A 55,604-nucleotide genomic window follows, 5' to 3' on the forward strand; every position below is an offset into this window, starting at 1 on the left:
TTCCTCGGCTGGGCCTACGTGGCGCTCGTCGGCGGGCTCCTCACCCCGAGCCTGCACCCCTGACTGAATGACTCCCGGCGGTCAACGGTCATAGGCCATCAGTGAGCGGCGGACGCGTCGGCTCAGGCCGTCGCCAACCCCGCTGCGGGTGCGACCCGGGCCGCCCGGCGCGCCGGCAGCACCGAGGCCAGCAGACCGGCGCCGAGCGCGACGGCGAGTATGACGACGAGCCGGGTGAGCGGGAAGGCCAGGACCGTGTCGGTCCCGTCCGGCATCAGGGTCTGCACGCCGAACCAGGCATAGGTCACGCCCAGGCCGATGCCCAGCAGGGCACTGACGACTGCGAGCAGCACTCCCTCGACCGTCAACATCCCGCGCAGCTGGGCACGGGTCAGCCCCATGGCCCGCAGCAGGGAGTTCTCGCGGGTGCGCTCCAGCACGGACAGCGCCAGGGTGTTGGCGATCCCGACCACGGCGATGACCACAGCGACGCCGAGCAGTGCCGTGGTGATCAGCACCAGCACATCGAGCATCGTGGTCAGCTGGGCCCGCGCCGGTGCGCCGCCGGTAACCCAAGCGCCCTCGGGCTCGACGATGTCGCGGATGTCGGCGACCACCGTCGCGACGTCTGCGTCGTCGGAGAGGCGCAGCAACAGACCACCACCGGCGGCCGAGGACGCGTCCAGCGCAGCCAGGTCGGCGGCGGGCAACACGAACTCGTCCATCGGGAAGGCCACGACCGTCGCCTCGCTGCTGCCGTCCGGCCCACTGAGCTGCACCGCGTCGCCCAGTTCCAGACCGTTGATCTCCATGATCCACTCGGACATGCCGACCGTGCCCGGCTGGAGCCGCTCGACGGCGCCCGCGTCTCGCAGGACCGGGGCCACCGCCGTGGGGTCGATGCCATAGACAGGGGACTCGGCCGACCAGGTGCCGTCGGCTGACTCCACCTGGAGCCAGCCGCCCCCGAACTCGACCGCCTCGGCGACCCCAGCGACTCCGGCCACCTGGGTGAACACGGCCCCGTTGAGTGCTTCCACCACCATCTGCTCGCCGGCCTCGTCCGAGGGACTGCCGGTGAGCTCGAACTGTGGGAAGGCCATGACGTCGGCGGGGTACTGCTGGTCGATCTCGCCCATGGCGGTCCGTTCGGCCGAGGCCGCGCCGACCGAGGTCATGGTGATCAGCGTGACGCCGATGAGCAGGGCCGCGCTGGTGGCCGCTGCCCGCCCGGGGTTGGCCACCGTGTTGCCGACGGCCAGCCGCGACGGCACACCCCGCAGTGCCGCTCCGAGCGCGCGGATGCCGGCCGGCACAAAGAACACGGCGGCCACCAGCACACCGATGAAGCTGACCAGGCCGGCTGCCACTCCGATCACGACGTCTCCAGTCGAGGCCGCCAGGACGAGACCTGCGGCACCCGCGCCGAGCAGCAGGACGGAGGCGAGGATGCGCACCAGGCCCGGGCGGGAGACCACGTCAGGGGCAGTCACCGGCTGCAACGCGGCCATCGGCGCCACGCGAGTCGCCCGCCGAGTCGGCCACCAGGCCGCGGCGACGGTGACCGCCACGCCAACCACCCAGGGCACCGCCAGCGACACCGGCTCCAGCCCGGGACGCAGGGTCATCGGCGTCCCGAGGTCGATCTCGCCCAGGAGGGAGGCCGCGGTCCAGGTGACTGCCACTGCCAGCAGCACACCCGCGGTGGACGCGGCTGCGCCCAGCAGCCCGGCCTCGGTCAGCACCGTGCGCCGCACCTGGGAGCGGGTCGCCCCGACGCACCGCAGGAGCGCGAGCTCGCGGGTGCGCTGGGTCAGCACGATGGCAAACGTGTTGGCGATGACGAGCGCGCTGGTGGCCACGGCGATCGCCCCGAAGCCGAGCAGCACCGGGCCGAGCAGGTCCAGGCCGCCGGTGGCCTGCGCGACGGCCAGGTTGGCCGCCTCCTGACCGGTCAGCACCTCGGCACCTGGCAGCAGCTCCCCGATGGTGGCCCGCGCAGCGCTCTCGTCGGCCCCCGACAGATCCACCGTCACGTGGTCAAAAATCAGCTCCGGGTCCCACCCGCGCAGCGTCGCCTCGTCCACGACGAGGACCTCGCTCCAGGACAGCTCGGGTGCGTTCCCGACATCCATGACCCCGACGACCTCGAGGTCGACGGCCGCCCCCTGTGTGCCGTCATACTCATAGGCCTGGAAGGTGACCGTGTCGCCGACCGTCGCGGCGGAGACCGAGGAGACCACGACCTGGTCCGGCCCGGTCGGCAGAGCCCCCTCCTGCAGCGCGACGCCCGGGCCGCGCGGCGCCGTCGTGGCGATCGCGCCGTCGTTGCCGATGGTGCCGGGCACGCGTGCCGAGGCATCCACCACGGTGATGCCGTCCGCAGCCCGCAGCGCGTCCACGCCCGCCGTGTTGGCGGTGCCGTCGGTCTGCCGGACCACGAGGTCACGGTTGACGAAGTCGCCGGCCACCGACTCGCCGACCCCCCGCTCGAGCGCGTCGAGCATCAGCATCGTCGTGGCGACGAACGCCACGCTGAGGACGATCGCGAGAGCCGTGGCCGCGAGACGCCGGGCATGGCCGCGCAGCCCGGAGACCGCCAGTGATGCGGTGCTCATCGGGTGCCCAGCCGGGCGATCTGGGCCAGCACCTTCTCGGCGGTCGGCTCGAGGACCTCGTCCGCGACCTGGCCGTCGGAGAGCATCAGGACGCGGTCGGCATAGCCTGCCGCCACCGGGTCATGGGTGACCATCACGACGGACTGCCCCCACTCGTCCACGCTGCGCCGCAGCAGGGAGAGCACCTCGGCGCCGGTCGTGGAGTCCAGCGCCCCGGTCGGCTCGTCGGCGAAGACCACCTCGGGGCGGGTCACCAGGGCGCGGGCCAGCGCTACGCGCTGCTGCTGGCCACCGGACAGCTCACCCGGGCGGTGGCTCAGCCGGTCCTCCAGCCCCAGGCCGGTCACCACCTGCCGCAGCCACGCCGGGTCCCCCTGCGACCCGGCGAGCTGCAGCGGCAGGCGGATGTTCTGCTCGGCGGTCAGCGTCGGCAGCAGGTTGAAGGCCTGGAAGACGAAGCCGACCCGCGAGCGCCGCAGCCTGGTCAGGGCCGTGTCGCTCAGCCGGGTCAGCTCCGCATCCCCCAGGAAGACGCGGCCGGTGGTCGGGGTGTCGAGCCCGGCCAGCAGGTGCATCAGGGTGGACTTGCCGGAGCCGCTGGGGCCCATGATCGCGGTGAACCGGCCGGCCTCGATGCCGACCGAGACCCCGTCGAGGGCGCGCACGGTGGTCTCTCCGGAGCCATAGGTCTTGGTCAGGTCGATGGCGCTCGCGGCCAGCGTCGTGCCCCGTGTGACGGGTGCGGTCGTCGTGGTCTGTGTCATGCCGACAACGCTAGGGAGGAGGGGCCCTCTCGGCATCGGACCAGGGGCTGGACTGCAGGTCAGGTGCGGTGCGCCAGTGGGTGACCCTCGTCATACCGGGGTATGACGTGTGGCCGGCGGTGGCGGTCAGGAGGGCCGATCTCCGGTCGGTGTTGCGGGAATCTCGAACGGCGCAGGGATGGGGAACGCGTCGGCCAGCCAGGCGGGGAGCCACCCGGGATCCGCGTCGTCCTCCCCGCTGGGTGGCGGGACGTCGTTGAGGCAGATGACGCTGACGTTGCCGGGATGGCCCTTGCGGAGCAAGCGTTCCCGGACGCTCGGGTCTCCGATGTTGAAGTAGGCGTAGCGGATCGCCGAGCGCACGCCGCGTCCGGTGAAGAGTGCGGTGTAGAGGTGCAGCCAGGAGTTGGACTCGACGTCCGTCTCTGACCGGAAGGGACTGCCCACGGTGACCGCGATCTCGCTGGCATAGCGCTCCGCCACCTCGGTCGCGACGTCCTTGCGCTGTGGGATCGGGACGTGGGCGAACACCTCGGAGGCGCGGCGGCCGAAGTCGCGGTGGATGAGCTCCGCCGAGTTCGAGCGGGCGCGCTCCAGCGGGTTCTGGTGGTCACGTGAGATGTCGGGGCGGCGGGACCGGGAGAAGAAGACCCTGAGCTGCCCGTCTCCGGTGAAGAAGTCATACGGCGTCACGGGAGCGGTGAACATGACGTCGTCGTTCAGGATGAGGTATCTGTCCGACAGGCCCGGGATGCGGTGGACCTGGGAGCCGATCGCATGGGAGCTGAAACTGGGTAGCGCCTCGCTGTCGGAGAAGATCTCCCGGTGGTCCACCACGGTCACACGGCCGTGCTGGGTGTCCAGCCAGTCAGGAGTCTGGTCGTCCGTGACCAGGTAGATGTGGCGGATCCAGGGCGCGTAGGCCTCGAGGGAACGCATCGAGGCCCGCAGCTCACCACGGTCGCGGAAGTAGTGGGCGTCGCTCCCCTCCGGCAGGTCTGCCAGCCCGAGCCGACGGCGGGTGGCGGCCCGTTTCGCCCGCCACTGCGGGTCGGAGTCGTCCACCCAGAGGTAGACAGCATCAACGGGGAACTCGATGGCCGAGGCGTCCGCTGCGGATCCGTCGACGCTGGGTTCCAGCCAGCCGTCCCACCGGGCCCGGGTCGTCAGGGAAGGTGGATCGCTGCGGTCGATCTCCTGCACGATGCTCTGGCGGTCGGGTGCTATCAGCGTCGCCCGACTCTCATGGTCGTCCCAGACCGCGATGCGGCAGCCGTCCGGAGCACCGTAGAGCTTCCCTGTCGTCGTGCAGCGGACGTATTGGAAGACGGAGATGTCCCGGAGGGAATCGAGCTCATCGGCGGTAGGGGCCTCAGTCACCGGACGCGGCAGGCCGATCTCGCGGGCGTGGTAGTAGAACCCCTCCCCACCGAGGCGCCGTCCGATGGCGTCGAACACGGTGGCCAGGTCGTCGCGCCGCACGCCCCACCTCGCGCTGCGCGTGTAGGGCAGGTGCATGGCGAAGAACGGCACCCCGGCGCTGGCGAGCGAGTCGGCGACCGTCGTGGCGGTCCGCGCGGCGAGCCGCCACCTGGTGACGTCCGCCTGGCGGCGCGCGATGACGAAGTGCGCCCGGTGCGTGGTGATCTCAAGGTCGTCGCTGGAGTCGGTCAGCGCCAGCTGATCGGCCGGGAGCAGGCGGCGAAGAGCGGGCCGCTCCGGGGCGGCCGAGGCGATCGAGCTCGTCACCCGCCGTCGCACCCGATAGGCGAATTTCCCCACTGCTGCTCGCGGAGCAGCAACCAGCCTCCGTGCCCTGCGCCTCACCTTGATGCCCCTCCTCGTGTCGCCCTGATTGTGCGCAGCCGCCGCTCGATGGTGGCGACGACGCGCCGGGAGTTCCCCTGGTCGTGGTGGGTGAAGACTGTGGCGGCCCGCCGGGCGAACAGTGGATCAGGGGTGCATCCCCGGGCCAGGAGCGCGTCGAGCTCGTCGAGAGTGCCGTCCACCGTCGTGACCACGGGGCCGAAGCCGTCGCGCTCGAAGTCGAACCACGAGGGTGCCGCGTGCCGACTCTCGAACTCCTCGCGGTCGAACCGTGCGTAGATCACCGGTGTGCCGACGTAGGCGGCGTCGAAGTGGACGGAGGAGTGATCGGTGATGAAGACGTCGCAGCGCCGCACCATGTCCTGCAACGCCATGCCGGTGGCCGCGACGACGGTGATCCGGTCACCGGCCGTCGCAGCGTCCGTGAGGTGCTCGGCGACGTTGTGGTGAGGGACGAGCACCAGCCGGTAGTCAAAGGCTTCCAGCATGGTCTGCAGGCGGGCGCTGGTCAGCAGGTCCGTCATGAACCGTTCGTAGGTGGAACCGGCGAACTGGTCCTGGTCCGGGCGGCTCTGTCCGCGGGCGTGGGACCAGAGGTAGCGCCGCCAGGTCGGCATCATCAGGATGGTGCGGCTGGGCGGCGTGGGTGTGAGGCTGTCGAACCGAGGCATGCCCACCTCCTCGATCTGCGCGTCGTAGCCGGAGGCTGCGCGCAGCGCCCGGGTCTCGCCGCGGGCGCTGGTGAGAATGACGTCGTATCCCGTGGTGCCACGCTTGACTGCCTCCGGACTGAGATGCACGCCGTGCTGGAGGAAGACCTGCAGGGCCCCGATGCGCCAGGCAAGCCGGCGCAGGAACGCCTTGCGCTTCCAGTGCCGGGGAATCATGTGGTGCGTGGAGTGCGCATTGGCGACGACCGTCGCGTGCAGCATGAGCAGCTGGTGACGTCTCGACGAGTGCGGCACCACGTTGCCCAGCCGTCGCAGCTCGGAGTAGTGAGGACTGGTGCGGGACAGCACGTAGTAGACGTGCCGCCGGGGGCTGCGGTGCGCGCGCAGGTAGCGGAACAGGTGCATGCCGTTGTCCTGGGCCTCGTCCGCGCGCTCGCCCAGCAGCCAGACCTCGCGGCCGAGGAAGATGGGTGCGGTGACGAGCTTGAGGAGGCGCAGGGCGCGCATCCGTCGTCCACCCGCACCACCCAGGATGTAGCCGAGGTCGGCAGCCGTGATCCGCACCCCCCACACCAGTTCCGCGACGGGTCCGCTGCCGTGGCCGATCCACAACCGGGTCTCGCGCCCGTGGTCCGGCGCGTGCAGGTAGTAGCGCACGGCGCGGGCGCCCGCGGAGGGAGCCGCCAGTCGCACGGTGCGGGCGTTGGCGAGCGATCCGTTGCTAGGCCGGGCGATCCGGGTCACCCGGTGCGACTCGTCCCGGGAGCTGAGGGAGAGCTCCACCCGGTAGTCGCCGGTGGGGACACCGCTCAGTGGCACCCTGGCGACGAGCCACTCCCAGCGCCTGGTCCCCGAGGCGTCGATGCGCTCCACGAGCCCGACCGGGTCCGAACCGGTGACCTCCCCCGCGTGCGGCGGCTCGGTCACCGCCACCCGGAACTGCCAGGGCGGCCGGCTGGCGAAGCGGTGTCCGGCGAGGTTGATCCGCAACGCGATGTCGACGGCACCTGGCTGCGGGTCAAGCCACTCGACCGTGACCATGGCCGCCTGCAGTGCCAGCGAGCCGAGGTAGTCCGACACTGCGGCGGGCGGATCCGCGAGCTCAGCCAGGACGTGGTCGATGTAGGCGGTCACCAGCTGGACCGGGGTGGTGCGATGCCACAGCAGCACCGGAACCGGCAGCTGGGAGGTGACGGCCGCGGCGGGGCGCCGTGCGGTGACCAGTGCCGACGCACGCTCGTCGAGAAGGTCGGGCGGGTCATGTTCCAGGGCTGTGACGGTGAAGTATGCGGTGGGGACGGCGGCGACGATCGCGGCCAGCGTGGCCCCGGGGTCGCCAGCATCGGCAAGCCGGAGTCGGTGCACGTCCGGGAACTCCTCGCAGGCCGCCGTCACCTGCTGCGCCAGGTCGGCCGGGTAGGCGACGATCAGTCGTGGGCGATCGCTCCGCGCGCGAAGACGGTGCAGCCACCGGGGAAGGATGGAAGTGTCGGGGCCCACGAGCAGCACAAGGCACGCATCGTCGGGCACCTGTCGCTTCCTCCTTCACGATGTGCTGGAGTAAACGGGAATTATCCCACAGCGAGCCACCGATCCGGGGAGGTCCGTGTGGGTCCTAGCCCGTCAGCCCGGTCTCGTAGGCGGTGATCACCATGTGCACCCGGTCGCGCAGGCCGAGCTTGTGCAGGATCCGCCCGATGTGGGTCTTGACTGTCGCCTCCGCGAGGAACAGCTCGGCAGCGATCTCGGTGTTGCTCAGCCCACGCGCTACCGCCATCATGACCTCACGCTCCCGGTCGGTCAGCGGTCCGAGCCGCTCCTTCGCCGCGTCGGCGCCACCGGCACCGCTGGGCAGGTGCGGGATGACGTGGTCCAGCATGCGCCGGGTCGTGCTCGGCGCCACGACCGCGTCCCCGCCGTGGACGGCCCGGATCGCGGTCAGCAGCTCGGCCGGCCCGGCGTCCTTGAGCAGGAAGCCGGAGGCCCCGGCCTTGAGCGCGGCAAACGCGTAGTCATCCAGGTCAAAAGTGGTCAGCACCAGCACCTTGGGCAGCTCGCCGGCCGCCGACAGCCGCCGGGTCGCCTCGACCCCATCCATCCGCGGCATCCGGATGTCCATGAGCACCACGTCAGGCCGGGCCTGCGGGATGGCCGCCAGCGCGGCGGTCCCGTCACCGGCCTCACCGACGACCGTCATGTCGTCCTGGGCGTCGAGCACCATCCGGAAGCCGGCTCGCACCAGCTCCTGGTCGTCGACGAGGAACACCCTGATGGGCACGTCTTCGGGACTGCTCTGGCTCACTCGTGGCTCCTTCGACTGCCGGTCGGCACCTCGGCGTCCGGGATCGGGGCGGTCGACTCCTGCTGGCCGGGGGTCTGACTTCCCGGCAGCCGCTCCACCGGCACCGACGCCACCACCTCGAACCCGCCGGCCGGACGCTCCCCCGCGTGCAGCGTGCCACCGAGCACCTCGACGCGCTCCCGCATGCCGATGATCCCGTTGCCGGAGGGGCCGGTCGTGCCGCGGGCGACGAAGCCGTCGTCGTCCAGACCGGTCCCGGGGACCACCAGACCCTGGCCGTCATCGGTCACCCGGATCAGCAGCACCGCCGGGGTGCGCAGCACGTCGACGACCACGCTGGCTCGCGGCCCGGCGTGCTTGAGCACGTTGGTCAGCGACTCCTGCACGACGCGGTAGGCCGCCAGGTCCAGGTCACGGGGCAGGTGGTCCACCTCGCCGCGCACGGCCAGGGTGACCGGCACGCCGGAGTCACGGATCCGCTGCACCAGGTCCTCGACATCGGCCACCCCGTGGGCCGGCGCGAACTCGGCCGCGTCGCTGTCCCGCAGCACCCCGACCAGCCGCCGGGTGTCGGTCAGCGCCTCGCGGGCCGTGGCGGCCAGGGTCTCCAGGGTCTGCGCGGCGCGCTCGAGGACCTGGGGGTCTGCCCCGGTGCCGCGGGCAAGTGCCACGCGCGCGGCATACGCCCCTCCGTCGGCCTGCACGACCACGACGGACAGGGAGTGCGCGACGATGTCGTGCATCTCGCGCGCGATCGCCGCGCGCTCTCCCTGCGCGACGAGAGCCGAGCGTTGCGCCTGGTCACGGGCGAGCGCCTCGTTCTGCTCGCGCAGCCGGGCCAGGACCGCCCGCCGCCGCCGGACCGCGTCGCCGAGCACCCACGCGACGCCCACCGACATCCACATGAACAGCACGATCGGCACGATCTGGAAGAGCACGCTCCCCGCGGGGGCATAGAGGCCGTCGGCGAGGACCCAGTCCAACCCACCGAGCAACCCACCCACCAGAGCGGCGATGAGCACGGCACGGGACTGCCACCGCTCCTCGGCATAGGCGGCCACCGCATAGACGATGGCGAGCACCGCGACGTTGGACAACATCGGGGTGCCCATCACGATCAGCTGCAGCAGACAGGCGGCCGCGATCACCAGCGCGGCGAGAAAAGGCTGGGTCCGTCGCCATGCCAGTGGCAGCACCTGCGCCGTGGTCAGCAGGAACCCCAGGGTCCCGGAGCTGCCGGCAAACACCGGGAAGATCAGCCAGGCGAGCACGGCGAGGACCAGGTCCACCTGGAACGGCGACCGCTGCATCCACGCGCGGACGCGCCTGACGAACTCCATGCCACTGAGCGTATGCCGGGTGCCCACCTCCCCGCGTCAGCCGCCGGTCGGATCGTGGGCCGGGTTGGATGAGACCGCGGTCGTAGTCACCCGTGCTGCAGTCGGCTGTCAGCGGCGAGGCACCCGGCTGTCAGTGGCGAGCGGCAGACTGGTGGCATGGCGAAGCGACGGGTCACGCAGGTCGAGCGCCGGGCACGGCTCGGGCGGCGGCACGCGCTGGCTGCACAGCACCGGGTCGGCACGCCCGAGGCGGCGACGGCGGCGATGACCGTCCTGCACGCGACCGAGGCGCCATCGGTCTATCTGTCGGTCGCGGCGCGCACCGAGGGCGTCACGGTGGCCGACGTCGACCGCGCGCTCTATGACGACCGGTCGCTGGTCAAGCAGCTGGCCATGCGGCGCACGCTCTTTGTCTTCCCCCGCGACCTGCTGCCCGGCGCCTGGGGTGCACCGTCGGCACGGGTGGCCGACGTCGAGCGCCGCAAGCTCGTCCGCAACGTCGTCGACGACGGGCGCGCCGCAGATGGACAGGCGTGGCTCGACCAGGTCGGTGAGGAGGTCGAGCGGCTCCTGGCGGCCGAGGGCGCCCTCTCGGCACGGCAGGTCCGCGAGGCGCTGCCGGCGCTCGACGGAAAGGTCACGGTGTCTGCCACCTCCCCGTGGGGTGGGCCGGTGCCGCTGGCTCCGCGCGTGCTGACCCTGCTCGGCGCCTCCGGTCGCATCACGCGCGGGCGCAATGCGGGGCACTGGCGGGTCAACCGGCCGGCCTGGACCCTGATGAGCTCCTGGCTGGGTGCGGTGCCTGATCCGTTGTCCGCGCGAGAGGGATACGCCGAGCTGGTCGGTCGGTGGCTGCGCACCTTCGGGCCCGGCACCGAGGCGGACCTGGTGTGGTGGCTGGGGTCGACGAAGACGGCCGTGCGGCTGGCCCTGGCCGATGTGGACGCAGTGGAGGTGGGTCTTGAGGGGGGCAGCACCGGGTGGCTGCTCCCGGACGACCTGGAGCCCGAGCCCGAGCTCGCGCCCTGGGCGGCGCTGCTGCCCACCCTCGACCCGACCACGATGGGGTGGCGGGACCGGGACTTCTATCTCGACCCGAGCCACACGGCATACCTCTTCGACAGCAACGGCAACGGCGGCACGACCATCTGGTGGGACGGGCGGATCGTGGGGTGCTGGGTGCAGGATCCGGGCGGCGTCGTGGTGCCGGTCCTGCGCGAGGACATCGGCGCCGAGGGCGCGGCTGCGGTGGCGGTCGAGGCCGAGCGGCTGACCGCGTGGCTGGGCGGGGAGGTGATCGGCAGCGTCTATGCCTCGGCCCAGATGAAGCAGGCGCGCCTGCCCTGACTGCCGTCGACGCGGCGGCAGGGGCCGCTGGCGCGACGGCGCGCTCAGACCTGGAGCGTCTTCACGATCGGCACGCCGACGCGATAGGGGATGTGCAGATAGCTGGGCGCGCTGACGACGGCCAGGTCTGCCCGGGCACCGACCTGCACCACGCCGATGTCGGTGCGCTGCAGTGACCGGGCGGCCACCACGGTCGCGGCCCGCACCGCCTCGGCCGGCGTCATCCCCATCTCCCGCACCGCGAGCGCGATCATCAGCGGCATCGAGGAGGAGTTGCAGGTGCCCGGGTTGCAGTCCGTGGCGATCGCGACCGACACGCCCGCGTCGATGAGCCGGCGCGCATCGGGATAGGGCGAGCGAGTCGAGAACTCGACGCCGGGCAGCAGCGTGGCCACCGTCGGCGATCCTGCGAGGGCGTCGATGTCCGTGTCGGACAGGAAGGTGCAGTGGTCGACGCTGGCGGCGCCGAGCTCGACGGCGAGCTGCACGCCCGGCCCGGGGCCGAGCTGGTTGCCGTGCACGCGCAGCCCCAGCCCGGCGTCCGCCCCCGCGGTGAGGATGAGCCGTGCCTCCTCGCCGTCGAAGGCGTGCGGGCTGTGGGGCTCGCAGAAGACGTCCACCCACCGGGCATAGGGCGCGGCGGCGTCCATCATCGGGCCGGCGACCAGGTCGACATAGCCAGCGCGGTCGTCGCGGTAGTCCGGCGGCACGACGTGGGCGCCGAGGAAGGTGGTCTCCTCGGTGACCTCGCGGGCCAGACGCAGATGGCGGACCTCTTCCTCAAGGTCCAGCCCGTAGCCGCTCTTGATCTCGACGGTCGTGGTGCCCTGCGAGTGCATCTCGTCGATCCGGGCGGTGAGCAGCGCCCGCAGCTCCCCGTCGGTGGCGAACCCGGTGGCCTCGACGGTGGTGAGGATCCCGCCGCCGTCATATCTCTGCCCCATCATCCGGGCGGCGAACTCGGCTGACCGGTCCCCGGCATACACCAGGTGCGAGTGGCTGTCGACAAAGCCGGGCAGCACCGCCTGCCCGCCGAGGTCGAAGGACCAGTCAGCCTCGGGGGCGTCGCTGGCCGCACCGATCCACAGGACGGAGGTGGGCGCGTCTTCATGGGTGGACCCCACGACGACGGCGGCATCACGCACGATGCCCAGGCCGTCGTTCTGGTCGGCGCCGTCCAGGGTGTGGTCGCAGGTGATGAGCTCGCTGATGCCCGTGATGAGGATGGCCATGACTCAGTCTCCCCTACGAACACCTGCGGGGGGAAGCCTGTCCCACAACGGATTTAGGGCCGCAGCCAGCTGCGCTCCCAGGCGCGAGCTGGTCTCCAGCCGGTGCCGGCCCTCACAGACGATCTCGTGCCCGTCGACGACGACCGTGTCGACGTCGGCGGCAGTGGCGGACAACAGGATCTGGGCCGGGTGGCTGCCGGCAGTGCGGGGGGTGTCCAGGCGCACCGCGACCAGGTCGGCGCGGGCGCCGAGCTCGAGGCGTCCGGCGTCCGGCCACCCGATGGTCTCGTGTGCGGTTGCGGCCGCCAGGAGCTGCTCGGGACTGAACCGTCCGCGCTGCAGGGTGTCGAGCCGCTCGTGCATCTCCAGCGCTCGGGCCTCCTCGATCAGGTCGATCACGGCGTGCTGGTCCGAGCCGAGGGAGAGCCGCACGCCGGCGTCGGCCAGCGCCCGGGCGGGGCCGATGCCGTCGGCGAGGTCGCGCTCGGTCGTCGGGCAGAAGCAGGCGGTGGCATGGGCGCCGCCGAGCAGACCGATGTCGGTCTCGGTGAGGTGGGTGGCGTGGACGGCGGTCAGGTTCGGGCCCAGCACGCCCTCCTGCGCCAGCAGCTGGGTCGGCGTCAGGCCGTAGGCCGCCAGGGCGGCCTCGTTCTCCGCCGGCTGTTCCGAGAGGTGGATGTGGAGCGGATCCACCCCGTCGGCGACTCCGCAGCCGGGCACCAGCGCGAGCTGGTCACGAGGCACCGCCCGGACCGAGTGGATGGCACCGCCGAGCCGCAGGTGCTCCGGGCCACCGGCCGTGTGGTCGGCCAGCCCGGAGACCCGCTGCGCCCAGGCGGCCACGTCGGCGTCGCCGAAGCGCAGCTGGGGGCCCTCGAGCGGCAGGTGACCGTCGGCGGTGAGGCCACCGGACAGATAGCAGGTGTCCAGCAGCGTCAGCCTGATCCCGGCGTCGCGCGCGGCCTCGACGAGCGCCAGCCCCATCGCGTTGGGGTCGTCATAGGGGGTGCCGCCGGGGCCGTGGTGCAGGTAGTGGAACTCCCCGACCGCGGTGATCCCGGCCAGGGCCATCTCGGCATAGGTCACCCGGGCGAGCTGCAGATAGCTGTCGGGGTCGAGCCGGTTCGCCACGGCATACATCCCCTCCCGCCAGGTCCAGAAGGTGCCGCCGCCGTGGTGGGTGCGCCCGCGCAGCGCGCGATGGAAGGCGTGACTGTGGCAGTTGGCCAGGCCGGGCAGCACCACCCCGGGCAGTCGCTCTGCGCCGTCGGAGGCGGCCTGCGCGGCCGGGACGCCGGCGCTCACCGCGGAGAACCGTCCGTCGGTGACGACGAAGAGCACGTCGCGAGCCAGGCCGTCCGGCAGCTGCGCCCACTCGGCGTGCCACCGCCGCTCGCCCGTCATCTCCCCACCCATTTTCGTAGCGGTTTCGCTGCTCCGGCCCGCATTTTCGTAGTGGTTCTGCTGCTCTCCAGCACCTGCTCGAGGGTCCGGTCGACAGACCCTGTCGTCACGATCTCGTGGTCGGCGACGCTCCGCAGCAGCGGCTCCACCTCGGCCAGGTCGGCCAGCACCTGCGCCTCCTGCTCCGGCGTCTTGCCGAAGTCGTTGGTGTCCCGGTCCCGCAGCCGCTGCCGGATCACCTCGGCCGGGGCGCTGAGCAGCACCGTGAGGTCGAAGTCGTCGCGGAAGGCCACCTGGTTGCGGGCGCACCCGGCGACGAAAAGGAGCTCCTCGGGACCGTCCAGCAGCGCCCGCACCCGGTCCTCCAGCCACAGCACCTCGCCGGGCTGACCGATGCTCTCGGTGGTGTAACCGTCGTCGGTGTCGACCGCTGCATATCCACGCTGCCGCAGCAGGCCGACCAGGGTCGACTTGCCGACCGCGGACATCCCGGTGAGAAGGATGCGGAGTCGCCGGGTCACGAGGTCACCAGGTCGGTGACACAGGTGGTGAGGGCGTCGACCCCCGCGTGGCAGTCGTCACGCTCGGCGAACTCCTCGGGGCTGTGCGAGACCCCCGTCGGGTTGCGCACGAAGAGCATCGCCGACGGCACCCCGGCCGTGGCGAGGATGCCCGCGTCATGGCCGGCACCGGTGCCCAGGACGGGCACGCTGAGCTCCTCGTCGGTGCCCAGCGCGGTCCGCAGCCGGTTGCTGAGCCCCTCGTCGAAGCGGGTCGTCGCGGTCCAGGACTCCTCGGTGACCGTCGCCCCGAAGTCACCTGCGCGAGAACGCAGCTCCTCAACGGTCGCGCGCACCTGACCCTCGTCCGCGCCGCGGCTGTCGAGCCAACCGGTCACCTGGCTGGGGATCGCGTTGACACCGCCCGGCGTGACGGCGACCTTGCCGACGGTGGCCACGCAGCCACGGGTCTGGGCGACCCGGCGCGCACCGAGCACGAGGTCGGCATAGCCCAGCATCGCGTCCTGTCGGTCCTCCAGCCGGGTCGTCCCCGCGTGGTTGGCCTCGCCGGGGAAGTCGAACCGCCAGCGGCCGTGCGGCCAGATGTCGCTGGCTACCGCGACCGGCGCACCGAGGTCGACGAGGGCCCGCCCCTGCTCGACGTGCAGCTCCACAAAGGCCCCGACCCGGCGCAGCGCCTCCTCGTCCCGGCCCACCGCGCCCGGGTCACGCCCGGCGGCGACCAGCGCGTCGGCCATGCTGACGCCGTCGTGGTCGGTCAGCCCCAGCGCCCGCTCGGCCGTCATCGCGCCGGTGATCACTCGCGACCCGGCGCAGGCCACCCCGAACCGGGCTCCCTCCTCGTCGACGAAGTTGACCACCGCGAGGGGCCGGTCGGGCCGGATCCCGCTCTCCCGCAACGCATCGACGACGGTGAGGGAGGAGACGACGCCGAGCGGTCCGTCATACGCACCACCGTCCGGGACGGAGTCCAGGTGCGAGCCGATGGCCACCCCTGGGTTGCCCTGGCGCACAGCATCATCGACGGTGCCCGGCCCGTCCCACCACCAGGCCCACTGGTTGCCCATCCGGTCCTCGACCAGATCCAGCCGCCGCGCGGCGCACTCCCCCGCGAACCACTCGCGCAGCGTGTGGTCCTCGCGGGTCCAGGCGAAGCGGCGGTAGCCGCCCGATCCCACCCGGCCGACCGGCCCGAGGTCGGCCCACATGCGGTCGAACGAGGCGGTCACCGGTGCGGTCATCATGCCTTCAGCCTAGGTCTGCGGCGCAGGGGCCGCACTGCCCCCAGCGAGGCCGCGTCCCACTGGTGGGACACTTCGAGCGCCTCAGCCCAGCTCGACCCGCCCGGCCTCGGCCATCAGCACCGCCGACAGGCGGACCGGCTCGCCGGAGCGGAGCTGGATCGGGCCGCGGGCCATGCCGAAGGCCTTGAGGGCTGCGGTGACGTCCTGCACCTGGGGATGCTTGATGCGGAACGTCTGGAACAGCACCGACGGCAGGCCATCGCTGGGGTGCGGGGTCTGTCCCCAGTCGATGAGGAAGGGGATGCCGGAGTCCCTGGTCTCTGTGGGCGTCATCTGCCAGGCGAGCTCGGTGCCGTCAGGTGCCTTGCGCGACATGGTGAACGGCTCACCCGGGTCATAGCCCGCCTCCCGGGCACGGGCCACCACGGCGGGCAGGTCGTCGACCTGGACCGCCCAGCCGACCAGGGTGGGTCCGGTCAGCTCGTCGACCCGGAACGGGCGCGGCCGCGTCGGGTCCGGCTGGTCGGGGTCGGGAGCGACCAGCTCGAGATACTGCCGACCGCCCAGGCCTAGGAGCGAGTTGCGGGTGCCCCACCCTTGGTGCGACCCACCGCGGCGAGGGGCGACGCCGAGCTGCCCCTCGACATACGCCTCCAGGTCGTCCAGATCGGGGCCACCGATGATGATGTGGTCCAGCTTCGCCGCCACTGCCTACTCCTTCGTCGTCACGTCGGCGACCTGCGCCGCCAGGGCCTTGAGCGCCTCGCCCGCCTGCACCGTCAGGCCGACCCCGTGGTCGCCACCGCCCATCGAGATCGGGCGGTCCGGCTCGGCGACCAGGGTGTCGGCGATGACCGGCCACGCCGTGGTCGAGCCGAACGGAGTGATCGTGCCGCGCTCATAGCCGGTGGCCTCGCGCGCCGTCTCCGCGTCCGGCATCGACAGGCGGCTGACGCCGAGCAGGGCCCGCAGCTTGGGCCAGGAGATCTCGCGGTCACCGGGGACCAGGACGAAGAGGTAGTCGTCCTCGGCCCGCCGGACTACGAGGGTCTTGATCAGGTCGTGCGGCTCCACGCCACGAGCGGCGGCGGCCTCCTCCAGGCTCTTGACCCGGCCGTGCCGCGTCACCTGATGGGTCAGTCCGGCGGCCTCAACAGCCGCGATCGCGCTCTTCTCAGCCATGGAGCCAACATAGTGGCGCCCGCCCCACCGTGTGGGACGGGCGCCAGGACCATGCGGTCAGGACTGCTGCGGGGTCAGCGTGAAGCCGACGCCCTCGTCCGTCTGGGTCGCGTCCAGCATCTGGCCCTCGAGCAGCGGGGCGGCGTTGTCGGCGAGATAGACGTTGCCGTCACCCGCATCCGCGGCCACGTCGGTGGCCTCGGGCTCGCGCACGACGCTCACCTCGAGCTGGCTCTGGTCGGGGCCGACGGCCAGGCGCACGCCCGCGGTCTGGGGGAGCTCCTCGCTGTCGGTCAGGCCCTTGACGACGGCCTTGGCAGTGTCAGAAACAGTCAGCATGTGTGTGGATCCTTGTCTTCGGTGCGGTCGCCGACAGTTAAGTGTCGGCGTCGACGCTGGCGACCACCTCACGGGGCAATGCGCACGCGCCTCGGACACCTCCACACTGGTCGAAGACCGGGGGGTGATGTCAAGTCGGCCCCGTGGGAAGGGCTTCTGGCGTATGCCGCGGCGCAGGTCAGTCGTGGCCAGGGCACCAGACGATGGTCGGCTCGGGACCGCCCTGCCGATGAAACGACATCCCACTATGGGATGCATTAAGGTATGGTGTCGTCATGACCACACAGATTGCGATCCGGCTGCCGGATGAGCTCGTGGCCTTCCTCGACCGCGCTGTCGCCGAGGGCCGGGCGTCCAGCCGCGCGTCGGTGGTGACCTCTGCGCTCGAGCGCGAGATCCGCCGTCAACTGGCCGAGCAGGACGCCGAAATCCTCCGCGTCGTCGGGCCCGAGGACGACCTGGACGACCTCGTCTTCTGGACCGTGCCCAACGCCGCGACCGAGGACTAGCCGATGCGTGAAATCTGCCTGGCCCGGCTCGACAAGACGCGCCCGGTGCTGGTGCTGACCCGGGAGGCGACCAGGGGCACGATGACCAAGGTCACCGTCGCCCCGATCACTTCCACGGTCAAGGGCCTCGCGAGCGAGCTCCCTGTCGGACCCGGCAACGGACTTGAGCACCCCTGCGCCGTCTCGCTCGACAACGTCCTCACCATCCGCTCGGAACTCCTTGGTCGCACCATCGGCTTCCTCCATGACCGCGAGGAGCCCGCACTGGCACGCGCCATCGTCATGGCCTACGACCTGGACGTGCCGGTCCCGCGCTGACTGCCGTCGCCGGATCCCGGTCACGCACCACGCTCGCCGAGGTCAGCCCTTGCTGACGTCGGGGAGGGTGCGGCTGACCACGACCCCTGCCAGGCCGAGTATGCCGAGGAAGACCAGCGCGACCTCCTCACCCAGGAGCGCCAGACCTCCCGACACGGCCCCGGCCACGAGGAGGATCACGCCCATCGCGGTGTTGGAGACGGCGACATACTCGGTGCGCTGGTCTCCCTCAGCCATGTCGACGACATAGGTCTTGCGGGCGACGCGGACACCGGTGTGGATCAGGGCGAGCAGCAGATAGGTCACCGGATAGATCCACCAGGACCCCCGCACCGACGGCACCAGCATCAGGAGGAGGAAGACGGCGATCAGTGCGGATGCCGCAGCCGCTCCCCAGGTCATCAGGTTCTTGGAGGAGCGGTCCGCCAGACGGCCGAAGATCCGGCCACCGATCAGGCTGGCCAGGCCCTGGGCGATGACGAACGGCCCGAGCCCGGAGAGGCCACCGCCGCCGGCCTGCGCCGCGATGGCCACCACGAACGGCGGCGCCAGCGCGGAGACCAGCAGCAGGCCGCGGGCGAGCACGAACCGGCGGAAGACCGGGTCGTCGCGAAAGAGGCGGGCCGACTGACCCGCCCAACCCTCCGTCTCCTCGGCGGTGGCCGGCTCGAGATCGGGCTCACGGATGCCGGCGAAGACGAGGAGCGCCAGGACCCACAGGCCCGCGGCGACGACGAGCAGGATGGCGAGCACGATCGGGTTCGAGCTGTCCCCGCCCAGCAGCCGGATGCCGAGGCCGAGCGTGACCGCCACCGCTCCGGAGAGGACGGTCGACAGGCCGTTGATCTGGCCGCGCTCGCCCTTGGGCACGGTGCGGCCCAGGACGTCCTTGCCGGCCAGTGAGCACAGCGCCCTCGACAGCGAGAAGGCGGTCAGGGCGAGCAGCACGACGACGCCGGCGGCCAGCCCCTCCAGCGCGGCGGCCGCAACGGCCATCGCGCCCGCGCCGAGGGCCTGGCCGGCGGCACCAAGCACCCAGAGATAGCGCCTTCGACGGGTGCGCTCCACCCACGGCGCCAGGGCCGCCTGCGGCAGCATCGACCCGGACTCGCGGATCGGCACGAGGAGGGCGATCAGGCCGGAGGGGACCCCCAGTGCGGTGAACAACCACGGCAGCACCGTCTTGGCGTTGACCACCTGGTCGCCCGTGGCCTGCAGCGCGTTCGCGACGAGCTGGCGGGTGCCGTTGTAGGCCGTCGCCCGCTGGTCCTCACCTGACTGGTCGGCGCGGTCGGCGCGGACCAAGCGTTGATAGACACCGGTGAGCCTCACGCCCCACATCCTGCCCCGCCGAACGCTCAGAGGCGCGCGCTGGTCCTCACCGGAGCAGGGCAGGTCTCAGCGCGCCAGGTCAGCGGGCCGGAAGCTCACTGGAAAGGGCTCCTCGGTCTCGAACACGTCGTCGCCGGCCACGATCTGCCCCGACTCATAGGTCCCGTCGGCCAGTCGGAACGTCCGGACGGCGGGGTGCAGCGGATCCACGACCCAGTAGTGCTCGACCCCGAACCGGCCCAGCACCTCCGGCTTGCGGACCAGGTCGGTGCGCCGGCTCGACGGGGAGAGGATCTCCACTGCCAGCACCGGGGGCTGCGCGACCTCGGAGCCATCGACCAACGACCGTGGCACCACCATCAGGTCGGGTTGCACGACGGTGCGCTCCCCGGCTCGCAGATCGAGCGGAGCTGCCAGCACCCGGAGGTGTGGCGGGACAACCGATCGCAGCACCGCAAAGAGCTCCCCGCTCACCACCTGGTGGGCCACGCCCGGGCTCGGCGACACGATCAGCTCACCCTCGATGAGCTGGACGGTCATGTCGTCGCGCTCCTCGCGGTAGGCGTGGAGGTCCTCGACCGTGTAGATCCCCACCTCGCTGATGCTCATGGTCTCCATGGTGCCCCTCCCGATTCATGCCGTCCAGCGTGGCACGACCAGGAGAGCCACCTCAGAAGTTGTCCACAGGTGCTCCCCCGGTTCACTCCTCGCGCATCGGCACCCGCACGCCACGCTCGGCGGCGACCTCCTCGGCGATGTCATAGCCGGCGTCCACGTGCCGGATCACTCCCATGCCCGGGTCGTTGGTCAGCACGCGCTGCAGCTTCTGCGCCGCCAGCTCGGTCCCGTCGGCCAGCGACACCTGCCCAGCGTGCATCGAGCGACCGATGCCCACGCCGCCACCGTGGTGCAGCGACACCCACGAGGCGCCCGAGGACGTGTTGACCAGGGCGTTCAGCAGAGGCCAGTCGGCGATGGCGTCCGAGCCGTCCGTCATACCCTCCGTCTCGCGATAGGGACTGGCGACCGACCCCGCATCCAGGTGGTCGCGGCCGATCACGATCGGCGCCTCGACCTCACCGCGGGCGACCATGTCATTGAACTTCAGGCCGGCCTTGTCGCGCTCGCCATAACCCAGCCAGCAGATCCGCGCCGGCAGTCCCTCGAAGGCGACCTTCTCGCGCGCGCCACGCAGCCACTTCTGCAGGTGGTCGTTGTCGGGGAACAGGTCCATCACGGCCTTGTCTGTCGCATAGATGTCCTTCTCCTCCCCCGACAGTGCGACCCAGCGGAACGGGCCCTTGCCCTCACAGAACAGCGGGCGGATGTATGCCGGGACGAACCCTGGGAAGTCGAAGGCCCGGTCGTAGCCGCCCTTGCGGGCCTCGTCGCGGATGCTGTTGCCATAGTCGAAGACCTCGGCGCCGGCGTCCAGGAAGCCGACCATCGCCTCGACGTGCTTGGCCATCGACCCCTGCGCACGGTCGGTGAACTCCTCAGGCTTCTTCTCGGCATACTGGGCCCAGTCCTCGAGCCCGACGCCCTCGGGCAGGTAGGACAGCGGGTCGTGCGCGGAGGTCTGGTCGGTCACGATGTCGATCGCGACGCCGCGACGCAGCAGCTCGGGGAAGACCTCGGCCGCGTTGCCGACGACACCGATCGAGACCGCCTCGCGGGCCTCCTTGGCGGCCAGAGCCCGCTCGACACCGGCATCCAGGGAGTCGGCGACCTCGTCCAGATAGCGGCTCCTGACCCGCCGGCGCAGTCGCGCCTCGTCGACGTCCACGATCAGGCACGTGCCACCGTTGAGGGTCACCGCCAACGGCTGAGCCCCACCCATCCCGCCACACCCGCCGGTCAGGGTCAGCGTGCCCGCCAGCGTGTCGTTGAACTTCTTGGCCGCGATCGCGGCGAAGGTCTCATAGGTCCCCTGCAGGATCCCCTGGGTGCCGATGTAGATCCAGGACCCGGCCGTCATCTGGCCATACATGGTCAGGCCGAGGTGCTCCAGGCGCCGGAACTCCGGCCAGTTCGCCCAGTCCGGCACCAGGTTGGAGTTGGCGATCAGCACCCGAGGAGCCCACTCGTGCGTCTGGAAGACCCCGACGGGGCGACCGGACTGGACCAGCATGGTCTCGTCCTCGCGCAGCGTGGTCAGCGTGCGGACCATCGCGTCGAAGCTCTTCCAGTCGCGCGCGGCGCGGCCGGTGCCGCCATAGACGACCAGGTCGTCGGGGCGCTCGGCGACCTCGGGGTCGAGGTTGTTCATCAGCATCCGCAGGGGGGCCTCGGTGGCCCAGCTGCGGGCGGTCAGGGTCGTGCCGCGTGCTGCGCGGACGGGTCGGGCGCCTTCCATGGTGCTCTCCTTTGAGTATGCCGAGGGGCGGGCTGTCAGGGTCTGGTTCCGGTGGTCGGTGGTTCCGGTGGTCGGTGGTTCGGGTGGGTGGTTCGGTGGTGGGTCGTGCGGTGATCGGTGGTGTGCTGCTGGACGAAACCACTACGAAAATGCGGGCGAGGCCTACGAGACCGCTACCAAAATGCGTGGGAGGTCAACGAAACCCCTATCTTTTTTAGTGGAGCGGGCCGGTGACCGACTCGGCCGCCCGGCGGACGGCGCCGTCAGCGACCAGGTCGACCACGGTCTCGATCTCGGGGGCCAGGAAGCGGTCGGGGCCGGGGCCGGGGACCGGGTCATAGCCGGCGCCCTCGATCTCGTGGGCCTCGCCGGGCACCTGGCCGGTGCGCAGCAGCCGCACGACAGCGGCCGTCGCCGGGGCCGGGGTCAGTGGCGCGCGCAGGTCGAGCGCGCGGGCCGCAGTGAGCACCTCGACGGCGATCACCCGCGTCAGCCCGTCGACGGCCCGGCGCAGCTTGCGGGCGCCGGACCAGCCCATCGACACGTGGTCCTCCTGCATCGCCGAGGACGGGATCGAGTCGACGCTGGCGGGGTTGGCCAGGCGCTTGAGCTCGGAGACGATCGCGGCCTGGGTGTACTGCGCGATCATGTGGCCGGAGTCGACACCCGGGTCGTCGGCCAGGAACGGGTTGAGCCCGCGGTTGCGGGCCACGTCCAGGAACCGGTCGGTGCGCCGCTCGGAGATGCTGGCCACGTCGGCGGCGACGATGGCCAGGAAGTCGAGCACATAGGCGACCGGCGCCCCATGGAAGTTGCCGTTGGACTCCACCCGCCCGTCGAGGGTGACCACCGGGTTGTCGACGGCGGCAGCGAGCTCGCGGTCGGCGACGGTCGCGCAGTGCACCATCGTGTCGCGGGCGGCGCCGTGCACCTGGGGGCTGCACCGAAGGGAGTAGGCGTCCTGCACGCGGGTGCAGGCGTCGGGGTCGCGGTGGCTGTCGCGGATCGCGCTGTCCGTCATCATTCTGCGCAGGTTCTCGGCCGACAGCGCCTGACCCGGGTGCGGACGCAGCGCCTGCAGGTCGGCGGCGAAGACGTCGTCGGTGCCGAGCTGCCCCTCCACGCTCATCGCGGCCGCGATGTCGGCGGTGGTCAGCAGCGTGTCCAGGTCGGCGAGCGCGAGCACGAGCTGGCCGAGCATCCCGTCGGTGCCGTTGATCAGGGCCAGCCCCTCCTTCTCGGCGAGCTGGACCGGCTCGATCCCGGCGGCCGCCAGAGCCTCACCGGCATCACGCACGTCACCGTCGGAGTCCCGGACCAGCCCCTCCCCCATGACCGCGAGCGCACAGTGCGCCAGCGGTGCCAGGTCGCCGGAGCAGCCAAGCGAGCCGAACTCGTGCACGACCGGCGTGATTCCGGCGTTCAGCAGCGCGGCATAGGCCTGCGCCGTCTTGACCCGGACACCGGTGCGTCCCGTGGCCAGCGTCGACAGCCGCAGCAGCATCGTCGCGCGCACCACCTCGCGCTCGACCTCAGGCCCCGAACCGGCGGCGTGGCTGCGGACCAGGCTGCGCTGCAGCTGGGCGCGCATCTGCGTGGGGATGTGTTTGGTCGCCAGCGCGCCGAACCCGGTCGAGATGCCGTAGTGCGGGACCGGGTCCTCCGCCAGTGCCTCTATCACGGCCCGACTGGCAGCGATGCCGTCCACCACCTCCGGCGAGAGCTCCACGCGGGCACCGTGCCGCGCGACGGCGACGACCTCTTGCGGCGAGAGGGCTCCGGGCTGGACGATAACGGTCGACAGTGCGTCAGGGGGTGCGGTGCGGCTCATGGGTGCCATTCCACCGCTTCCCTTGCCCTGCCGCACCTCGCCACACGCCGATGGTGTCTCACCTGTGGGACAGAGCGAGGTGGGTTGTCGGCCGCGCAGCAGTGCGTATGCCGGGTGCAGGGCTCCCGCCCACCCCACCGGGAAAGCACCATCGAGGCCACCTACGACGACGTGGCGGCACGGCTCGGCTAGCCGGCCGACCACGGGCCGAGACAGGTGAAGGGCCCTTCGGCAGTATGAGTGCCAAAGGGCCCTTCGGGGTGATGGGTCAGGGTGACGTCCCCATCGATCCAACCGTTCTCCGTGGTCCCACCGGCACCGTCACCAGTGCTGGTGCGACGAGCGAACCCGTCGTGCGGACTACTTCATCCGGTCGATCCCGCCTCCCTTGCGGGTGGCGTAGGACATTTCTATGTCATTCCTGGGCGGTGCGCAAGAGCTTTGGGGCAGAATTTGTGAAGTATTTTTTGTGCACAGGTTTATGCACACAAAATCGGTCTTTGTCCACTGGAAATCGTGAGTTGTCCACGATGTGTCCACAGGCGCCTGTGGACGACGTGATCGCCGGCCTGGTGTGCGGCCGGGCGAGGGGACTCAACTGTCCGGCCAACACGGCATACACACAGGTGAAGGGCCCTTTGGCAGTATGAGTGCCAAAGGGCCCTTCGGGCGACAGGACGAGGGTGACGCTCCTGTCGATGCACCGGTCTCTGTCTTCCCACCAGCAGTGTCACCTCGCTGGCGTGAGGGGCAGGGCCCCTCACAAAGGATCCAGTGTTCCGGTCCATCCGCCGCCCCTTGCGGGATGGCGTGAGTCATTTCTAGTTCTTTTCCCGACCGGGCGCAAGGGGTGCGGCACACTTTTTTGTCGCCAATGTGGTGATCAGCACAGTTCTGCACAGCTCGCGGCATGTTATCCCCCGGTTTACCGAAGGTGTCCACAGCTCGTCCACAGGCCGATGTGGGTCTTGCGGGGCGGTCCGGACAGTGGTTACGTGGACGGAGTCAGGCCCAGACAGAGGGGCCTGGGCACAGAAGGAGCAGACGATGATCACCAAGGAAGAGCTCCACGACCTCATCGCGCAACAGGCCGAGGTGCACGACAACCACGACCGGCCGGTCGGGCAGTTGCGTCGGATGTTCTTCGACGAGAGCACCGGTGACCTGGAGTGGGTCACTGTGCAGACGGGGAAGTATGCCGGCCATGAGACCTACGTCCCGCTGCGGGGGGCGTCGGTGGACCTGGCCAGCGACCCTCCCCGGCTGAGGCTCGGCTTCGGCAAGGGCCTCATCGACGACGCACCGCTGATGGCCGAGGAGAAGATCTCCCGCACCGAGCACCACCTCTCGGCGGGGCAGGAGAAGCAGCTCTATGCCTACTACCGCTTCAACACCCACGGTTCCGACGACTGAGGGCACGGCCGGTGTCGCGCTGCCGCACGACATACTGACGCGGTGACCGAGCCCACAACCCCTCGCTGACCGTGCCGTCCGCGCCCGCCGTCGGACAGGCCCTGACCGTGCTCAAGGTGCTGGCCCGCCGGGCCGGCCCGGTGCCCGCCGCGTCGATCGCCCGGGAGCTCGGGCTCGCCCGCTCGACGACCTATCGGCTGCTCGACGCGCTGTCCGCACAGGGGTTCGTCGTCCACCTGCCGGAGGAGCGGCGCTACGGGCTCGGTGTGGCGGCCTTCGAACTGGGTTCTGCCTATTCGCGCCAGGAGCCGATGCAACGCCTGGCCCGCCCCCTGCTCACCCGGCTGGCGGACCGCGTGGGACACAACGCGCACCTGGTGGTGCTGCATGGACGCGATGTCCTCTATGTCATCGAGGAGCGGGTCGCGGGTCGGCCCTCGCTGGTGACCGACGTCGGGGTGCGGCTGCCGGCAACGCTCACCGCCAGTGGTCTGGCCATCCTGGCCGCGCTGCCCACGGCACAGGTCCGCGCGCTCTATCCCTCGACCGCGGCGTTCGTGCAGCGCCACGACCAGGGCCCGACGACGTTGAGCCAGCTGCGCCGGCTGCTGGTCGACGTCCGGGCGAGCGGTTTCGCTGCCGAGACGGGCTCGGTCACGCCCGGCCTGGCCTCGGTCGCCTGCGCCGCCTTCGACCACAACGGTCATCCGGTGGCGGGGATCGCGGTCACCTATCCCGTGGACGAGGCGGACGACCGTGACCGCACTGAGCTGGTCACGGCCGTCCGTGGGTGCGCCGATGAGCTCACCCGGCGACTCGGTGGCGCGGCGCGCTCCTAGCTGGGCTAAGAGGACGCATTGTCGGCGCGGTCGGCGTTGGCGTGGATCGCGTCCCGCACGAACTGCGCGAGCCCGGGCCTGATGTCCTCATAGGTCTTGGTGAAGCGCGGGTCCTGGAGATACATGTCGCCCAGATTGCGGTGGAAGTCCGGGGTGATGTCATAGAACCACCGCTCGATGGTCCGGCGGGACGCCTCAGCGGCGTCCATCGCCGCCACGGAGTCGGCCGGCTGGCCAGCCTCCATCGCCGCGACGAACGCGGCGTTGCTGGCGTCCTGCTCGGCCTTGATGTCCTCCCAGTCGGACCTGGTGTAGCGCGCGGTCCGGCGCTGCGACTGCTGCCACGCGTCGGTGTCGCCCCAGCGCTGCTGGGCCTCCTCTGCGTAGTCATCGTCGAAGGCGTCGCCAAATAGCTCGCGCATCTCGTCGTCGGTCAGCTTGTTGCCTGTCATCTCCTGCTCCAGTGCTCGATCGATGGCTGTCACGAGATCGCGCATCTCCTCCAGCCGGGACATGACCGCAGCGCGCTGTCGGTGCAGGTGCTCCACGACCGCTGCGCCGGTCCCGCCGTCGAGCAGCTCACTGATCTGCTCGAGCGGGAAGCCGAGTCGGCGATAGACCACCACGTGCTGCAGGCGGGTGAGGTCCTCGTCTGTGTAGAGCCGGTAGCCGGCGGCCGAACGCTCACTCGGGGACAGCAGGCCGATCTCGTCGTAGTGGTGCAACGTGCGCACCGTCACGCCGAAGGACTCGGCCACCTGTCCCACCGTGAGCACCGTCAGCTCCTGCACCTGCTGTCCGGTCATGTCCACAACCATGTGGCCTCACGTCGCGTGAGGGTCAAGCCCATTATCGGGAAGCGGGGGTGGGCCGGAGCCTATGCTCGCGGATGAGTCGCTATCTGGTCGTCCGCGCCCTGCGCGCCGAGGCGGCTTGCATCCCTGGACGCGTTGGTCTGAGTCAATCGGCCTAGAGTCGGGGCATGCGCGCGATCACCATTCCGACACCGGGCGAGACCGACGCACTGGTCCTGGCCCACGTTGACGCACCGACTCTGAGACCCGGGGAGGTCCGCATCGAGGTGGTGGCCGCCGGGGTCAACCGCGCGGACGTCATGCAGCGCAAGGGCTTCTATCCGCCCCCACCCGGCGAGTCCGAGCTCCCCGGCCTGGAGGTGAGCGGCACCATCGCCGAGCTGGGTGAGGGAGTCGACGGCTGGTCGGTCGGCGACGAGGTGTGTGCCCTGCTGAGCGGCGGGGGGTATGCCGAGCAGGTGACCGTCCCGGCCGGCCAGGTGCTGCCGGTGCCCCAGGGGGTCGACGTGCGTGACGCGGCCGCGCTGCCCGAGGTGGCCTGCACCGTCTGGAGCAACGTCTTCCTCACCGCCAACCTGCAGCCCGGTGAGGTGCTGCTCGTGCACGGCGGCTCCAGCGGCATCGGCACCATGGCGATCCAGCTGGCCCGCCAGGTGGGAGCGCACGTGATCGTCACCGCCGGCTCGGACGAGAAGCTGCAGGCGTGCTCGGACCTCGGCGCTGAGCATCTGATCAACTATCGGGACCAGGACTTCGTCGAGGTCGTGCGGGAGGTCACGGACGACGCCGGGGCCAACGTGATCCTGGACGTGGTCGGCGCAAAATATCTCGGCCGCAACCTCGATGCCCTGGCCACCGGCGGCCGGCTGGTCGTCATCGGCCTGCAGGGAGGGCGCAAGGGCGAGCTCGACCTGGGCAAGCTGCTCAGCAAGCGCGGCGCCGTCATCGCCACGTCGTTGCGCTCGCGCCCGACGGCGGAGAAGGCGACCATCGTGGCCGCGGTCCGCGAGCACGTGTGGCCCCTGGTGGCGGACGGACGCGTGCGCCCGGTCATCCACCAGAGGTTCCCGCTGGCCCAGGCTGGCCAGGCCCACCAGCTGATGGAGGACAGCAGCCACATCGGCAAGATTCTGCTCGACGTCGAAAGGACGAACTCATGACTGAGCACACCCCCCAGGACCAGCCGTCGGACAAGGCGACAGACCAGGCGTCGGACAAGACGACAGACCAGGCGAAGGAGTCCGACGGCCAGGCCGAGCAGCGGCGGATCGTCGTGGTGACCCAGGACGGCATGGGCGTGGCCAGCCCCGAGGGCGCGGACGCCGCCAGCGACTCGGCCGAGACCAAGCAACGCAAGCCGACCGAGCTCGTCGAGCAACCCGCCAAGGTCATGCGCCTGGGCACGATGATCAAGCAGCTGCTCGAGGAGGTCAAGGACGCCCCGCTCGACGAGGCCGGTCGCGCCCGTCTGGCCGAGATCCACCGGCGCTCCCTGACCGAGCTCGAGCAGGGGCTCGCCCCAGAGCTGGTCGAGGAGCTGGAGCGGATCACGCTGCCCCTGGCAGACGGCACGCCCAGCGAGGCCGAGCTGCGGATCGCCCAGGCCCAGCTGGTCGGCTGGCTCGAAGGGCTCTTCCACGGCATCCAGACCGCCATCGTCGCCCAGCAGATGGCTGCCCAGCAGCAGCTGCAGCAGATCAGGCTGGGCCTGCCCGGCGGCGCGGTAGGTCCACCCGGCGCAGGCATGATCCCGGGTCAGCCCCCCGGCCAGCCTGGTTCTTCGAGCGGCCCGGACGACGAGCAGCCGACGGGTCAGTACCTGTAGTCACGTCGTCATTGGCACCGCGGCGTTCTTAGCCGCCACTCTGGTCACACCTGAGCGTGCAGTTGGACGGATCCTTCGCGCCCGACCGGCCTATGGCGTGAAGGAGCCATGCAGTTTTGGACGGATCCTTCACGCTCCGACCGCGTGTGGCGTGAAGGATCCATGCAGTTGGACGGATCCTTCACGCTCCGGCCGCGTGTGGCGTGAAGGATGCATGCAGTTGGACGGATCCTTCACGCTCCGACCGCGTGTGGCGTGAAGGATGCATGCAGTTGGACCTGGGTGGATGGGTGCCTGGACCTGGCGGCGATGGGCGCCTGACGGAGGGGTGGCGATGGACACCAGCCGTCACTCAAACAGGATGTATTCCGGCTGCGGGTCCAGGCCCAGCACCTCGGCGCCGGTCATGATGGGACCGAGGACGAGGTCCTCCTCATAGAACAGCTTGAAACCCGGGACGACGAAGTCCGGCTTGGTCTCGTTGACCAGGTTGTAGGTCTTGATCTTGTCGGAGGGGGCCCCGATGCCGTCGACCGACTTGATCACGACCACGCCAGGGAACTCCTCCATCTCGAGCTCGTCACGGACCACGCCCGGGTGCACCTGGTGATAGACCATCACCTTCTCGGGCAACCCGTTGTCCTCGACCAGGCCCGAGAGGTACTCGGCGACCTCGCCCAGCTCGGCGCCGGTGGTGCTGCCATAGACGCGGCCCGGGATCTGGCCCTCGGACACGGCCCACTCCGGATCGAGCGCGACCCCTACGTCCGGCTCGACCAGCCACTTCTCGTAGTGCCGCACCTCGTCGATGAAGTCGGCTCGGCCCGGCTGGATGTTGAGCAGGAGGATGCCATCGTGGCGGCGGGCGGCGTCGAGGTGGTCCTGGATGATCGACTCGGGGATATAGGTGCGGAACATCCCGTCCGCACCCGGCACCGGGTGCACCACCGTGGCGATGAGCTCCAGGACGGGCAGGATCGGTCGGTCGCCGGCATACTCCTCGCCACGCTCCTCCATCTCCTCGACCTTCTCGTCCAGGTCGCCGATCCCGAGCCGGCCCATCCCCGGCGAGCCGGGCAGGCCGGAGTAGCCGAACAGCCGGAACTCCGGGAAGATCTCGGTGCCGCCGCGAGGCAGCTCGATCACCTCCGGCTCGGCGGTCGTCACGTCGCTATCGTCGGGGGGCAGGGGGCCAGCCGTGGCGTCGACCGGGTCCGGACCGCCCGACCCCGAGGTCGCCCCACCATCGACGGCAGCGGCCGGGTCCGACGGTGCGCCGGACTCCGGCGCATCGCCCGAGCACCCGGCGAGCAGCAGGGCGACCGCACTCCCAATGACGACGACCCCGCGCGTGCGGTGCCTCAACCGATGACCCACTGCGCCTCCTGACGACTCGACCTGACGCCTCATGACGCCTCCTCTACGACGCGCCCCGGCGAGGGCTCGGCGTCGATCTGCTGCACGATCTGCAGGATCCGCCGGGTCTCCCGGTCGGTCTCGTCCAGGTCCTCCAGCCGCCACCACTGTGCCTTGCGGGCCTCGGTCGCCAGCTCGAGGCGCGGTCGCTCGCGCGCACGCACCCGGAAGATCACGTCGATCTGCTGCGTGGAGGCGTGCACCCCGACCGCGAAGACATCGCCGGGCTCGATCTGCAGCCCCACCTCCTCGAGGACCTCGCGCCGCACCGCCTCGGCCGGCTCCTCACCGCGCCCCAGCAGGCCACCGGGCAGACTCCACCCACGCCGGTGCGGCTGCCACAGCAGGAGCACCTCGCCCTCGTGCTCGATCAGACAGACGGCGCCGACGGTGTAGCTCGGCGTCCCGGCCCGCACGAGCGTGCGCTTCAGCGGCCCTGGGATCATCCGGAACCCCACCAGTGCAGCGGTGCCCATCTTGCGCCGCAACGCCTCCAGGTCCATCAGGCACCTCGCAGGGACTCGACGACGAGCGCAGTCTCCGGCAGGCCGAAGTAGTCACGCACGAGCACCCCCAGCTCGAGGTCGTGCCACACCTGCGGGGTGATCACGACGTCCTCGGTCAGGCTGCACGAGGCGCGCCACGTCTCATAGGTGACCCGGCGCCCGTCCACCTCGGTCGAGACACTGGTCAGCGGCAGCCCCTCCGCCTCGGTGACCAGCAGGTCGACCTCGGAGTCGTCCGGCGTCGGGTCGGCCGTGGCGCCTGCCTGGTCCGGGGTGATCGTCACGCTCGCGGCGTCGGCGGGCTCGCCGTCCTCGCCGAAGGGGCAGGCCAGCGGTGCAGCACCAGAGCGCCACCCGTCCACCTGCCGGGGTGTGTATGCCGATCCGGCAGGTCCCGGCAGCCAGTCCGGTCCCATGACGAGCAGGACACCGCTGCACCCGTCGAGAACCGGCGGCGCCTCGGGCGGGACGAGGCACCACTGCAGCGGGGCCACCGCGTCGGCGATCGGCGGCGGGTCGGTGCGCTCCGGCTCCTCCATCGGCACGACGGTCCACGTCTCGGGCATCTGGAAGGAGACCGTGCCGCCGTCGGGGTGCTCCAGCGTGGTGGAGATCAGGGCAGCCGTCGTCGGGGCGGCGTCAGGCCCGCTCGGGGTCGGCGGCGCCTCGGTGACCTCCTGGGTCACCACGGTGGGCTGCCCCTCGCTGTCGGTGGTCATGATCTCGACGGTCTCGACGTCGTCCCCCGTGCACCCGGCGCACAGCAGCACCAGGGTCGCTGCTCCCGCCCACGCGCCACGCATGCGCTCAGCCAATCACACGCACCTGCCGGGGCGCGCCCGAACACCTCACCCCAGGTCGGCGTGGACCGCCCGGCCGGCAGCGCGACCGCTGAAGAGGCACCCGCCCAGGAAGGTGCCCTCCAGGGAGCGATAGCCATGCACCCCACCGCCGCCGAACCCGGCCACCTCACCCGCGGCATACAGCCCCGGGACCGGTGCCCCGTCGGCCCCCAGCGCGCGCGAGCCCAGGTCGGTCTGCACCCCACCGAGGGTCTTGCGGGTCAGCACGCGCAGGCGCACCGCGTGCAGCGGACCGTGCTCGACGTCGAGGAAGCGGTGCGGTGCGGCGGTGCGGATCAGCCGGTCGCCGCGCGAGCGCCGCGCCGCGCGGATCAGCGCGAGCTGGGTGTCCTTGCCGAAGTCGTTGACCAGCTCGGCGTCGCGGGCCTCGATCATCTCGCGGATCCTGCTCGCCTCGAGCAACCGGTCGCCGCTGAGCTCGTTCATCCGCCCGACGAGCTCCTCGATCGTCTCGGCGGAGACGAAGTCGACCCCGTCGTCGATGAACCGTTGGACGGGACCGGGCGCGCCGGGCCGGACGCGGCCCAGCACCTGGGGGATGCTCTTGCCGGTCAGGTCGGGGTTCTGCTCCGAGCCGGAGAGCGCGAACTCCTTCTCGATGACCGACTGCGTCAGGATGAACCAGGAGTAGTCGTGCCCGGTCTGCCGCAGGTGCGCCAGGGTGCCGAGGGTGTCGAAGCCGGGATAGAGCGGCGCCGGCAGCCGGTTGCCCTCCGCGTCGAGCCACAGGGACGACGGCCCGGGCAGGATGCGGATGCCGTGCCGCTCCCACACCGGGGAGTGGTTCTCGATCCCCTCGACGTAGTGCCACATCCGGTCCCGGTTGACCATGCGCGCGCCGCTGCCCTCGACGAGGGGCAGCATCGACCCGTCGACGTATGCCGGCACACCGGCCACCATGTTCTCCGCCGCTGGCGGTGTGCCCAGCCGCTCGGGCCAGAGCTCGCGGACCATGTCCAGGTTGTGGCCGATGCCGCCGGAGGTCACGACGACGGCCTGGGCGGAGTAGTCGAAGGTGTCGACGACGCTGCGGGTGCTGCGCGCTCCCCGCTGGGCCCCGTCGGTGGCCAGCACCTCGCCACGCACGCCGGTGACCGTGCCGTCGGTGGTGACCAGCTCGGTCACCCGGTGCCGGCCGGCCAGGGTGAGGCGGCCGTCGGAGGCGGCCGCGCGGCAGGTGGCCTCGAAGGGGGCGACGATGCCGGGCCCGGTCCCCCAGGTGATGTGGAAGCGAGGCACCCCGTTGCCATGACCGTCCGCGGTGCCGTCGCCGCGCTCGGCCCAGCCCACCACGGGGAAGAAGCGGATCCCCTTGCCGTGCAACCAGGCCCGCTTCTCACCGGCCGCCCACGCGACATAGGCCTGCGCCCAGCGCACCGCCCAGCTGTCCTCGTCGGCGAGCCGGTCGAACCCGGCCGTGCCCTTCCAGTCCCGCCAGGCCAGGTCGAAGCTGTCGTGGATGCCCATCCGGCGCTGCTCGGGGCTGTCGACGAGGAAGAGGCCACCGAAGGACCACCACGCCTGACCGCCGAGGTGCTCGGCCGACTCCTGGTCGACCAGGATGACCGATCGCCCGGCCTCGACCAGCTCGGCGGTGGCGACCAGTCCGGCGAGCCCGGCCCCCACCACGATCACGTCGGCTGACTGCTGCTGGTCCACGGCCTGCTCCTCTCACCTGCCGGATGGGCTGACTCCCGTCCGTGACGCCTAAGATTCCAGATGCCATGACCGAAGTCGAAGAGCCTCTGCCGCGCGGCGTCGATCCGCGTGCTGCCGACGAGCCCTCGAGGTGGGGCCGGCGGTTGCGGGTCGTGCTGACCGTGGCCGTCCTGGCGGTCGTCGGGTATGTCGGCGGAGTGGCCACGACCAGCCTCTGGCCGATCACCACCGAGACCGACAACTTCCGGGCGGCCGTGCGGGTGACCCCGTCGCCGTTCGAGGCGTCGACCGTGCACGCACCGACCGTGTTCGGCGACATCGATCTCCACTTCGCGGGTCTGCTGCCGGCGCCCGGCATCGAGGCCCGGGTCCAGGTCAAGGAGGAGATCACCGACCTGTTCACGCGCGGCCGCGTCGACGTCGCCGACCTGACCCCCAGGGACGGCGAGCTGCGCGCGGCGATGGAGTCGGGCCTGCGCGAGCTCGCGGTGAAGTTCGTCGGCGGGGTGCTGCTGACCAACGTGCTGGTCGTCGGGTTGTGGCTGCTCGGACGCACGCCCCAGCCGAGGCGCCGTTCGCTGAAGGTCATCGGCACGGCGACGGCGCTGGCCGTGGCTGTGCCGTCGCTGTCGGCGGTGACCACCTATCGGTCGACGAACTTCGCGGCCTACGAGGCGACGAGCCTGCTCGGCACGGTGCGCTCCAACAGCGGCATGCTCACCGACATCCAGGGGCAGGCCCAGCGAGCCACGCCATACGTCCAGAACCTGTTGGCCCTCTCGGACGCCCTGCAGCGGGAGTTCGTGCCGGCCGAGACGGCCGCCGAGCCGGGGGCCCGGTTCCTGCTCGTCTCCGACATCCACGGGATGAACTACTACCCGCTGGTCCAGCGGATCGTCGAGGACGAGGCGATCACGGCGGTGATCGACAGCGGCGACATGCTCAACTTCGGGCGGGTCCAGGAGGGGGAGCTGGCGGGGATGTTCTCCGCGATCGAGGAGCTGGGCGTGCCCTATGTCTTCGTGCGCGGCAACCACGATGCGCTCAACGCCCAGGACGAGTCGTTGTTGCGCCGGCTGGAGCAGATCCCCAACGTCATCCTCCTGGAACCGACTGCCGGGGAGTATGCCGAGGCGAACGTCGACGGGGTGCGCATCACCGGCTTCAACGACTGGCGTTACTTCGCCGAGGTCAACGAGGACTTCGGGGCGCAGCAGGCCGCCGCCGCCGAGCGGTTCGCCACGGCGACGGAAGGTTGGCCACTGCCCGACATCCTGGTCAGCCACCAGCCCTATGCGCTCAGGCCGTTGGACACCGGTGGCCTGAAGGTCAACGGTCACATGCACAGCCCGCTGCTGGACGGCAACCGGATCCAGGTCGGCACGTTCACCGGCGGCGGCCTGGTCAACCACTTCCAGGTGCCCGAGGCCACCGGTGAGGACGAGGAGACCGCCGGTGAGCTCGTCGGGCAGCCCTATGCCTTCGACATCCTGTCGTTCGGCACCGACTGCTCGGTCCAGACCCTGACGCGCTACACCTATCGCAACCTGGTGTCGGGGCGCCCGCAGTATGACAACGTCACCGTCATCAACGGCAACCGCGTCGCCCCTCCGGCGGAGGAGGGACGCACCTGCGGCGCGGACCTCGGGGTCTCGACCCAGCCGATCGTGCCGTCCCAAGCCGAAGAGGGCTGACCGAGCGTCCTCCTGCGCGTCCGCCCCGTCGCGTCCACCCGCCGCCGCCGCATCATCCGCGGTGCGCAGCATTCACCTCCGCCCCACACGACTTAGAGCCTCAAGTGTGTCTTGCAGCCTGTTGCAACAGGCTCGAAGACACCGAACCTGCTGTAAGACGGAGGGGAATGCCGCACAGTCGCGTCACCCCAGCGAGAACGTGTGCCGGACCTCATAGCGTGGCGAGCGCCCGGGGCCCTCGCCCAGGTGCGACTGCACGAGGGCGACCTCATCGACGACGAACTCGACAGACTCATAGGCGTCCAGCGCCTGCACCCAGCGGCCGGCGCTGACCCGGCGGGCGGAGCGCGCGACCGTCACGTGGGGTGTGAAGCGCTGGCCGTCGACGTCGGCCCCGGCGTGGTTGGCCTGGTCGCGCAGCGCCCGTGACCAGGCCGCCAGCTCACGGCGTGTCTCCTCCCCGGTCACCCCGACCCACATCACCTTTGCCGCACCCGGGTCAGGGAAGGCGCCAGCCCCGCCCCACGACATACGGACCGGTTGTTGCCTGGCCGCCCACTCGTCTCCGCTGGCGATCAGCTCCTCCTCGCGCCAGTCGGGCAGGTCGGCCAGGAACGCAAGGGTCAGGTGCAGGTGCTGGGTGCGGGTCCACCGCCACACGCGCTCGGTGTCAGCCTCCCGGCGCGGCTCCAGATAGGCCGCCAGGTCCTGGAGCACCTCAGCCGGCGGCAGCACCGCAAAGAACGCGCGCATCGACCCATCGTGCCACCGCGCGCTCCGACGCTCTAGTCTCAGCCCAGGCGACTCAGGCGTTCTGTCGGGGCCGGCGGCACAGGAGGTGCGGATGCGGATCGTGGTGGCCCTCGGCGGCAACGCGCTGCTGCAGCGCGGGCAGGTGCCCGACGCCGAGGCGCAGGTGGAGAACATCCGGCTCGCCGCGCGGGAGCTGGCGCCGCTGACTGACGACCACGAGGTCGTGATCACCCACGGCAACGGACCCCAGGTCGGTGTGCTGGCGATGGAGTCGGCGGCCGACCCGCGGCTGACCAAGTCCTTCCCGTTCGACGCGCTCGGGGCGATGACGCAGGGCCTGATCGGCTACTGGATCCTGCAGGCGATGGGCAACGAGCGTCCCTACCGCCAGTTCGCGTCGATCATCAACCAGACCCTCGTCGACGCCCACGACCCCGGGTTCGCCAACCCCACGAAGTTCGTCGGAGAGCTGTATGCCGAGGAGGAGGCCCGGGAGCTGGCCGACCGGCACGGCTGGCAGGTCAAGCAGGACGGTGATCGCTGGCGCCGCGTCGTTGCCTCGCCCAGGCCGCGGGAGATCATCGAGGGCAAGCTGATCGACCACCTGCTCGACGAGTCGATCATCGTGGTCTGCGCCGGTGGTGGCGGGGTTCCCGTGGTGCGCACCGAGACCGGGGACCTGCGCGGCGTCGAGGCGGTCATCGACAAGGACCTGTCCGCGGCCCTCATCGCGCGGCGGCTGCACGCCGACCGGCTGCTCGTGCTCACCGACGTGGGGCACGTCATGGACGGGTTCGGCACGGATCATGAGACGCCCATCCGGCACACGACACCGTCCTATCTGCGCTCGCTGGACCTGCCGTCCGGGTCGATGGGGCCCAAGGTCGACGCGGTGTGCCAGTTCGTCGAGGCGGGCGGCCCCGGGGTGGCCGCCGCCATCGGCAACCTCGGAGAGGCCCAGGCCCTGGTGCACGGGGAGCTCGGGACCTACGTGACCAGCGACTGAGCGGCATACTGACGACCATGAGCCTGTATGCCGTGCGCTACCGCTACTCCGACGACACCGGTGGGCGGGATGAGCACCGCCCCGCCCACCGGGAGTTCCTCGGCGGACTGGCCGAGGAGGGCGTCGTCGTCGCGTCCGGTCCCCTGCTCGACGGAGGCCCCGAGGCGCTGATCCTCGTCGAGGGTGAGTCGGCCGAGTCCGTGCGCGACCTGCTGAGCCAGGACCCGTTTGCCCAGCAGGGCATGCTCGACTCGGTCGAGATCCGGGAGTGGGACGTCGTCATCGGCAGCGTCGGCTGAGTTTGCCTGGCCGACGCCAGCCCCGCTCGCGCCTTGGTCAGGCGGGCGCCTGGCTGGAGCTGTAGCCGTAGAGGTCCTGCTGCTTCTCGTTGATCCACAGCATCCGTCCCTCCCGGTCCGGGTCCGGGATCTGCAGGGTCCTGCTGTAGGTCTCGTCGATCAGCACCGCCTCGACCCCGGCGGCCTCGAGGGCGGGGATGAGCGACTCGACGTCACCGTCGAACTCGAACCCCAGCTCCACGTCAGGACCGTCGTCGCTGGCGTGCACGGCGACCAGACCGCCTGCGGGACAGACGAAGTCAGTCCACACGTCGCTGTCGGCAGTGACCCGCTGTATGCCGCCCAGCCCGGTGACGACCCGGCGTGCGCCCTCCACCTCGGCTGAGGGGGTGTACCAGATGGGCAGCACCGAGAGGGCCGGGTCTGCCGGTGCGGGCTGCTCGGCCTCAGCGGCCGGGTCGACCGTGAAGGTCGTGCCGTCGGGGGCGGTGACGATGGCCGCGGTCCCGTGCCCCGTCATACCGATCTCGAAGGGCACGCCCGCAGGCCGGGCCTGCTCCGCCCAGGCGTCCAGATCGGGCACCTCCCAGGCCAGGACCGTGGCGCCCGAGGGCTGCTGGTCGCTGGCGGCGTGCAGGGCGAGGCGGCCGGAGCCGAGGGCAAAGACCTCCCAGCCGGGGGCGGTGGTGACCCGGGTGGCGCCGAGGGCGTCCAGATAGCGTCGGTGGGCCGCCAGGTCGGCGGTGAAGCGAATCGGGCTTGCGCAGATCATGACTTCTCCTCCAGGTAGTCGCGGACGATCCTTTCGATCAGGGCCGACATGCTGATGCCCTCGTCGACCCCACGGTGCTTGATCTCGCGGATGAGGTCCTTGGGCAGATAGACGTTGAACTGTGCTTTGTCGTCGGGCATGTAGGGAACGCTAACACTCTTCTAGATTGCTAGCAAGTGAGCATCCGCGCGTTCCGTGGCCTGGCGCGCGCGACCAGGCGCACGCTCAGGCCTGGTCGAGCGCCTGCGCCAGGTCGCACCAGAGGTCCTCGACGTCCTCGATGCCGACGGACAGCCTGATCAGGGACTCAGGCACGGTCTCGACCTCGAGGGGCTGCGCGCGCCGCCGCTCGAGCTGGGACTCGACCCCGCCCAGGCTCGTCGAGTGCGTCCACAGCGAGGTGGCCGCGCAGACGCGGTCGGCACCGTCAGCCCCACCGTGCACCTCCACGGCGATCATCGCGCCGAGCCCGGGATAGCGCACGCGAGTGACCGCCGGGTGCGCGCTCAGCCGGTCCACTAGCTCGGCGGCGCTGGCGCAGGCACGCTCCAGCCGGACGGACAGGGTGCGGATCCCGCGCAGCACGATCCAGGCCTCCATCGGGCCGGGGATCGCACCGTGCAGGGAGCGCCGGGTCAGGAGCCGGGCGTGCAGCTCACGGCCAGGGTCGGTCGGCGCCGTCACCAGGGCCCCCAGCAGCACGTCGGAGTGACCGGAGAGATATTTGGTCGCCGAGTGCACCACGATGTCGACCCCGTCGGCCAGCGGGGTCTGCAGCAGCGGGGTGGCGAAGGTGTTGTCGACGGCGGTGACGATGCCGCGCGCCCGGGCCTCCCTGACCAGCGCCGGGAGGTCGGCCACCTCCATCATCGGGTTGGTCGGCGACTCGATGTAGAGCAGGTCGGCGCCGTCGAGCTGGGCGAGCACCGCTGCCGTGTCGGAAATATCCACGGCGCTGACCTCCAACCGTCCCTCGCCCGCCATCTCGGTCAGCAGCCCGGTGGTCCCGTTGTAGGAGTGGGCCGGCGCGACGACGCGGCCGCCCATCGGGACCAGGCTCAGCACCGCGTCGATCGCCGCCAGCCCCGAGGCGAAGGTCAGGGCGTCGCCACTCTCGAGGCCGCCGATGACGTCCTCCAGGGCGGTCCACGTCGGGTTGCCGACCCGCGCGTAGTTGACCGGGCCGCCGGCGAGATAGGTGGACGTGAACGTCACGGGCTCCACGACCGGCGCACCGGGAGCGCGCTCCGGCCGGCCGAGGGCGACGGCCAAGGTGGCAGGGGTCAACTGGTCGTGCTCTCGGTCCATCTCTGCAGGTTAAAGCATCCCAGTCTCTCCGCGATTGGTGACAGGGGTTATACATCACGTGGGGCGTTATATTTGTGATACGTCACGCTCAGGTGCGTGGCATCCGTCACGCAGCCCCGCCAAAATCGCGTGAAGCATCCACGCACGTGGACCGGAAGGATGGCGCGCGCCCTACCCTTTGCTGCGGCGCGCGGACTTGCTCCTGGCCTCGCCGGCAAACCAGACCGCGCAGTCCGCGACGAGGTCAAGCGGCAGCTCCCCGGCGTGCGGGAACTTCAGGGTCCCCTTCCCCGCCACCCAGGGCGCGCAGCGCTCGACCAGCGCAGGGTCGCCCGGGACGGGATAGACGCTCACGTGCCCGGCATACCCACCCGTGTGCATCGCGGTGCGCCCGTCCGCGGTGAAGGTCAGCACGCCATACGAGATCTTCTCGCCCAACCCGGGCGTCGCCTCGTGCACCGCGGATCTGATCTGCTCCACCCGGGCGTGGGCGGGCTCGGGCAACGACGCGAGGTATGCCGTCACCTCGGCGGCAGGGTCAGCGGCGGTTGGCATGGGTCCAGGTTAGCGGGGCGGAGGACCTCAGTTCGGGTCCTCCGGGTGAGGGGGGATGTCGTCGGCAACGACGGCACCGCGCTGTCCCGGAGGGCGTTCGGCCCCGATGGTGGTGTCGCGGGCGGTCTGCCTTTCGGTCTCGGCGTTGAGTGCGGCACCGAGGATGAGCACAAGGACCGTGAGCCAGATCCAGAACATGCTGATGGCCACACCTGCCAGGGACCCGTAGGTGCGCTCGTAGGTCCCGAGATTCCACACGAAGAAGAAGAGCCCGGCCGAGGCCGCCAGCCACAGGGCGGTCGTGGCGATGGCTCCTCTGCTGATCCAGCGCCACCGTGCCTGGCCGCGGCGGTCCGGTGCGAAGCGATACAGGATCGACAGCCCCAACGCCACCAGCGCAGCGAGTCCGATCCAGATCCCGACGAGCACAGGCACTCGCACCCAGGTCGGGGCCTCGGACAGGACCCCTGAAACCACGGTGCTGCCAGTGATCACGGCCCCGAGGACGAGTGCGCCGCCGAGCACGAACGCCAGCGCCAGTCCGCTGCGACGCAGCATGCCACGCGTCTCCTGCTCGCGGTAGGCCACGGTCAGAGCATCGATCAGGAACGTCGTGGCAGTCGTGGCCGTGACCAGGGCGACACCCAGGGCAAGCAGGCCACGGGCCGTGAGCAGCTGGGTCGAAGCTTCGGTGATGGACACAAGCTGGTCGGCGACGAGCTCGCCGAGTGCTGGCGGCAGGAGTTCCACCAGCCCGGAGAGCTGATCGAGCGCCTGAGCCGGAGTGTTGATGGCGCCATAGACAGAAAGGGCGGTGAGCAGCACCGGCGCTATCGACAGGACGGCGAAGAACGCCACCCCAGCGCTGTACAGCGAGAAGTTGTCGTCCGCCACCCGGCGCACCACGCGGCGCAGGATCAGCAGCCAGCCTCGCAGCGGCATCTGGCGCGGCTCCACCGAACCGGCACCATACGCCTCTGCCGACGAATCGTGTTTCGCCATCCGCGCCATGCCTCAGTGTCTTCCGTGGCGGCGGACGCCGCACGCCAGGGACGGCCCACGACCGCGCCCGACGCCCGTGTCCCCGTCCGCGACAAAGAAGCGGCTTGCGCATCCCGCCTGCTACCTTCCTGCCATGACGTCGCCACCGCACCAGGTGGACCTCGCCGGATCGAGGCTCTCACCGGTGAGACGAACCCTGGCGCGCGCATGGGACTGGGCTCGACTGGGTGTCGCGGCGTTGGTCATCGCCGCCATCGTTGCGACGGTGGCCGAGGCCGCGAGCCGGACATCGATCAATCCATTTAATCTGTTCGGCTACTTCACGATCCAGTCCAACATCTTGCTGGCTGCGGTGTTCACACTTCTAGGCGCTCTGGGGGTCGCCGGCCGGGCCGCACCTGCGTGGGCAGAGACGGCCCGTGCAGCGTGCGTCACCTATATCGTGCTCGTGGGGTTGGTCTACGCGGTGCTGCTCGCACCGCTGGGCGCTGCGGGAGGCGTCCCGGTTCCCTGGGCGAACATCGTTCTGCATGTGGTCACGCCGCTGTTCGCGGTCCTCGACTGGGTGCTCGCACCAGAGCGCAGGGCCCAGCCCGCCAGCACTGTCGGGGTCATTCTCATCTACCCGGTGCTGTGGCTGGTCGTCGTCCTGATCCGCGGCGCGACCGACGGATGGGTGCCGTACCCGTTTCTTGACCCTGCCCACGGGTACGGCCAGGTTGCTCTCACCGTCATCGGCATCGCGTGCGCCGTGCTCGTGACTGGCTGGGGCGTCGTCCTGTCATCCCGGCGTCTTGCACGCCGGGTCGATCGAACGAGTTCATGATTTCGCCATATCCCGTTGTCTGCGGCCCCTTGGGTTGACCGACTTGGGCTCGTGACCCGAGGCGGGCGGCCTCGGGCGGGAGCCACGGAGCTACTCCCCCGCGGCCGCCCGGCGTGCGCGATAGGCCGCCGCCGCCATCCGGTTGGTGCAGCCAGCGTCGCAGTAGCGCCGGGACCTGTTGCGGGACAGGTCGATCAGCACGTTCTCGCAGTCCCCGGCGGCACAGACCGCCAGTCGCTCGGTCTCGTCCGAACGGATCACATCGACCAGTGCCATCGCCGCCTCGACCGCCATCCGCTCGGCCAGCGGCTGCTCGTCACGGGTGGCGTGCAGGTGCCAGTCCCACTCGTCGTGCCGGACCAGTTGCGGCAGGGCGCGGCAGTCCCGGAGCAACCGGTTGACCTCCTCGACGATTGCCTCCTCGTCCGCCAGCCAGATCCGGTGCAGCCGCGTGCGCAGGCGCAGCACCTGCCGCAGCTCGGCGTCGTCGTGGGTGCGGCTGCCGGTCCACCCCCACTCCGCGACGAACTCGTCGAGCTCGGCGCGCGTGGTCAGCCCGTCCGGCTCGGCCGCCGTGTTGATCTCCTGGGCCGTGTTGATCAGGGCGACCGTGGACGCGAGGGACACCTCGGTGTCATGAGCAAAGATCATCTTGACTCCTGACGGATAGTAGGCGTAACGTCATGAGTCTAACCTCAGTTGACCCATGACGACGGCGTCACCGGTCCTGCACCCGCCCCTGTGAGGAGGACAACCCGTGCGCAACCGCATGCTCATCGGCCTCGCCCTGGCCATCGTCTCGGCCGCCACCTTCGGCACGTCCGGATCCGTGGCCAAGGGCCTGCTGGACAGTGGCTGGTCCCCTCTCGCGGCGGTGACCTGGCGGGTCGGTGTGGCCACCTTGGTCCTCCTCGTCCCGGCGCTGCTGATGCTGCGCGGACGCTGGCACCTGCTGCGCACCGGGTGGGTGAGCATGGCCCTGTTCGGGCTGCTCGCGGTCGCCGCGTGCCAGCTGACCTACTTCCTTGCCGTGGAGCGCATCTCGGTCGCGGTGGCGCTGCTGCTCGAATACCTTGGCATCATCCTGGTCGTCGGCTGGCTGTGGCTGCGCCACGGCCAGCGCCCCCGCCCGCTGACCATCATGGGGGCCGCGGTCGCCGTGGCCGGACTGGCCTTCGTGCTGGACCTCTTCGGCGCCGTCCAGATCGACCTCCTGGGCGTCTTCTGGGGGCTGTGCGCAGCCGTCGGGTTGGCGACCTACTTCATCATCTCTGCCGATGAGAGCACCGGCCTGCCCCCGCTTGTCCTGGCCACCGGGGGCCTGGCCATCGGCACGGCCGGGCTCGTCGCCGTGGGGCTGGCCGGGATCCTGCCGATGACCACCGCGACCGGCGACGTGCAGCTGGCCGGCGCCGCACTGCCGTGGTGGACGGCCATTCTCCTGCTCGGCGTCGTCGCGGCGGCGATCTCCTATGCCACTGGCATCGCGGCCACCCGCCGCCTGGGCTCGAAGCTGGGCTCGTTCGTGGGCCTGACCGAGGTGATGTTCTCGTTCGTCTGGGCGTGGGTGCTGCTCGGCCAGATGCCGGCGGCGATCCAGCTGCTCGGCGGGGCGCTCATCCTCACCGGCGTCGTCCTGGTCAAGCTTGACGAGCGACCCGACGACCTGCTCCCCAGGGGCCCGCAGGTGGTCGAGGACGCCAGTCCGCAACCGCTGGAGGTCTGAGGAGCGACTGCCTCAGTCCCGGCTGTAGAGGTCGCGCGTGTAGAGCTTGTCGCCGAACACCGCGGTGGACGCGTCGAGACGGTTGGCGACGATGACGTCGGTGATGGCGTCGAACTCCTCGAGGCTGTCCAGCACCCGGCAGCCCTGGAACGTCTCCTGCTCCAGGGCGGGCTCATAGATGACGACCTCGACGCCGCGCGCCTGCAGCCGCGACATCACACCCTGGATGCTGGAGGCCCGGAAGTTGTCCGAGCCCGTCTTCATGATGAGCCGATAGATCCCGACGCGACGCGGCCGTCGGGCCAGGATGTCCGAGGCCACGAAGTCCATCCGAGTGCTGTTCGCGTCAACGATCGCGGTGATCAGGGTCTGCGGCACGTCGCCATAGTTGGCCAGCAGCTGCCGGGTGTCCTTCGGCAGGCAGTAGCCGCCATAACCGAACGACGGGTTGTTGTAGTGGCTCCCGATCCGGGGGTCGAGGCCCACCCCCTCGATGACCTGCTGGGTGTCGAGACCTCGCGTGACGGCATACGTATCCAGCTCGTTGAAGTAGGCCACCCGCATCGCCAGATAGGTGTTGGCGAACAGCTTGATCGCCTCGGCCTCGGTCGGCCCGGTGAGCAGGACCGGCACCTCCTTGTCCAGAGCGCCCTCGAGCAGCATCTCGGCGAACTGCCGGGCCCTGGGGCCGTCGTCGCCGACGATGATCCGGGACGGGTGCAGGTTGTCGAACAGCGCCCTGCCCTCCCGGAGGAACTCCGGCGAGAAGAGGATCGTGGCCTCCGGGTGCTGCTCGCGCAGCCGCTCGGTGTAGCCGACCGGGACGGTCGACTTGATCACGATCGTGGCGGCCGGGTTGTGCCGCAGCACGTCGGTCAGCACCAGCTCCACGCTCGCGGTGTTGAAGAAGTTCGTCTCGGTGTCATAGTCCGTCGGCGTGGCGATGATCACCCACTCCGCCCCGTCATACGCCTCCTGGGGGTCCGTGGTGGCCCGCAGGTTGAGCTCCCGGGTGGACAGATAGTCCTGCAGCTCCGGGTCCACGATCGGGCTGACCCGGTCGTTGAGCTGCTCCACCTTGTCCCGGTCGATGTCCAACGCCACCACCTCATGGTGCTGAGCCAGCACCACGGCGTTCGACAGCCCGACATAACCGGTCCCGACGACAGCGATCTTCATGGGTCTCCTTCGGAAAACGAGCGGACTCGCTAGTATGGCCCGGCCTTCATGAGAGTCCCGTGAGAACGGTCGCTCTCCGCACCTCCCCCGCTACAGTGCCGCCATGACCGCGACGGCGAGTGACCGCATACCGCGTCGCGCCGTTGCCGGCTATGCCGCCGGCAGTGTGGGCACGGGAGGTTTCGGGACCCTGCCGGGACTGGTGCTGGCCTACTACCTGACGGACACCCTCGCGGTGCCGGCGCTGCTGGCCACGGTCGTGGTCCTCGCGCCGAAGGCGTGGGACGTGCTGATCGACCCGGCGGTCGGTGCGCTCAGCGACCGGGAGGCCGGACGACGCCAGACCCGGACCGTGCTGATGACGGTCGGTGCGCTCACCCTGCCGATCGGGTTCATCGGCATGTTCGCGGCACCGGCCGGTCTCTCCCCCGTGGCGGCCGGGCTGTGGGTGCTGGTCTTCTTCGTCCTGGCCACGAGCTCGTTCAGCCTCTTCCAGGTGCCCTACATCGCCCTGCCCGCGGACCTGACCAGCGACTATGCCGAGCGGACCCGCCTCATGGGCTGGCGAATCGCGGTCCTCGCCCTGGCGATTCTCCTGGTCGGGGCGGGCGGCCCGGCCGTGCGCGACGCCGCCGGTGGCGACTCTGTCGGCTATCTGGTGATGGGCGTGGTCGTCGCCGTGGTGCTCCTGGGCGGCATGCTCGCGACCGTCGTCGGCGTGCGTGGTCGGTCCCACCCCCACTCTCGGGGTGGTTCGGACCGCCCCGCGCGCATTCGTGGGGAGTATCGGACCGGCCTGGTGGCCTTTCGTGAGCTGCCGACCTATCGCTCCCTGCTCATCGTCTTTGTGCTGCAGGCGCTGGCCACCGGCGTCATGCTCGCGGCGGTGCAGTATGTCGCGACCTACACCCTCGACGACCAGGCCGCCCTGACCTTTGTGTTCGTCGCGCTCGTCGCCCCGGCCATCCTCGTGGTGCCGCTGTGGACCAGGTATGCCGGGCGCGTCGGCAAGCAGACCGCGTTCACGCTCGCGTCGGTCCTGTTCGCCGGCGCCGCACTCTCCCTGGTGCTGCTGCTGTGGGCGCCGGGCGGCTGGCTGTATCTGCCGGTGGCCGTGGCCGGCGTCGGCTATGCCGGGATGCAGCTCTTCCCGCTGGCGATGCTGCCGGACGTGATCTCGGCCGCCGGCCGACACCGCGGCGGCGCCATGAGCGGGTTGTGGACGGCCGGCGAGACAACCGGGCTGGCGCTCGGCCCGGCCGTGGTGCTGCTGCTGCTCGCCCTGGGTGGCTTCCGGTCCAGCACCGCCGACGAGGTGGTGACCCAGCCCGGGTCGGCGCTGACCCTCATCGTCCTGGCTTTCTCGCTGATCCCCGCGCTGCTCGTCGGGGCCAGCCTGCTCGTCCTACGTCGTTATCGTGACCCTGTCCCGACCGAGGTGACCGCATGACCGACCCGACCCCCAGCCCTGGACCAACCCGGCCCACGATCGACAGTCAGCCGGTGTTGGAGCGGCTGGCGGCATACCGCTCCCACGACGCTCCCACCCACGGCGGCTCGGTCTTGTCCTATGTCTATGACAGCGGTCTGGCCGAGCTTGACGCGCTGGCGGCGAGCGCGGCGGCGATGGCCCTGCCGGTCAACGGCCTGGACCCCACGACCTTTCCGTCCGTGGCGCTGATGGAGGCCGACCTGGTCACCTTCGGGCGCACGATCCTGCACGGGCCGCAAGCTGTGGGGTCGGTCACCTCCGGTGGGACCGAGAGCTGCCTGCTCGCGGTGAAGGCGGCGCGCGACCGGTGGCGGGCGGCCCAGGGCGAGCGAGCCGCCACGGACACCGGCCGACCACGGATCGTGCTGGCCGCATCAGCTCACGCGGCGTTCCACAAGGCGGCGCACTATCTCGGGCTCGACCTCGACGTCGTGCCCGTGGACCCGGTCACCGGGGTGCCGGACGCTGCTGCCCTCATCGACCGGTTGACCGAGCAGACGGCGCTGGTCGTGGTGTCGGCGCCGAGCTATCCGCACGGCGTGCTCGACCCGGTGGCCGAGGTCGCGGGCGCGGCGGCCACGCGTGGGATCCCGTGCCACGTGGATGCCTGCATCGGTGGGCTGGTGCTGCCCTTCTGGGCCGACGCGGGAGGTATGCCGCCAGCTGAGTGGGACTTCGAGGTCCCGGGGGTGAGCAGCATCTCGGCCGACCTGCACAAGTTCGGCTATGCCCCCAAGGGCGCCTCGCTGCTGCTCTTTGCCGAGCGCGAGCTGGACCTGGCGCGCTACTTCGCCCTGACCGACTGGCCGGGCTATCCCGTGGTGAACCCCACCGTGCTCGGGTCCCGCTCGGCGACCTCGCTCGCCGCCGCGTGGGCCGTCACGACGGCGCTGGGCCCGGGTGGTTTCACGGACCTGACGCGGCAGATCGTCGTGGCGACCCAGGAGGTCACCCGCTGCGTCGACTCGATCGGGGGGCTGGCTGTCCTGGGTGCACCGGCGGGTCCGCTGCTCGCGGTGGTCACCGACGAGACGGTGCCGCCGGAGCAGCGGGTGCACCCCCACCTGTGGGCAGCCGCGGCGGCCCGACGCGGGTTCGTGCTGCAGGGGCAGCCGGCTCTTCAGCAAGGCGACGGCTCTGTGATCCCCCGCTCGACCCACCTGACGATCACTCCGGCAACGCTGGGCGTCCTCCCCGAGCTGACGAGGGTCCTGCGGGAGAGCGCCGACGAGGTCCGGGGCGGGACGGTCGAGCTCCCTGCAGACCTGCCGGCGCCCGACGCCGTCGCGCTGGCGGAGCGGGCGCGCGAGAGCGGCGAGCTGGACCTGACGCAGGTGCTGGCCCTGATCGAGGCCCTGCCTCGCGAGGCGACCGCAGGCCTCCTGGTGGAGTTCCTGGCCGCGTTCGCCGCGCCAGCTCCCTGACCAAAGGTGGGGATGCGGTCGAGACGACCGCAGAGAGTGCGTGTTGCGCGGTCCGAACCCGCCCCAAAAATAGGTTCTGGGCGGCTGACTGGTGGCGGGGATCAGCCAGTGCCCCTCGTCTTGGAGCGTCCTTTGCTTCTTGCGGCCGGTTGCAACCGGCTGCAAGAGACATTTCAGGCTCCAAGACGTCTCCAGCCGAGGGCCTCGGTCTGGGGAGGCACCGGTGCCGGGGTGTCGGGGCGCCGGGGTGCCGGGGTGGTCCGAACCACCCCAAAAATAGGTTCAGCGCGGACCGAACCACCCCAAAAATTGGGATGCGGTCATACTTTCCCTGTTGCTCTATCGACCGTGAGGGACCCGCTCCATGACGAAGCTGACCAGGTTCAGCCTGCACAACCGTGCGCTGATCGCCCTGACGACGCTGTTTGCGATCTTCTTCGGCCTCAACGCGATGAGCGCGCTGCCACGCGAGCTGTTCCCTTCGCTGCAGTTCCCCGTGCTCGCGGTGGCGACCCCGGTGCCGGACGCGAGCGCGGCGGTCGTCGAGGAGCAGGTCAGCGACCGGATCGAGACCGCGGCCCAGGGGCTGGACAACGTGGTCGAGGTGCAGTCCCAGTCCAGCGAGGGCTTCTCGGTCGTGACGATCGAGCTCGACTACGGGACCGACCTGGGCTCGGCTCAGACCAACCTGCAGAGAGCCGTGCTCGGTCTGCAGGGTCTGCCGGAGGACGCCGAGCCCCAGATCATCGCGGGTAACATCGACGACTTCCCGATCATCCAGCTCTCCGCCACCGGCGGTGACAACCCTTCGGACCTGCTCCAGCGGCTCCGCGACGTCGTCATCCCGGACCTGGAAGACCTGGACGGCGTGCGCGACGTGCAGCTGACCGGCATCGCGGCTCAGATCGTGCGGGTGGACCTGGACCCCGAGGCTGCCGCGCAGGCAGGCGTCAGCGGCGCCACGGTGGCGCAGCTGCTGCAGGCCAACGGGGTCCTGGTGCCCGCCGGGACCATCACCGACGACGGTGAGGAGCTGCTCGTCACCGTCGGCAGCCGGCTCGGCAGCGTCGAGGAGCTGGCGGCACTGCCTCTCGTGGCACCGCCCGCACTACCCGGAGCACCTCCCGCACTACCCGGAGCACCGCCCGCACAACCGGGAGCACCTGCCGCACCGACTCAGCCGACCAGCCCACCCCTCACCCTGGGGGACGTCGCGGAGGTGGAGCTGACCGAGCAGGAGGCGACGGCATACACCCGCACCAACGGGGAGCCCAGCGTCGGGCTGTCGATCACCAAGACTCCCGACGGCAACGCGGTCAACATCTCGCACGCCCTGACCGAGATCACCCCGGAGCTGGAGGAGCAGCTCGGTGGTGGCGAGCTGCGCATCATCTTCGACCAGGCGCCGTTCATCGAGCAGTCCATCGAGGGGTTGACGACCGAGGGGCTGCTGGGCCTGGGCTTCGCGATCCTGATCGTCCTGCTCTTCCTGTTCTCGCTGCGACTGACCCTGGTCACCGCGGTGAGCATCCCGCTGTCGCTGCTCATCGCCATGCTGGGGCTGCAGGGCGCGGGCTACTCGCTCAACATCCTGACCCTGGGGGCGCTGACCATCTCGATCGGCCGCGTCGTCGACGACTCGATCGTGGTCATCGAGAACATCAAGCGGCACAACGCGCTCGGTGAGGACCGGCTCACCTCGATCCAGCGAGCGGTGCGCGAGGTGGCCGGGGCCATCACCTCGGCGACCGTCGCGACAGTCGCAGTGTTCTTGCCGATGGCCTTCGTCGGTGGGCAGATCGGGGAGCTGTTCCGACCCTTCGCACTGACCATCGCCATCGCGATGGGCGCCTCGCTCCTGGTCGCGCTGACGATCATCCCGGTGCTCGGCTTCTGGTTCCTGGGGCGTGGCCCCGACGCTCGCGCGGTGACCGAGCCCGACGTCGCGGAGCCCGACGTCGCGGAGCCCGCCGCTCCGTCGCTCAAGACGGACGCCCCCGACCGCCTGCAGCGCGGCTTCCTGAAGGTGCTGCGCCCGGCGCTGGCCCACCCGGTCTGGTCACTCCTGCTCGCGGTGGCGCTCCTGGCCGGCACCGGGGTCGCCGCGACCCAGCTCAAGACCGACTTCATCGGCGACTCGGGGGCCAACAGCCTCACGGTCACGCTGTCCCTGCCGTCGGGCAGCACGCTCGAGGAGACCGACGCGGCCAGCCGCGAGCTGGAGGACTGGCTCTCCGGACGGCCCGAGGTCGAGTCCTACCAGGCGACGGTGGGCTCCTCAGGTGGCATCGAGGCCGTCTTCCTCGGCGGCGGTGCCAACACCTCCACGCTGGCGGTCACCCTGGCCGAGGGCACCGACGGAGACACCTTCGGCGCGACCATCAAGAGTGAGGCACCGACCCCGGAGACCGCGAACCTCACGGCCACCTCGGCCAACGCGGCACCCGGCGCCACCGAGCTCCAGGTCATCGTCACCGGCCAGGACCAGGAGGACCTCGCCAGCGCGGCAGACGACGTCACCCAGGTCCTCAAGGACGTCGGTGCCGAGGACGTGACCAACAACCTGACGGACACCGTGCCGGGACTCGAGGTCACCGTCGACCGCGCGGCAGCCGCCCAGCTCGGGATCACCGAGACCCAGGTCGGTCAGGCGGTCGCGTCCGCGATGGGCGGCAGCACGGTGGGCCGGGTGGTCCTGGGCACACAGCCCGCCTCGGTCGTGGTGCACCAGGGCGAGCCGCCCGCAGACCTGGCGGCCCTGGAGGACCTCACCGTCGGAGCCGGGCCGGAGGGCGAGGTCGTCCTGGGCGACGTGGCCACCCTCGAGAGGGTCGACCAGCAGGTGCGGATCAGCCGGATCGACGGCATCCGCAGCGCCAACATCACCGCCACGGCCACCGGTGACGACCTGGGTGCCCTGACCGCCCAGGTGCAGGAGGGGCTGGACGGACTCGACCTGCCCGAGGGGATCCGGGCCACGATCGGCGGGGTCAGTGCGGAGCAGGCTGACGCCTTCGCCAGCCTCGGCCTGGCCCTGCTGGCCGCGATCGCCATCGTCTATCTGGTGATGGTCGCGACGTTCAACAGCCTGGTGCAGCCGTTGCTGTTGATGGTCTCGGTCCCGTTCGCCGCGACCGGCTCGATCGCGATGCTGCTGCTGACCGACACCCCGCTGGACGTGGCCGCGATGATCGGCATGCTGATGCTGGTGGGCATCGTGGTCACCAACGCCATCGTGCTCATCGACCTGGTCAACCAGTATCGACGCCGCGGCCTCGAAGTGCACGACGCCCTCATCGAGGGTGCCCGGCATCGGTTCCGTCCGATCGTGATGACCGCGCTGGCCACCATCGGCGCGCTGACGCCGATGGCACTGTCCATCACCGGCGGCGGGGCTTTCATCTCCCAGCCGCTGGCCCTGGTCGTGATCGGCGGCCTGCTCAGCTCGACCGTGCTGACCCTGCTCCTGGTGCCGGTGCTCTATCGACTCGTCGAGGGGTGGAACGAGCGCCGTCGGCAGCGTCGCGGCAAGCACGCCCCCGACGCCCCCGAGGTGGTGACCGCCAGCTGAGGGGTCATCGCGTGGGATTCGGTCCGCCTGGTGGAACAAATCCCACGCAATGCTCGGCCGCGCTAGGGACCCGCAATGCTCGGCTAGCGCAGCAGACCAGGGTTGGTCGACCCAGCTTGGTCTAGTGCCTAGTCTGGACAGATGGAACCGGTGAAGGTGCAGTACGCCAAGACCCATCTGTCTGCGCTTCTGGCCGCCGTCGAGCGGGGCGAGGAGATCATCATTGCGCGAGGAGACCGCCCTGTGGCGCGGCTCTCCCCACTTGACGAACGACACGATCGGGAGCTCGGTTTCGTCCACTACTCGGTTCCTGCGCAGTTCTTCGAGCCACTGCCCGAGGAGGAACTCGCGGACTGGGAGGGGACTGCGTGACTCTGCTTCTGGACACCCACGCACTGCTGTGGGCGCTGACTGATCCCCAGCGACTCGGTCCCGTCGCGCGACCCGCCATCGCCACGAGCTCCACGCGTCTCGTCGTCTCGGCAGCGTCCGCCTGGGAGATCGCCACCAAGCAGCGCATCGGCACACTGCCGCACGCCGATGCACTGGTGGGCGGGTACGGACGTCACCTCGATCGTCTGGGAGTGACCCGGCTGCCGATCACAGATGAGCACGCGCTCCTCGCCGGAACAACTTGACTGGCAGCATCGCGACCCCTTCGACCGCATGCTCGCCGCCCAGGCGATGCTCGAGTCGTTGACGCTGGTGACTCATAACGCGGCGTTCACCCGCCTCTCGGGGCTCGCCACGCTGTGGTGAGCGGCACGTGTCCCTGTGCGTCACGGACTAGGGTCGGGCGGGTGACCGTCACTCTCGCCAGGCTCAACCCCACCGGCTCAGACGGTGCTGAGCTGGTGGACTTCATGACCCGCAACGAGTTCCCGTTCCACGTCGGTCACCGACCGACTCAGGAGCAGGTCGAGGCCGCGATCACCGACGGGGCGTTTCGGAACGAGGACAACGACTCGTTCTGGGTCGAGCACGACGAGCTCGGCCGGGTCGGTTTCTTTCGGCTCGAGGACCTCACCGACGGGGCCCCGCTGTTCGACCTGCGGCTCGACGCGTCGTTCCGGGGGCAGGGGCTCGGGCAGGAGATCCTGCGTGTGGCGGCCGACCACGTCTTCACCACGATGCCCGAGGTGATCCGGTTCGAGGGGCAGACCCGGGAGGACAACATCGCGATGCGCAAGACCTTCCTGCGCTGCGGGTGGGTCAAGGAGGCGCACTACCGTCAGGGCTGGCCGGTGGAGGGCGGCGAGCCCGTGGCCTCAGTCGCCTACGGCCTGCTGCGGCAGGACTGGGAGCGCGGGCGGACGACGACATTCGTGTGGGAGGACCTTGAGGTCTGACACGGCTTCACGGTCAGGTCGAGGACGCGGGCCCGTTCGAACAGACCACGACGATTCTCGAGCTGCCCGAGACCATGAGAAAAAGTGGAGCGCGGACCACGCCGCGACAAGACTGCGTGGAGGACGTGCGAAACCCCTACATTTTCGGAGGCGGGATCGTGCCCCAGCCGTCGGGGCCGGCCGAGCCCGCGGGGTACTCCTGCATCGGCACCTGATCGGCCTTCCACGCCGACAGCACCGGCTCCACGATGCGCCAGCAGTCCTCGGCCACGTCGCCGCGGATCGACAGCAGTGGGTCGCCGTCCAGGATCCGGCCCAGGACCTCGCCATAGGGCAGCATGCGCGAGTCGGCGAGCTTGGCGTGCAGCTCCTTCTGCTCCAGGTCGAACGGATCACCCTCGGCGTTGATCGACAGCGACAGGATCATCTCTGCGGGCTTGAGCTCGAGGATGAACTTGTCGGGCACGTCCGGGCCGTGCAGCCCATGCGGCAGGCTCGTCGGTGGCCGGAACTCGACCTCGATGCGCTTGCACGGAACGCCCAGCGCCTTGCCGCTGCGCAGGATGAACGGCGTGCCCCGCCACCGGTCGTTGTCGATCTCCACAACCATCTCCGCCAGGGTCTCGGTGTTGAGCGCGGGGTCCACCCCCTCCTCGGCGACATAGTCCGGCACGGACCGCGCACCGATCGTGCCGGCGGTGTAGCGCGCCCGCCGGGACGCCGTCACGGGGTCACCTCCCCAGACACGGGTGGCCGTCAGGACCTCTGCCTTCAGCGACCGCACCTCGTCCTCGTCCAGCGACGCGGGCGCCTCCATGGCGAAGAACGCCAGGATCTGCAGCAGGTGGGACTGGATCATGTCGACCAGGGCGCCCGCCTTGTCGTAGTAGCCGGCGCGCTCCTCCAGGGCGAGCTTCTCGTCATAGGAGATGACGACCTTCTCGATGTGCTCAGAGGACCAGACCGGCTGCAGCACACGGTTGGCGAAGCGGACGCCGAGCAGGTTGAGCACCGTGCTGCGACCCAGGAAGTGGTCGACGCGATAGATGCTGTTCTCCTCGACCACCTTGAGCAGCTGCACGTTGAGCGCCCGCGCCGACTCGAGGTCGGTGCCAAACGGCTTCTCCAGCGCGAGCCGCGTCTGGTCGGAGACCCCACGCTGCTCCAGCAGCTGACAGACCTGGACGCTGATGGCAGGGGGCAGCGCAAAATACAGCACGACGGGGTCGCCGACCGAGGTGAGCAACGCGTCGAGCTGGTCGGGCTCGAGCAGGTCGGCCTTGACGTAGACCGTGTCGGCGCAGGCCGCGTCCACCACGTCGGCGGGCGCCTGCACGGAGGCGAAGGCCGTGCGGACGGTGTCGGCCCACTCCTCCTGGCTCATATCGGCGCGGTCGGCGCCCACCACCCGCACCCGGCGGTCGGTCTCGACGGCCAACAGCGAGCCGAGGCCGGGCAGCAGCAGCCGACTGGTCAGGTCCCCGGACGCCCCCAGGATCAGCAGGGTGGTGGTGTCGTCCGATGACCCGGCAACTGCGGCGTCGCTCGGCTGGCTCGCGGGAGTGGTCTGCTCATCGCTCATCCGGCCAGTGTTCCAGCCCGCACCGACATGGTGCGACCCGGCAGTCTCGTCCGGCACCCCACCACCACCCGCTCAAGACAGTGTCGTATGCCGTCAGCTGGCTAACCCTGTCGGCCCACCAGCGCCAGCAGCTCCTGCGCCGGCGAGCTGTCCGTCCCGGTGGGCAGCGGCGGACCGAACCGGTGCGGTCGGTCGACGTCACTGACCAGCAGTGGCGCATAGCTGAGCAGGTCCTCGGCGAGCGGGCGTGGGATCGGACGCGTGAGGCGGCACGCGCGCCCGACGTCCCAGGCGTGGACGGTGATCTCCAGCGCCCCGGCAGCGGCGAGCAGCCCGGCCTGCAGCTCGGAGCCGCCGACCCGGAAGATCACCGGGGCCTGTGGTCCCATCCAGGACTCCATCAGCGCGCAGGCACGTGTCTGCAGTTGCGCCACCTGCTCGGCGACGGCCAGGTCGCTGGGCCCGAAGGCGGGTGGTTCGAGGATCGCGATGCCACCGACCACCGCCGCCTGCTCGAGCGTGCGCAGGGACGAGCCCATGTGGGTGAGCAGGTCAGCGAGGGTCCACGCCGCGCACGGTGTCGGCACATCTCCGGCGGTGGTGGCCGCCGCGACCAGCGTGCCCCGCGCATAGTCGACCGAGCGTTCCAGCAGGCCGAGCTCGGGCAGCGTCCCGACCGGCGCGGCGCTCACGGCACCGGGGTCTGGCTGTCGCTGACTCGCACGCGTGGCCCCGTCGAGCCGGGCGGCAACGACTCCGGGAGTCCGCACAGCGCAAAGAGCTGGGTGTCGAAGAACGCGCCGACGTGCGAGACCTGACGCTGGTCGAGGGTCAGCACCTGCAGATGGAACGGCTGGAAGGACCCGTCGGGCTGTTTCATATAGAGCCCGAACGCCGGCTGTCCGTTGGCGGAGGTCGGCAGCATGATCATCTCGTGCACCTGGCCGGGGCACTTCTGCGCGATCAGGCGCGAGATCGCCTCGGGGCCGGAGTACCACTCCGGGAACGGCGGCATCTCCCAGACCGCCTGGTCGGTGAACATCGCCACCAGCGCCTCGACGTCCTTCTCCCAGAACGCCGTGACATAGCGCTGCAGCAGCTCCTCCTGCTCGGCGTCCAGCGGCTCAGGAGCCTGGTCGCGCTCCAGCTGAGCGGCCCGCACCGCGGCCCGCGCCCGCTGCAGGGCACTGTTGACCGCAGCCGTCGAGGTGCCGACCGCCTCCGCGACCTCGGCGGCCCGCCACTGCAGCACGTCCCGCAGCACGAGGGCGGCGCGCTGGCGCGGTGGCAGGTGCTGCAGGGCCGCGATGAAGGCGAGGTGGACGCTCTCGCGCTGCTCGGCCGCGTCCTCGGGGCCGCTGCCGCCCATCGAGTCGGGCAGCGGTGAGAGCCACGGCACCTCACCAGGCTCGGACAACGGGGTGTCGGGGTCCGAGCTGGGCTGTCCCAGCCCGGTCGGCAGGGGTCGTCGGGCGCGTCCCTCGAGCGCCGTGAGGCAGACGTTGGTGGCGATCCGATAGAGCCAGGTGCGCATCGACGAGCGGTCCTCAAACTTGTCATAGGCCCGCCAAGCGCGCAGATAGGTCTCCTGCACCAGGTCCTCGGCGTCGTGCGCCGAGCCGGACATCCGATAGCAGTGCGCCAGCAGCTCGCGGCGGAACCCCTCGGCACGCGTCATGAACTCGTCGGTCCCCGTGCTCGGGCCAGTGGTGCTCATCGACTGCCCTTCCCTCGTCCAGTCAGTATGCCGCGCAGCCGGCTCGGTGCGCTCGGTGAGGGTTGACCGGTCGGCCCGGCAGAACTCATCGGTGGGCCAGTGCGATGTCCACCGGACCCGTGGACATCAGGACAGTAGCTGCTCCACGTGGGACGCGACCGCCAGCAGGTCCTGGTCGCCACCGGTCCGCCCGATCAGCTGCACCCCCAGCAGGGTGCCCCCAGAGTCTCGCCAGGGCAGCGAGATCGCAGGGTGTCCGGAGAAGTTGAACGGCATCGTCAACCTGGTCAGGGAGAGCTGCACGGTCACCAGGTCGCCGTCGACCTCCACGTGCGAGACCTCGGGGGCGGTGGCGGGGATCGCCGTCGTCGGACACAGCAGCACGTGGCAGTGCGCCAGCGCCGCGTCCACCTGGCGGCGCCACCTCACCGTCAGCTCGCGCGCCACCGTCAGCTGCTCGTCCGTCCGCGCCAGACCGGCCTCGAGGCGGAGCCGCACATCCGCGGGCAGCTCACGGCCGTGCGCTCGCAGGGTGGGGAGGTTGGTGGCGAGGGCCTCGGCTCCCAGCACGGCGATCTGGGCGCCTGGGATGTGTCGTGCCAGATCGAGCTCGACCGGAGTCAGCTCGACCCCGGCACGGTCCAGCACCGTGAGCGCCTCACCCAGCGCCGCACGGATCGGCGCGCTCAGGCCCTCGTCGAAGTAGCCCCCGAGCAGGCCGACCCGGATCCGGCCCTGCGGCTCCTGCGGCAGCTGCCACGAGTGCCAGCCAGCGAGGGTGCCCACGGCGGCAGCGACGACTTCGACGGAGCCGGCGAGCGGGCCGATGTGGTCGAGGGTCGGCGACAGCGGGTGGCAGCCTTCGAGGCTGACCAG

At 70.5% G+C, this 55,604-nt stretch carries 54 protein-coding genes (2 of these 54 only partly in view); 20 read left to right on the forward strand and 34 right to left on the reverse strand.

The features are described from left to right. Positions 1-63 carry the 3' end of a serine hydrolase domain-containing protein gene (locus tag NF557_RS16420; protein ID WP_252620846.1) on the forward strand. 1,773 nt of this gene lie to the left of the window's left edge, so 63 of the gene's 1,836 nt are visible here — the last part of the coding sequence; its start codon lies off the left edge, out of view; it ends in the stop codon at positions 61-63. A gap of 59 nt (positions 64-122) precedes the next feature. Here the strand turns inward: NF557_RS16420 and NF557_RS16425 are convergent, their stop codons facing one another. From NF557_RS16425 to NF557_RS16450, 6 genes are all read right to left on the reverse strand, one after another. After that, positions 123-2,618 (reverse strand): FtsX-like permease family protein, encoded by a 2,496-nt coding sequence (locus NF557_RS16425; protein WP_252620847.1) that lies wholly within the window; start codon positions 2,616-2,618, stop codon positions 123-125. After that, positions 2,615-3,382 carry an ABC transporter ATP-binding protein gene (locus NF557_RS16430; protein WP_252620848.1) on the reverse strand — a complete coding sequence of 256 codons (768 nt, stop codon included), beginning with the start codon at positions 3,380-3,382 and terminating at the stop codon, positions 2,615-2,617. The genes NF557_RS16425 and NF557_RS16430 overlap by 4 nt, the downstream gene beginning before the upstream one ends. Positions 3,383-3,508: 126 nt before the next feature. Then, a complete protein-coding gene (locus NF557_RS16435) occupies positions 3,509-5,131 on the reverse strand; it encodes a Stealth CR1 domain-containing protein (protein ID WP_252620849.1) in 1,623 nt (540 codons plus the stop codon). 74 nt (positions 5,132-5,205) lie between these two features. Then, a complete protein-coding gene (locus NF557_RS16440; RefSeq protein WP_252620850.1) occupies positions 5,206-7,410 on the reverse strand; it encodes a CDP-glycerol glycerophosphotransferase family protein in 2,205 nt (734 codons plus the stop codon). An 85-nt stretch (positions 7,411-7,495) separates the two neighbouring features. Next, positions 7,496-8,182, reverse strand: coding sequence for a response regulator transcription factor (locus tag NF557_RS16445; RefSeq protein ID WP_256842636.1), 687 nt, complete (start codon positions 8,180-8,182; stop codon positions 7,496-7,498). After that, positions 8,179-9,522: a sensor histidine kinase gene (locus NF557_RS16450; RefSeq protein WP_252620851.1), complete on the reverse strand. Its 1,344-nt coding sequence runs from the start codon at positions 9,520-9,522 to the stop codon at positions 8,179-8,181. Before NF557_RS16450 ends, NF557_RS16445 begins: the two co-directional genes overlap by 4 nt. A gap of 156 nt (positions 9,523-9,678) precedes the next feature. Here NF557_RS16450 and NF557_RS16455 point away from each other — a divergent pair, with 156 nt between their 5' ends. Beyond that, positions 9,679-10,869: a winged helix DNA-binding domain-containing protein gene (locus NF557_RS16455; protein ID WP_252620852.1), complete on the forward strand. Its 1,191-nt coding sequence runs from the start codon at positions 9,679-9,681 to the stop codon at positions 10,867-10,869. Between the two features lie 44 nt (positions 10,870-10,913). Here NF557_RS16455 and hutI read toward each other — a convergent pair whose 3' ends face one another. The 7 genes from hutI to NF557_RS16490 form a co-directional block, all read right to left on the reverse strand. Further along, positions 10,914-12,101 (reverse strand): imidazolonepropionase, encoded by a 1,188-nt coding sequence (gene hutI / locus NF557_RS16460; RefSeq protein WP_252620853.1) that lies wholly within the window; start codon positions 12,099-12,101, stop codon positions 10,914-10,916. Between the two features lie 3 nt (positions 12,102-12,104). After that, positions 12,105-13,505, reverse strand: a complete 1,401-nt coding sequence (locus tag NF557_RS16465; RefSeq protein ID WP_252620854.1) for a formimidoylglutamate deiminase — start codon at positions 13,503-13,505, stop codon at positions 12,105-12,107. Continuing rightward, positions 13,502-14,026 carry an AAA family ATPase gene (locus NF557_RS16470; RefSeq protein WP_252620855.1) on the reverse strand — a complete coding sequence of 175 codons (525 nt, stop codon included), beginning with the start codon at positions 14,024-14,026 and terminating at the stop codon, positions 13,502-13,504. The genes NF557_RS16465 and NF557_RS16470 overlap by 4 nt, the downstream gene beginning before the upstream one ends. Next, entirely contained in the window at positions 14,023-15,270 is a 1,248-nt protein-coding gene (locus NF557_RS16475; RefSeq protein WP_252620856.1) for an allantoate amidohydrolase, read from the reverse strand. Before NF557_RS16475 ends, NF557_RS16470 begins: the two co-directional genes overlap by 4 nt. A gap of 81 nt (positions 15,271-15,351) precedes the next feature. Next, complete coding sequence (locus NF557_RS16480) at positions 15,352-15,978, reverse strand: VOC family protein (RefSeq protein WP_252620857.1); 627 nt, start codon at positions 15,976-15,978, stop codon at positions 15,352-15,354. Between the two features lie 3 nt (positions 15,979-15,981). Next, a complete protein-coding gene (locus NF557_RS16485; RefSeq protein ID WP_252620858.1) occupies positions 15,982-16,452 on the reverse strand; it encodes an aminoacyl-tRNA deacylase in 471 nt (156 codons plus the stop codon). Positions 16,453-16,509: 57 nt separating this feature from the next. Then, entirely contained in the window at positions 16,510-16,791 is a 282-nt protein-coding gene (locus NF557_RS16490) for a Fe-S cluster assembly protein HesB (protein ID WP_252620859.1), read from the reverse strand. Between the two features lie 275 nt (positions 16,792-17,066). Here NF557_RS16490 and NF557_RS16495 point away from each other — a divergent pair, with 275 nt between their 5' ends. Both NF557_RS16495 and NF557_RS16500 read left to right on the forward strand, forming a co-directional pair. Continuing rightward, complete coding sequence (locus NF557_RS16495; protein WP_280923972.1) at positions 17,067-17,300, forward strand: ribbon-helix-helix domain-containing protein; 234 nt, start codon at positions 17,067-17,069, stop codon at positions 17,298-17,300. Between the two features lie 3 nt (positions 17,301-17,303). Further along, positions 17,304-17,618, forward strand: a complete 315-nt coding sequence (locus NF557_RS16500; protein WP_252620860.1) for a type II toxin-antitoxin system PemK/MazF family toxin — start codon at positions 17,304-17,306, stop codon at positions 17,616-17,618. A gap of 42 nt (positions 17,619-17,660) precedes the next feature. Here NF557_RS16500 and NF557_RS16505 read toward each other — a convergent pair whose 3' ends face one another. The 4 genes from NF557_RS16505 to hutH form a co-directional block, all read right to left on the reverse strand. Next, entirely contained in the window at positions 17,661-18,959 is a 1,299-nt protein-coding gene (locus NF557_RS16505) for an MFS transporter (RefSeq protein ID WP_370584416.1), read from the reverse strand. Positions 18,960-19,016: 57 nt separating this feature from the next. Then, entirely contained in the window at positions 19,017-19,559 is a 543-nt protein-coding gene (locus NF557_RS16510) for a Uma2 family endonuclease (RefSeq protein ID WP_252620862.1), read from the reverse strand. 91 nt (positions 19,560-19,650) lie between these two features. Then, the gene (gene hutU / locus NF557_RS16515) at positions 19,651-21,306 is read right to left on the reverse strand and encodes a urocanate hydratase (RefSeq protein ID WP_252620863.1); all 1,656 of its coding nucleotides are present in this window, start codon (positions 21,304-21,306) and stop codon (positions 19,651-19,653) included. Between the two features lie 214 nt (positions 21,307-21,520). Next, positions 21,521-23,146, reverse strand: coding sequence for a histidine ammonia-lyase (hutH, locus tag NF557_RS16520; RefSeq protein ID WP_370584198.1), 1,626 nt, complete (start codon positions 23,144-23,146; stop codon positions 21,521-21,523). A gap of 1,038 nt (positions 23,147-24,184) precedes the next feature. On the opposite strand from hutH, the gene NF557_RS16525 reads away from it, so the two are divergent. After that, a complete protein-coding gene (locus tag NF557_RS16525; protein ID WP_252620865.1) occupies positions 24,185-24,550 on the forward strand; it encodes a PRC-barrel domain-containing protein in 366 nt (121 codons plus the stop codon). Between the two features lie 71 nt (positions 24,551-24,621). Further along, positions 24,622-25,389, forward strand: coding sequence for an IclR family transcriptional regulator (locus tag NF557_RS16530; protein ID WP_252620866.1), 768 nt, complete (start codon positions 24,622-24,624; stop codon positions 25,387-25,389). Between the two features lie 5 nt (positions 25,390-25,394). On the opposite strand, the gene NF557_RS16535 is transcribed toward NF557_RS16530, so the two are convergent. Then, positions 25,395-26,195, reverse strand: a complete 801-nt coding sequence (locus NF557_RS16535) for a MerR family transcriptional regulator (protein ID WP_252620867.1) — start codon at positions 26,193-26,195, stop codon at positions 25,395-25,397. 176 nt (positions 26,196-26,371) lie between these two features. On the opposite strand from NF557_RS16535, the gene NF557_RS16540 reads away from it, so the two are divergent. Next, entirely contained in the window at positions 26,372-27,364 is a 993-nt protein-coding gene (locus tag NF557_RS16540) for an NAD(P)H-quinone oxidoreductase (protein WP_252620868.1), read from the forward strand. After that, positions 27,361-28,029 carry a bacterial proteasome activator family protein gene (locus tag NF557_RS16545; protein ID WP_280923973.1) on the forward strand — a complete coding sequence of 223 codons (669 nt, stop codon included), beginning with the start codon at positions 27,361-27,363 and terminating at the stop codon, positions 28,027-28,029. The genes NF557_RS16540 and NF557_RS16545 overlap by 4 nt, the downstream gene beginning before the upstream one ends. A 348-nt stretch (positions 28,030-28,377) precedes the next feature. On the opposite strand, the gene NF557_RS16550 is transcribed toward NF557_RS16545, so the two are convergent. Genes NF557_RS16550 through NF557_RS16565 form a run of 4 tightly spaced genes read right to left on the reverse strand, consistent with a single transcriptional unit; the run spans position 28,378 to position 32,473 of the window. Continuing rightward, positions 28,378-29,439 (reverse strand): hypothetical protein, encoded by a 1,062-nt coding sequence (locus tag NF557_RS16550; RefSeq protein WP_252620869.1) that lies wholly within the window; start codon positions 29,437-29,439, stop codon positions 28,378-28,380. Then, positions 29,436-29,948 carry an NUDIX hydrolase gene (locus tag NF557_RS16555; protein ID WP_252620870.1) on the reverse strand — a complete coding sequence of 171 codons (513 nt, stop codon included), beginning with the start codon at positions 29,946-29,948 and terminating at the stop codon, positions 29,436-29,438. Before NF557_RS16555 ends, NF557_RS16550 begins: the two co-directional genes overlap by 4 nt. Continuing rightward, on the reverse strand, positions 29,948-30,766 hold the full coding sequence (locus NF557_RS16560; protein WP_252620871.1) for a hypothetical protein: 819 nt from the start codon (positions 30,764-30,766) through the stop codon (positions 29,948-29,950). The genes NF557_RS16555 and NF557_RS16560 overlap by 1 nt, the downstream gene beginning before the upstream one ends. A gap of 33 nt (positions 30,767-30,799) precedes the next feature. Further along, positions 30,800-32,473, reverse strand: coding sequence for an FAD-binding dehydrogenase (locus NF557_RS16565; protein WP_252620872.1), 1,674 nt, complete (start codon positions 32,471-32,473; stop codon positions 30,800-30,802). Between the two features lie 65 nt (positions 32,474-32,538). Here NF557_RS16565 and NF557_RS16570 point away from each other — a divergent pair, with 65 nt between their 5' ends. Then, positions 32,539-34,167 (forward strand): metallophosphoesterase family protein, encoded by a 1,629-nt coding sequence (locus NF557_RS16570; RefSeq protein WP_252620873.1) that lies wholly within the window; start codon positions 32,539-32,541, stop codon positions 34,165-34,167. A 183-nt stretch (positions 34,168-34,350) separates the two neighbouring features. On the opposite strand, the gene thpR is transcribed toward NF557_RS16570, so the two are convergent. Next, complete coding sequence (gene thpR, locus NF557_RS16575; protein ID WP_252620874.1) at positions 34,351-34,920, reverse strand: RNA 2',3'-cyclic phosphodiesterase; 570 nt, start codon at positions 34,918-34,920, stop codon at positions 34,351-34,353. A 91-nt stretch (positions 34,921-35,011) separates the two neighbouring features. Here thpR and NF557_RS16580 point away from each other — a divergent pair, with 91 nt between their 5' ends. Both NF557_RS16580 and NF557_RS16585 read left to right on the forward strand, forming a co-directional pair. Next, positions 35,012-35,926, forward strand: a complete 915-nt coding sequence (locus tag NF557_RS16580) for a carbamate kinase (RefSeq protein ID WP_252620875.1) — start codon at positions 35,012-35,014, stop codon at positions 35,924-35,926. A gap of 17 nt (positions 35,927-35,943) precedes the next feature. Then, the gene (locus NF557_RS16585) at positions 35,944-36,225 is read left to right on the forward strand and encodes a YciI family protein (protein ID WP_252620876.1); all 282 of its coding nucleotides are present in this window, start codon (positions 35,944-35,946) and stop codon (positions 36,223-36,225) included. A 37-nt stretch (positions 36,226-36,262) separates the two neighbouring features. Here NF557_RS16585 and NF557_RS16590 read toward each other — a convergent pair whose 3' ends face one another. The 5 genes from NF557_RS16590 to NF557_RS16610 form a co-directional block, all read right to left on the reverse strand. After that, complete coding sequence (locus tag NF557_RS16590) at positions 36,263-36,997, reverse strand: VOC family protein (protein WP_252620877.1); 735 nt, start codon at positions 36,995-36,997, stop codon at positions 36,263-36,265. Next, positions 36,994-37,137 carry a ribbon-helix-helix domain-containing protein gene (locus tag NF557_RS16595; RefSeq protein ID WP_252620878.1) on the reverse strand — a complete coding sequence of 48 codons (144 nt, stop codon included), beginning with the start codon at positions 37,135-37,137 and terminating at the stop codon, positions 36,994-36,996. Before NF557_RS16595 ends, NF557_RS16590 begins: the two co-directional genes overlap by 4 nt. An 85-nt stretch (positions 37,138-37,222) precedes the next feature. Then, positions 37,223-38,305 carry a trans-sulfuration enzyme family protein gene (locus NF557_RS16600; RefSeq protein ID WP_252620879.1) on the reverse strand — a complete coding sequence of 361 codons (1,083 nt, stop codon included), beginning with the start codon at positions 38,303-38,305 and terminating at the stop codon, positions 37,223-37,225. A 171-nt stretch (positions 38,306-38,476) separates the two neighbouring features. Continuing rightward, positions 38,477-38,860 carry an iron chaperone gene (locus tag NF557_RS16605; protein WP_252620880.1) on the reverse strand — a complete coding sequence of 128 codons (384 nt, stop codon included), beginning with the start codon at positions 38,858-38,860 and terminating at the stop codon, positions 38,477-38,479. 27 nt (positions 38,861-38,887) lie between these two features. Continuing rightward, entirely contained in the window at positions 38,888-39,862 is a 975-nt protein-coding gene (locus tag NF557_RS16610; RefSeq protein ID WP_252620881.1) for a YihY/virulence factor BrkB family protein, read from the reverse strand. Positions 39,863-39,995: 133 nt separating this feature from the next. Here NF557_RS16610 and NF557_RS16615 point away from each other — a divergent pair, with 133 nt between their 5' ends. Then, positions 39,996-40,688: a Pr6Pr family membrane protein gene (locus NF557_RS16615; protein WP_252620882.1), complete on the forward strand. Its 693-nt coding sequence runs from the start codon at positions 39,996-39,998 to the stop codon at positions 40,686-40,688. 90 nt (positions 40,689-40,778) lie between these two features. Here the strand turns inward: NF557_RS16615 and NF557_RS16620 are convergent, their stop codons facing one another. Further along, entirely contained in the window at positions 40,779-41,339 is a 561-nt protein-coding gene (locus NF557_RS16620) for a CGNR zinc finger domain-containing protein (RefSeq protein ID WP_252620883.1), read from the reverse strand. Positions 41,340-41,445: 106 nt separating this feature from the next. Here NF557_RS16620 and NF557_RS16625 point away from each other — a divergent pair, with 106 nt between their 5' ends. Further along, a complete protein-coding gene (locus NF557_RS16625) occupies positions 41,446-42,414 on the forward strand; it encodes an EamA family transporter (RefSeq protein WP_252620884.1) in 969 nt (322 codons plus the stop codon). A 12-nt stretch (positions 42,415-42,426) separates the two neighbouring features. Here the strand turns inward: NF557_RS16625 and NF557_RS16630 are convergent, their stop codons facing one another. Then, entirely contained in the window at positions 42,427-43,593 is a 1,167-nt protein-coding gene (locus tag NF557_RS16630) for a nucleotide sugar dehydrogenase (RefSeq protein ID WP_252620885.1), read from the reverse strand. Between the two features lie 103 nt (positions 43,594-43,696). Between NF557_RS16630 and NF557_RS16635 the strand changes: the two genes are divergently transcribed. The 7 genes from NF557_RS16635 to NF557_RS16665 all read left to right on the forward strand — a co-directional run bounded on the left by NF557_RS16635 (position 43,697) and on the right by NF557_RS16665 (position 51,429). Further along, a complete protein-coding gene (locus NF557_RS16635) occupies positions 43,697-45,043 on the forward strand; it encodes an MFS transporter (RefSeq protein WP_252620886.1) in 1,347 nt (448 codons plus the stop codon). Continuing rightward, positions 45,040-46,509, forward strand: a complete 1,470-nt coding sequence (locus NF557_RS16640; RefSeq protein ID WP_252620887.1) for a pyridoxal phosphate-dependent decarboxylase family protein — start codon at positions 45,040-45,042, stop codon at positions 46,507-46,509. The genes NF557_RS16635 and NF557_RS16640 overlap by 4 nt, the downstream gene beginning before the upstream one ends. A gap of 364 nt (positions 46,510-46,873) precedes the next feature. Then, entirely contained in the window at positions 46,874-50,080 is a 3,207-nt protein-coding gene (locus NF557_RS16645) for an efflux RND transporter permease subunit (protein WP_252620888.1), read from the forward strand. A 141-nt stretch (positions 50,081-50,221) separates the two neighbouring features. Next, positions 50,222-50,452 (forward strand): type II toxin-antitoxin system Phd/YefM family antitoxin, encoded by a 231-nt coding sequence (locus tag NF557_RS16650; RefSeq protein WP_252620889.1) that lies wholly within the window; start codon positions 50,222-50,224, stop codon positions 50,450-50,452. Next, complete coding sequence (locus NF557_RS16655) at positions 50,449-50,718, forward strand: type II toxin-antitoxin system VapC family toxin (RefSeq protein WP_252620890.1); 270 nt, start codon at positions 50,449-50,451, stop codon at positions 50,716-50,718. The genes NF557_RS16650 and NF557_RS16655 overlap by 4 nt, the downstream gene beginning before the upstream one ends. Continuing rightward, complete coding sequence (locus tag NF557_RS16660) at positions 50,687-50,839, forward strand: PIN domain-containing protein (RefSeq protein ID WP_252620891.1); 153 nt, start codon at positions 50,687-50,689, stop codon at positions 50,837-50,839. The genes NF557_RS16655 and NF557_RS16660 overlap by 32 nt, the downstream gene beginning before the upstream one ends. A 41-nt stretch (positions 50,840-50,880) precedes the next feature. Beyond that, positions 50,881-51,429 carry a GNAT family N-acetyltransferase gene (locus tag NF557_RS16665; RefSeq protein WP_252620892.1) on the forward strand — a complete coding sequence of 183 codons (549 nt, stop codon included), beginning with the start codon at positions 50,881-50,883 and terminating at the stop codon, positions 51,427-51,429. 136 nt (positions 51,430-51,565) lie between these two features. Here the strand turns inward: NF557_RS16665 and NF557_RS16670 are convergent, their stop codons facing one another. From NF557_RS16670 to NF557_RS16685, 4 genes are all read right to left on the reverse strand, one after another. Next, complete coding sequence (locus NF557_RS16670) at positions 51,566-53,011, reverse strand: glucose-6-phosphate dehydrogenase (RefSeq protein ID WP_252620893.1); 1,446 nt, start codon at positions 53,009-53,011, stop codon at positions 51,566-51,568. 101 nt (positions 53,012-53,112) lie between these two features. After that, positions 53,113-53,703: a maleylpyruvate isomerase family mycothiol-dependent enzyme gene (locus tag NF557_RS16675; RefSeq protein WP_252620894.1), complete on the reverse strand. Its 591-nt coding sequence runs from the start codon at positions 53,701-53,703 to the stop codon at positions 53,113-53,115. Further along, positions 53,700-54,728, reverse strand: coding sequence for a sigma-70 family RNA polymerase sigma factor (locus NF557_RS16680; protein ID WP_252620895.1), 1,029 nt, complete (start codon positions 54,726-54,728; stop codon positions 53,700-53,702). Before NF557_RS16680 ends, NF557_RS16675 begins: the two co-directional genes overlap by 4 nt. Positions 54,729-54,854: 126 nt before the next feature. After that, on the reverse strand, positions 54,855-55,604 hold the 3' portion of the coding sequence (locus NF557_RS16685; protein WP_252620896.1) for an amidase. It continues 657 nt past the right edge of the window; only the last 750 of its 1,407 coding nucleotides appear in the window; its start codon lies beyond the right edge, outside the window — the gene reads right to left on this strand; its stop codon occupies positions 54,855-54,857.

This window comes from Ornithinimicrobium cryptoxanthini (assembly GCF_023923205.1).
In the GTDB taxonomy this organism is placed as follows: Bacteria; Actinomycetota; Actinomycetes; order Actinomycetales; family Dermatophilaceae; genus Ornithinicoccus; species Ornithinicoccus cryptoxanthini.

Excerpts from the sequence above, each read along its gene's own strand:
- NF557_RS16450 (WP_252620851.1), bottom strand. The coding sequence starts at position 9,522 with ATGGAGTTCGTCAGGCGCGTCCGCGCGTGGATGCAGCGGTCGCCGTTC.
- NF557_RS16545 (WP_280923973.1), top strand. The coding sequence starts at position 27,361 with ATGACTGAGCACACCCCCCAGGACCAGCCGTCGGACAAGGCGACAGAC.
- NF557_RS16525 (WP_252620865.1), top strand. The coding sequence starts at position 24,185 with ATGATCACCAAGGAAGAGCTCCACGACCTCATCGCGCAACAGGCCGAG.
- NF557_RS16425 (WP_252620847.1), bottom strand. The coding sequence starts at position 2,618 with ATGAGCACCGCATCACTGGCGGTCTCCGGGCTGCGCGGCCATGCCCGG.
- NF557_RS16475 (WP_252620856.1), bottom strand. The coding sequence starts at position 15,270 with ATGATGACCGCACCGGTGACCGCCTCGTTCGACCGCATGTGGGCCGAC.
- NF557_RS16490 (WP_252620859.1), bottom strand. The coding sequence starts at position 16,791 with ATGCTGACTGTTTCTGACACTGCCAAGGCCGTCGTCAAGGGCCTGACC.
- NF557_RS16630 (WP_252620885.1), bottom strand. The coding sequence starts at position 43,593 with ATGAAGATCGCTGTCGTCGGGACCGGTTATGTCGGGCTGTCGAACGCC.
- NF557_RS16500 (WP_252620860.1), top strand. The coding sequence starts at position 17,304 with ATGCGTGAAATCTGCCTGGCCCGGCTCGACAAGACGCGCCCGGTGCTG.
- NF557_RS16680 (WP_252620895.1), bottom strand. The coding sequence starts at position 54,728 with ATGAGCACCACTGGCCCGAGCACGGGGACCGACGAGTTCATGACGCGT.
- NF557_RS16580 (WP_252620875.1), top strand. The coding sequence starts at position 35,012 with ATGCGGATCGTGGTGGCCCTCGGCGGCAACGCGCTGCTGCAGCGCGGG.
- NF557_RS16610 (WP_252620881.1), bottom strand. The coding sequence starts at position 39,862 with ATGGCGAAACACGATTCGTCGGCAGAGGCGTATGGTGCCGGTTCGGTG.
- NF557_RS16645 (WP_252620888.1), top strand. The coding sequence starts at position 46,874 with ATGACGAAGCTGACCAGGTTCAGCCTGCACAACCGTGCGCTGATCGCC.
- hutH (WP_370584198.1), bottom strand. The coding sequence starts at position 23,146 with ATGGCACCCATGAGCCGCACCGCACCCCCTGACGCACTGTCGACCGTT.
- NF557_RS16660 (WP_252620891.1), top strand. The coding sequence starts at position 50,687 with ATGAGCACGCGCTCCTCGCCGGAACAACTTGACTGGCAGCATCGCGAC.
- hutI (WP_252620853.1), bottom strand. The coding sequence starts at position 12,101 with ATGGCCATCCTCATCACGGGCATCAGCGAGCTCATCACCTGCGACCAC.
- NF557_RS16590 (WP_252620877.1), bottom strand. The coding sequence starts at position 36,997 with ATGATCTGCGCAAGCCCGATTCGCTTCACCGCCGACCTGGCGGCCCAC.
- NF557_RS16585 (WP_252620876.1), top strand. The coding sequence starts at position 35,944 with ATGAGCCTGTATGCCGTGCGCTACCGCTACTCCGACGACACCGGTGGG.
- hutU (WP_252620863.1), bottom strand. The coding sequence starts at position 21,306 with ATGGAAGGCGCCCGACCCGTCCGCGCAGCACGCGGCACGACCCTGACC.
- NF557_RS16505 (WP_370584416.1), bottom strand. The coding sequence starts at position 18,959 with ATGTGGGGCGTGAGGCTCACCGGTGTCTATCAACGCTTGGTCCGCGCC.
- NF557_RS16620 (WP_252620883.1), bottom strand. The coding sequence starts at position 41,339 with ATGATCTTTGCTCATGACACCGAGGTGTCCCTCGCGTCCACGGTCGCC.
- NF557_RS16510 (WP_252620862.1), bottom strand. The coding sequence starts at position 19,559 with ATGAGCATCAGCGAGGTGGGGATCTACACGGTCGAGGACCTCCACGCC.
- NF557_RS16455 (WP_252620852.1), top strand. The coding sequence starts at position 9,679 with ATGGCGAAGCGACGGGTCACGCAGGTCGAGCGCCGGGCACGGCTCGGG.
- NF557_RS16670 (WP_252620893.1), bottom strand. The coding sequence starts at position 53,011 with ATGAGCGATGAGCAGACCACTCCCGCGAGCCAGCCGAGCGACGCCGCA.
- thpR (WP_252620874.1), bottom strand. The coding sequence starts at position 34,920 with ATGCGCGCGTTCTTTGCGGTGCTGCCGCCGGCTGAGGTGCTCCAGGAC.
- NF557_RS16640 (WP_252620887.1), top strand. The coding sequence starts at position 45,040 with ATGACCGACCCGACCCCCAGCCCTGGACCAACCCGGCCCACGATCGAC.
- NF557_RS16555 (WP_252620870.1), bottom strand. The coding sequence starts at position 29,948 with ATGGACCTGGAGGCGTTGCGGCGCAAGATGGGCACCGCTGCACTGGTG.
- NF557_RS16615 (WP_252620882.1), top strand. The coding sequence starts at position 39,996 with ATGACGTCGCCACCGCACCAGGTGGACCTCGCCGGATCGAGGCTCTCA.
- NF557_RS16430 (WP_252620848.1), bottom strand. The coding sequence starts at position 3,382 with ATGACACAGACCACGACGACCGCACCCGTCACACGGGGCACGACGCTG.
- NF557_RS16495 (WP_280923972.1), top strand. The coding sequence starts at position 17,067 with ATGACCACACAGATTGCGATCCGGCTGCCGGATGAGCTCGTGGCCTTC.
- NF557_RS16650 (WP_252620889.1), top strand. The coding sequence starts at position 50,222 with ATGGAACCGGTGAAGGTGCAGTACGCCAAGACCCATCTGTCTGCGCTT.
- NF557_RS16605 (WP_252620880.1), bottom strand. The coding sequence starts at position 38,860 with ATGCCAACCGCCGCTGACCCTGCCGCCGAGGTGACGGCATACCTCGCG.
- NF557_RS16635 (WP_252620886.1), top strand. The coding sequence starts at position 43,697 with ATGACCGCGACGGCGAGTGACCGCATACCGCGTCGCGCCGTTGCCGGC.
- NF557_RS16550 (WP_252620869.1), bottom strand. The coding sequence starts at position 29,439 with ATGAGGCGTCAGGTCGAGTCGTCAGGAGGCGCAGTGGGTCATCGGTTG.
- NF557_RS16600 (WP_252620879.1), bottom strand. The coding sequence starts at position 38,305 with ATGGACCGAGAGCACGACCAGTTGACCCCTGCCACCTTGGCCGTCGCC.
- NF557_RS16535 (WP_252620867.1), bottom strand. The coding sequence starts at position 26,195 with ATGACCGGACAGCAGGTGCAGGAGCTGACGGTGCTCACGGTGGGACAG.
- NF557_RS16570 (WP_252620873.1), top strand. The coding sequence starts at position 32,539 with ATGACCGAAGTCGAAGAGCCTCTGCCGCGCGGCGTCGATCCGCGTGCT.
- NF557_RS16465 (WP_252620854.1), bottom strand. The coding sequence starts at position 13,505 with ATGACGGGCGAGCGGCGGTGGCACGCCGAGTGGGCGCAGCTGCCGGAC.
- NF557_RS16595 (WP_252620878.1), bottom strand. The coding sequence starts at position 37,137 with ATGCCCGACGACAAAGCACAGTTCAACGTCTATCTGCCCAAGGACCTC.
- NF557_RS16540 (WP_252620868.1), top strand. The coding sequence starts at position 26,372 with ATGCGCGCGATCACCATTCCGACACCGGGCGAGACCGACGCACTGGTC.
- NF557_RS16485 (WP_252620858.1), bottom strand. The coding sequence starts at position 16,452 with ATGGCTGAGAAGAGCGCGATCGCGGCTGTTGAGGCCGCCGGACTGACC.